Source organism: Sphingobium rhizovicinum (genome assembly GCF_042647625.1).
Lineage (GTDB): Bacteria > Pseudomonadota > Alphaproteobacteria > Sphingomonadales > Sphingomonadaceae > Sphingobium > Sphingobium rhizovicinum.
In genome coordinates this window covers 1128880-1184428 of record NZ_JBHRVU010000005.1, presented here as the reverse complement: position 1 = coordinate 1184428, position 55549 = coordinate 1128880, and the positions used below count along the sequence as shown (strand labels likewise).

Here is a 55549-nt window from a genome sequence, read left to right as displayed (position 1 = left end):
AGGTCGCCCTCCAAAAAAGGGGTATAGAAGTGAATAAACTAAGGGGAAAATCTGCATTTCTTGCCAGTGCCATGCTTCCGTTCGCCTTTTGTGCGAGTGTCTCGGCTCATGCTGCAGGTGCAACAGAGGCCGTCGACGCCGTGCCGGCCTCGGCGGATAGCAATTTTGCCGAGAGCGACATTGTCGTCACGGGCGAAAAGCAGGAAACGACTGTGCAGCGGGCGCCCATCGCCATCACCGCGATCACCGCAGATGCGCTGGCCCAGTCCAACATCACGCAGTTGATCGACATGAACGGGTTCGTTCCGGGGCTGACCATTGCGAACAGCGGCGGCTTTGTCCGCGTCGTATCAATTCGGGGGGTCGGCTATGAAGCATCCGACAATCTGAGCGCGCAACCGGGCACTTCTTTCCACATTGACGGCGTCTATATCGTCAGCCCTTATGCCTTGCAGCAGGACTTTCTTGATTTGCAGCGGGTGGAAGTGCTCCGCGGACCGCAGGGGACGGTGTTCGGTCAGAGCGCGACGGGCGGGATCATCAATGCGATCGCCGCGAAGCCAAGTCTGGACGCGTTGAGTGGATCGACTCAGTTGGAACTGGGCAATTATGATTTGGTGCGTGGGACTGCCACGCTCAATGTGCCGCTGACTGACACGCTGGCGGTTCGCGGCACTGTTCAGCGCTATTATCATGAGGGTTTTGCGCGTCAGACCGGTCTGGGACCGAGCTATGGACGCTATGGCCTGGACGATGCCGACCGGATTTCAACCAAGCTTTCGCTTCTGTGGACGCCGACGGAGCGCTTCTCCGCTCAACTGACGGCGCAATATTTCAACGCGGATGAACATGGCGCAGCCCAGAAAAATGTCGACGATCCCGATCTCGATCCGCGCCGGATCTCGCAGGATTATCCTAACGAATATAAGCTCGACTTCTTCCTCACCTATGCCGACCTGCGCTATGATATGGGGTTCGCGACACTCAAATCGCTCACGTCCTATCAGACGACGCGCAACCATAATCAGATCGACGTCGATCGGCTGCATCATGCAAATACGGGTGCCTATGATGCGCAGCCCTATTGGAACAACAGTGTCGACGCGATCAGTCAGGAATTCAACCTGACGTCGAACGGGAATGGGCCGCTCAACTACATCCTCGGCACTTATTTCCTTTATCAGAAGCTTGGTCAGGATATTCTGGAATATCGGGGGACTGACGCAAACCCGACCTATAATCTCACATTGCCGCTCACTTTCGCGAACTATCCCTATAATCTGGACTATGCGCTCAACTCGCGTCAGAAGCGCTACAGCTATGCGGCGTTCGCCCAGGCCAAGTACAAGCTGGCAGACCGCATCAGTGCGACCTTGGGCCTGCGCTTCAGCCATGACGATTTCAAGAGCAGCAACAGCACGCTTTTCGACATTTTTGGGCCGACCGTCTACGCCAAGACCAAGGAAGATGCTCTGACCGGCAAAGCGGAGGTCGATTTCGAATTGACCTCGCGCAACATGGTCTATGCCAGCGTGTCCCGCGGGTATAAGCCCGGAGGCGTCAGCAATAACAGCACGCCGCTGCTCGTCCCGCTGACCTATCAGCCGGAATATGTCTGGTCCTATGAATTTGGAACCAAGAACCGCTTTGCCGGCGACCGGATCACCCTCAATGGCGCTGCCTTCTTCTACGACTATAAGGATCTCCAATATCAGATGGAGGATCCGATCGCCTATCAGGGCGGGGTTTCCAACGTTCCCAAAACCCGGATATGGGGTGCCGAGGCTGAAGCTACGGTGGAGGCAACCGACAACCTCAAATTCGATGGCAACGTCACTTATCTGAATGGCGAACTGGTCGGGGATTACATCACGCTGGATCCCTCGCGGGCACATGCCGCGACGCTGGCTGCCGCTGCGCTAGGCTATGGCCCCTTCGATGCCTACACCATTGCCCTGCGCGCGACCCAGACGCGCAACACGAATGGGAACAAACCGCCGAAATTGCCCAAGTGGCAAGGGGCGGTGGGCGTCACCCATAGGCTGGAGCTTGGGTCGCTCGGAACGCTCAAATCCCATGGGGAACTGATCTATCGCGGGAAATTCCAGTATCGCATCTTCAATGACGGCGCTCGCGACGTGGTGCCGAGTTACACCCAGGTGAATGCGAATTTCGCGTTCACGCCGCGGGATACGAACTGGACGATCGGCCTCACCGTCTCGAACATCTTTGACAAGGCGGGCGTCGCCTCGCGCTACTCGAATCCCTTCGGTAGCTTCACGACCAGCGATATGTACATTCCGCCGCGTCAGATCATCGGTTCTATGAAATATGAATTCTAAACCCTCCGATATGCACCCGGTAGACAGCGTCCCGCCAATCGGGGCGCTGGGAGCCTTGGCCCTGCAACATGTGCTCACCATGTATGCCGGCGCGATCACGGTCCCCTTGCTGGTTGCTTCTGCATTGAAGCTTTCTCCCGAACATGCGGCTTATCTGGTCAGCGCGGACCTGTTCGCATGTGGACTGGTTACCTTGCTCCAGTGTCTTGGGGTCGGCCCCATCGGTATCCGCCTGCCCGTCATCATGGGTGTTACCTTTGTCGGCGTTATGCCCGCCATCGCCATCGCCAGCCAACCGGGGCTCGGACTTACCGCAGTCTATGGCGCGGCGATCGCCGCCGGCCTCATTGTCTTGCCACTTGTGCCGATGGTCGGGCGGATGCGCTCCATCCTGACGCCGACGGTCACAGGCACGGCGATGCTGCTGATCGGCCTGTCGCTTGTCGGCGTGGCGCTGGATTGGGCGGCCGGCGGTCGAGGCGCGCCGGATTACGGTTCGCCCACCAACCTGATGCTCGCAGCGGCGACGATCGCGACCATTTTGCTGGTGACCCGCTTTGGGGTTGGCTTTTTCGCCAACTGTGCGATCCTGATCGGCATGTCGTCCGGCTATGTCCTTGCGGCCCTTCTCGGCATGGTTGATGTCGCCGACGTGAAGGCGGCGCCGGCCTTGCAGCTCGTCACCCCATTTCATTTCGGCCTGCCCGTGTTTGATCCGGCGGCAATCGCATCCATGGTGATCGTCATCCTGGTCACACTGGTGGAATCGAGTGGAATGCTCACCATGCTGGGCGATGTGGTGGAGCGTCCGACTACGCCTCGCGACCTGGCGCGGGGCCTTCGCGCCGACTGCGCGGGCGCGGTGATCGGCGGGCTGTTCAACAGCGTTCCTTACACATCTTATGCGCAGAATATCGCGCTGGTGAGCATGACGGGCGTTCGCAGCCGGTTCGTCTGTGCAGGTGCGGCGGCCATCATGCTCTTGCTCGCGCTGTTCCCCAAGCTTTCCGCGCTGGTGGCGGCAATCCCGCCCAGCGTGCTTGGCGGCGCTGCCCTGGTGCTGTTCGGCATGGTTGCGGCATCCGGCATCCGCTCGCTGTCGGCGGCGCGGCTGGACCGATCGCGCGAAGACCTGCTGGTGGTGGGCATCAGCCTTGGTGTCGGCTTGATCCCCACATTCAATCCCCGCTTCTTTGCGGCGGCGCCCGAAATTTTGGCCCCCTTCACCCATAGCGGCGTGCTTCTGGGGATCATCACTGCGATCGCACTCAATGCTTTTCTCCGCGCCGGTGGCGCCAGCGCGGACGCAGAAGACTCAGTTCCAAACGATTCCGTGCCGGCCGTGGCAGCCGGTGCCTGAGGAGGATAAAATGAAGTTCGACGGTAGCATAGTTCCGATCATCGACCTGACCAAAGCGCGGACGGGCACGGAAGAGGAAAAGCAGGCGGTAGCCCGGGAAGTTGGCGCCGCAGCGCGGAGCATCGGGTTTCTGGTTGTGTCCGGCCATGGCGTGTCTGCCGAGATCATCGAGCGTGCCTCGGACACGACGCGCCGTTTCTTCGACCTGTCTCTGGCTGCAAAAACGAAATATCGTTCGCCCGATCCTGAAATCTATCGCGGCTATTTCGGTATGGAGACGGGGAATCTGGCAAGCACGATCGGGCAGGAAGCGAAGCCTGATCATCGGGAATATTATAATATCGGGCGCTTCGACCTCGACGCGGAGGATCCATATTTCACGTCTCCGACGGCGCAGCGCATCTTCCACGACAATATCTGGCCGGACGCCGACGTGCCCGAATTCAGGCACGGCATCGTCGATTATTACCACGAGATGGAAAAGCTGGCCGAGTTGCTGATGGAATTGTGCGCAAGGGCGTTGGACTTGCCGGCCGATTGGTTTGCCGACAAGATCGACAAGCACATCACCAACATGGTCGTCACCAACTATCCTGACCAGCCCGAGGCACCCGAAGAGGGACAACTCCGTGCCGGTGCGCATACGGACTATGGCGGTCTCACCATTCTCAAGGCGGAAGACAAGCCCGGCGGTCTTGAGGTGCAGACTCCGGATGGCCGGTGGGAGGCGGTGCCGATAGTACCGGGCGCGTTCATCATCAATCTGGGCGACCTGATGGCGCAGTGGACGAACGACGAATGGGTGTCGACCATGCATCGTGTGATCAATCCACCGCGCGACAAGGCTGTCGGCAGCCGGCGTCAGTCCCTGGTGTTCTTCCACCAGCCCAATTACGACGCGATTATCGAGTGCATCCCAAGCTGCGCCGTGAAAAGCGCGCCCAAATATGGGAAAACGACTTCGCTCGAACATCTGGAGATGAAGATGAACCAGATGAACGATACGCCCAAGTTCAAGGACATGGAAACCGTCTGAATTTGGTTCTCTTCAGGATAAGCGATCATGATTGTCTATACCCCGCCAAAACCAGCCGAAACCATTCCGGTGATCGATCTGGGTCCGAGTTTTTCCGACGATATGGAAGCCAGGAAGGCTGTTGCCTGGGAAATTCACAAAACGGCACGCGACACCGGCTTCTTCTACATCAGCAACCATGGCGTGCCGCAGGCGATGATGGACGGTCAGCTGGAGCTTGCCAGGGAGTTCTTCGCGCTTCCGCTCGTGGAAAAGCAGAAGGTTGATGCCAAAAATTCGACCTGCACGCGCGGTTATGAGGTTCCCGGTCTCCAGACGCTGGATGACGGATCGCCTCCCGATCTCAAGGAAGGTTTCCTGATCGGCTGCGACCTGGACGACGATCATCCTTACGTGCGTGACGGGGTTCCCAACTGTGGTGCCAACCAGTGGCCGGACCAGCCGGAAGGCTTCCGCAGCCGGTACGAGACCTATGTTGGCGAGATGTTCCGGGTCGGCCGCCATTTAATGGGCCTTATCGCCCTGTCTCTCGATCTGCCGGACGATTATTTCGTCGAGGCTTTGAAAGAGCCGCTCTTCAACAGCCGGCTGCTGCGGTATGGCCCGCAGCCTGCAGACGCTGCCTTCAATCAGATCGGTGCCGGCGCCCATACCGATTGGGGCATGATCACGATTCTGTTGCAGGACAGTGTCGGCGGCCTCGAGGTCGAGAATGCGGCGGGTGAGTGGATCGCCGCGCCGCCGATACCGGGAACTTTCGTCATAAATCTGGGCGAGATGGTGCGTGTTCTGACTAACGGACTTTATCACGCCAACATGCACCGCGTCCTGAACAATCATTCCGGCCGCGACAGGTTTTCGGTGCCGACCTTTTTCGATCCGAACTATTTCTACAAGGTCGGCTGCGCCCCAACTTGCCTGCCCAAGAGCGGGAAGCCGGACTTTGAAGAAACGACGGTCGGCGGGCACATCGCCGAAATGTATCGCAAGACCTACGGTCTGGCAGCGTAAAGAGGGATTTTAACATGGCTGCTTTGGCCTATACCAACATCTTCACCAACGACATCGATCGCTTGGCGGACTTCTACGGCACGCTTTTCGGGCTGGAGGAGATCGTGGCAAGTCGCTCTCCCATTTTTCGCGGTTTCGTGGCGGGCGGCACATCGCTGGGCTTCAGCGGTCCGGGCGCCTATGAACTGCTTGGCCTCATTCCGCTGGAAGGGCAGGGCGACCGGGCTTTCCAGACATTCGACGTCGATAATGAACAGGAAGTGCGCGATCTGACCGGCAAGGCTCGGGAACTGGGCGGCACAATCGTCAAAGAGCCGTTCGCCACCTATTATGGCTGGTTTCAGTCGGTGTTGCGGGATCCCGATGGCAACGCCTTCCGGATCAATTTCCGTGGAGCGGCGGCGTGAACTCGGCCGCGTCCTTGCTGGACCCGCCGGACGATGCGCCCGCAAAGGCATCTCCGGCATGTCACAACCGCCTGAGCCGCCCGCGAAATTGTTCCTACGCGGATGGCGACTGGGAAATTCTCGCCAAATTCTGGTTCCCGGTCGCCCGCGCGGAGGATATTGGCGACAAGCCGTTGGCCGCCAGGCTGCTTGACGTCAAACTCGTGATCTACCGGACCACGGACGGGATCAACGTCGCGCGTGACCTGTGCCCGCACCGGGGGGCGCCGCTCAGCATGGGCTGGGTCGAAGAAGATGAAATCGTCTGTCCCTACCATGGTTTGCGCTTCGCCAGCGACGGGCGCTGCGTTCGTATTCCCGCGCAGCCCAACGTCGTTCCGTCCGATCGTTTTCGGGCGACCATCTTGCCCTCTGTCGAACGTTATGGGCTGGTGTGGACGTGCCTTGACGCTCAGTCGCCCGAACCGGTGATCCCTGAATTCCCGGAGTGGAGCGATCCGGCCTTCCAGACGATACTATGCCCGCCAGTGGGAATGAACGCTGCCCCCGGAAGACAGGTGGAGGGCTTCATCGACGTTGCCCATTTTGCATGGATTCACCATGAAGCCTTCGCCGACCGCGAAAACAGTGTCGTTCCGCTATATCAAACAAAGTCGACCGATTTCGGTTTCCGTAGCATCTATGTGTCGGACGTCAGCAATTTCCCAAAGGCGCTGCACCATCTCGAACCCGAAGGTTTTATCTGGCACCGGACCTTCGACGTGCACCCCCCCTTCATTGCTTTTTTGAAAGTTGATTTCCCGGATGACGGCGTTCTGCGGATTATGAACATCGCGACACCTGTCTCAGCCAGGGAAACGATCCTGTACGTGCCGCTCGTAAGGAATTTCGACAAGACGGGTTCCCTGGATGATGTTTATGCCTTCAACGCGCAAATCTTTGCCGAGGATCAGGCAATAGTGGAAGCGCAGTGCCCCGAAGATCTGCCCCTCGACATGGAGGATGAGGCGCATTTCGCGGCAGATCGTTCGTCGGTCGCCTACAGAAAGGCGCTGAGGGAAATGGGACTGACCGGATAGCAATAATCATAGCTAGCGAAAACATGGTGGCCAGGCGTCAGCTTTGGCCACTTTTTTTCGTTGCGCCACGGGAAGCGCTCTACCCGCTCTTTGCGCTCTAATTTCGGCATCGCATTGGCCGAAAAGTTGCACTTTATCGAACGCGGTTTTCGTCACAGACTTGCCTCAGCAAGCGCCCAAAAAGGCAGAATCGGAACCATCATGCAGCATTCGCTTCGCGGCTATCGCGGTGTCACCACCGCGCCGCACCATCTGGCTTCGCAAGCCGGACTCGACATCCTCAAGGATGGGGGCACCGCCGTTGAAGCCTGTGTAGCGATGGCTGCGGCGCTCGCGGTGGTCTATCCGCATATGACCGGGATTGGAGGGGATGGCTTCTGGTTGATTCACGATCCAGACGGGCATGTCCACGCGGTCGATGCCTGCGGCGCGGCAGCGGGGAAGGCTAACCTCTCTTTCTACGGCAATTTGACCGAAATTCCGTGGCGCGGACCGCTGGCCGCCAACACGGTGGCGGGCACAATTTCGGGTTGGCAACAGGCTTTGGCCGGGGATGCCGGAACGCTCACCCTTACCCGGCTGCTCCGTGACGCCATCGAACTGGCCGAAGAGGGCGTGGCCGTCACGCGCGGGGGGGCGGAAGTGGGCCAGTCCAAGCACGCGGAACTCGTTGCCCAGCGCGGCGCCTATCGGGACGTCTTCACCGTTTCGGGCCGTCCGTTGCAGGAAAATGACCGTTTGAAGCAGCCCGCGCTCGCGCAAACGCTCAAGACGCTGGCTGAAAATGGCTTTCAGGATTTCTATTCCGGGCGTCTTGCCCGCGCCATCGTGGGTGATCTGGCCGACTTGGGCAGCCCCTTGACGGCAGAAGATCTGGCGCGGCATCGGGCGTCGGAACCCGCGCCCCTGTCCGTTCGCGTGAACGGCGCCACCCTCTTCAACACGGCGCCACCGACGCAGGGCCTGGCCTCCCTTTTGATCCTGGCCCTGTTCGACAGGCTGGACGTGGGAGCAGCGGAGACCTTTGGCCATCTTCATGGGCTGGTCGAGGCGACGAAGCAGGCGTTCCTGATCCGGGATGCGCATGTGGGCGATCCCGCCTATATGGAGATGTCGCCGCAGGATCTGCTTGACGATCCGGACAGGCTGGATGCCCTCGCTGCCGCTATCGACCCCGCCAGAGCCATGCCTTGGCCCTGGCCGTCGGCGCTTGGCGACACGACCTGGTTCGGTGCTGCCGATATGCGCGGTCAGGTCGTGAGCTGCATCCAGTCGACCTATTTCGAGTTCGGATCGGGCCTCGTCCTGCCGGAAACCGGCATCACATGGCAGAATCGCGGCTCCAGCTTCCGGCTAACGGCGGACGGGTGGAACGCCCTGAAGCCGGGCAGAAAACCCTTCCACACGCTAAACCCGGCGCTGGCGCGCTTCGAGGATGGCCGTGTCATGGGCTATGGCACCATGGGCGGCGAAGGACAGCCGCAGACTCAGGCAGCGATTTTCAGTCGATATGCCCGGTTCGGCGTACCTTTGCAGGAGGCTGTCAGTCGGCCGCGCTGGCTTTTGGGCCGCACCTGGGGCGAGACGAGCATGACATTGAAGCTGGAGAGCCGTTTCTCGCCGGAACTGGTCGATAAGCTGCGCGCCGCTGGCCATGACGTCGAGCTGCTTTCCGCCCTGACATCGACGATGGGACATGCCGGAGCGATCGTGCGTCATCCCGATGCGATGCTCGAAGGCGCCACCGATCCGCGCTCCGATGGAGCGGTAGCGGCATGGTGAGCAGCAGCCGCGCGGTTCATCGCTGCGACATATTGGGCGTGGGCGCGTTTAGCGACATGCCGGATGGCCTGTTCCGCAGCTACCTCTCTCCCGCCTATATCGCAGCCCAGGCGCAGGTCGCCACCTGGATGACAGAGGCCGGCTTGCAGACCCATGTCGATGCGGTCGGGAACCTCATCGGGCGTTACGCAGGCGCGGCGGATGGTCCGCCGCTCATCATCGGCAGCCATCTTGACAGCGTGCGGGACGCCGGGCGCTATGACGGCCCCCTGGGGATTGTGCTGGGCATAGAATGCGTGGCCGAACTCCATCGGCAGGGCAGGCTTATGCCCTTTCCCATCGAAATATATGCTTTCGGCGATGAGGAGGGATCGCGCTTTCCCGTGGCGATGGTGACAAGCCGTGCCGTTGCGGGAACGCTGGGCGCGATTGATGCCGAAATGATGGACGCCGCAGGCGTCACTCTTGAAGAGGCGATGGCCGCATATCGGAAGGCGATCGGCGCCGAAAGCGGCGGGGGTCTGCATCTGGAGCAGGCGCGTCACGGCCCGGCGCTGGCCTACGTCGAAGCCCATATCGAGCAGGGGCCTGTGCTGGAATCGCACGGGCTGGCCGTGGGTACTGTCACGGGCATCGCTGCGCAAAAGCGCTTTTCGCTTACCGTGACGGGACAGGCGGGCCATGCCGGGACCAACAGCATGGCCTTGAGGCGCGACCCACTCGCCGCCGCGGCAACGATGATGGTCGCCGCGGAGGAACTTGCCTGCGCCGCCGGTGAAAATCATGTGGCGACCGTGGGCACCTTGTCCGTTTCGCCGGGCGCGCCCAATGTGGTTCCCGGATCTGTGACGTTCAGTCTGGACGTTCGTGCCGCCAGCGACGCGGCGTGCGCCATTCTTGCCGAGGCGATCATCGACCGCTTCCAAAGCGTCGCGGCGAGCCGACATGTGGAAATTGCCCACACGCTCCTTCACGATCTGCCCGCCAGCCCCTGCGCTGCGGAACTGATCGAACTGATGGATGGCGCCATCGCGGCGGAAGGGGGGAAGCCCATGCAGCTGATGTCGGGCGCGGGGCATGATGCCATGATCCTCTCGTCCCTCTGTCCGACTGCCATGCTGTTCATCCGATGCCGGGGCGGCGTCAGCCACAACCCGTCCGAGAGCGTGACATCGGCCGATACGGAAATCGCGCAGCGCGTCCTGCTTCGCTTCATCGAAAATCTTGGGGAATTGCACAGTGCCTGATCATTTCGGCGAGATCGATCCGCCTCAGCGTCTTTTGATGGGACCCGGCCCGATCAATGCCCATCCCCGCGTCTTGCGTGCGATGTCGGCCGATCTGCTGGGCCAGTTCGATCCGGAGATGACCCGCTATATGAACGAGGTGATGGCGCTGTATCGGCCCATCTTCGGGACGGACAACCGATGGACCTTGCTGGTCGACGGAACGGCGCGAGCGGGGATCGAAGCAGCCCTTGTCTCGATCGTCACCCCAGGTGACACCGTACTGGTCGTGAACTTCGGTCGCTTTGGCCTGCTGCTCAAGGAAATACTCGGCCGCATTGGCGCGAGGATCGAAACCGTCGACGCGCCATGGGGCGAAGTCGTCCCGCTCGACGCCATCAAACAGGCGATCGAACGGAGTCAACCAAAGGTCTTGGCGACGATCCATGGCGACACGTCCACGACGATGGCGCAGCCGATGGATGGCATCGGCGCGCTTTGCCGTGACGCCGATGCGCTGCTTTACGTCGACGCGACGGCGACTATCGGGGGCATGGAAATCGCCGCGGATGCATGGGGCGCGGACATCGTCACGGGCGGGTTGCAGAAGTGTCTGGGCGGCTCGTCCGGATCGGCGCCCATCACCATCTCCGACCGCGCAGCCGCACTCATCAACCGGCGCAAGCATATCGAACTCGGCCTGCGGACCGGCAGCCTCGACGACGTGGACGGGATGATCATCGGATCCAACTATTTCGATCTCGGCATGATCATGGATTATTGGTCGGAAAAGCGGCTGAACCACCATACCGAAGCCACCACCATGCTTTACGGCGCCCGCGAATGTGCGCGCATCATGCTGGAGGAAGGATTGGCGGCGCGGTTTAGCCGCCATCGGGCAGCGGGGAGGGCGATGTCTGCAGGCCTGCGCGCGCTCGGGCTTGCGCTGTTCGGCGACGACCGATTCCGAATGACCAATGTAACCGCAGCTTATATTCCTCAAGGGATTGAGGGCGAACGCGTCCGACAGCGGATGCGAGAGGATTTCGAGATCGAAATCGGCACCGCCTTTGGTCCCCTCGCGGGCAAAGTCTGGCGCTTTGGTGCGATGGGCTACAATGCCCGCAAGCATAAGATCCTCATCACCCTTGGCGCCTTGGAGGCGGTTTTGCGCGCCGAAGGCTATGGGTGTCAGCCCGGCCTCGCCGTTGAAGCCGCATTGTCGGCTTGGAACGAGGCATGAGCGCGGTGCGGGAATTGATCGGCTATGGTCCGACGCCGCCGGACCCCTGCTGGCCGCACGGAGCCCGAATCGCGGTCCAGTTCGTTGTCAATTATGAGGAAGGCGCGGAAAATAGCATCCTCCATGGTGACAAAGGTTCCGAAGCATTTCTGTCGGACATGGTGGGCGCTGCCAGTCACCCTGCCCGGTCAATGGCGATGGAAAGCCTCTATGAATATGGCAGCCGAGCCGGATTTTGGCGCCTGCACCGTCTGTTCCGCGAAAGGCAGGTGCCGGCCACGGTTTTTGGCGTGGCGGCCGCACTGGAGATGAACCCTGGGGCAGTCGATGCCATGCTTGAGACGGAGTGGGAGATAGCCAGTCACGGCTATCGCTGGATCGATTATCAATATGTCCCGGAAGATGTCGAGCGAGAGCATATCAGTCGCGCGATCGACATTCACCGGCGCTTGACGGGTGAACGTCCGCAGGGTTGGTATCAGGGACGCACATCACCCAATACTGCCCGGTTGGTGGTTGAAGAAGGGGGGTTCGTCTATGACGCTGACTCCTACGCGGACGATCTGCCTTATTGGGACAATAGGTTCGGAAGTCCCCAGCTGATCGTTCCATATTCGCTCGAAACCAACGACATGAAGATGGTCGCGCTCAACGGCTTTACGGAAGGCGAGCAATTCTACCGCTACCTGCGGGACAGTTTCGACTATCTGCGAGCCGAAGGAGGACGGATGATGTCGATTGGGCTGCACGGCCGGATCGCCGGCAGGCCGGGCCGTGCCGCCGCCGTCGCGCGCTTCCTGGATCATGTCCTTGCGCATCGCGATGTCTGGATCGCCCGCCGCATCGACATCGCGCGTCACTGGCTGGAGATGCACCCCCATGTCTGAAAAACAGGATTTCGTTGCCCGTTACGGCGGCTTGTTCGAGCACTCGCCCTGGGTGGTGGAGCGCGCGGCGGAGCGCTTGCCGTTGGCCGACCTGCACCAAGGTCTGATGCAGGTCGTTCGCGACGCAACGTCTGAAGAGCAGCTTGGACTGATCCGCGCGCACCCGGAACTGGCCGGCAAGGCAGCAATCGATGGAACGCTGACGGAGGCGTCCACTGCTGAACAGGCATCGGCGGGACTCGACCGGCTGACCTCTGACGAATTTGCGCGGTTCCATAGTTTGAACCGGGATTATTCGGCGAAGTTCGGCTTTCCCTTCATCATCTGTGTCCGCCTGACCAACAAGGCGGCCATTCTGGCGGCCATGGAGTCACGCCTTGCCAATGATCGGGAAATCGAGATGGGGACGGCGCTCGCACAGATCGGTGAGATCGTCCGGCTGCGTCTGGAGGATCTGAAGTGACATTGGCGCAGCATGAAGCGCGGATCGCGCATGACCTTGAATGCCTGGGCATCGGCGGCACGAGTTGTACCAGTCCGCAGGTCCGCGACAATCAGCATGTGTACGACGTGGTCATCGTCGGCGCAGGGCAAAGCGGCCTCGGCGCCGCTTTTGGCCTGATGAGGGAACGGCTGTCTAACATTCTGGTGCTGGACGAAAATCCCGCTGGCTACGAAGGGCCGTGGGAAACCTATGCCCGAATGATGACCCTGCGGACGCCCAAGCATCTCACCTCTATCGACTATGGTATCCCTTCGCTCACCTTCCGAGCGTATTGGGAAGCGATCCATGGCCCGGCAGGCTGGGAGGAAATCGACAAGATTCCGCGCCGAGAGTGGATGGCTTATCTCCGTTGGTATCGCCGCATCCTTGGCCTTCCCGTTCGCAACGACAGCAAGGTCGTGCTGGTGGACCCTGTGGAACCGGGCATTTTTCGGCTGAAACTCGCGGATGGCGGCGACGTGCTGACGCGCAAGGTCGTCCTGGCGACCGGCATCCAGGGGGGTGGTCAATGGCAGGTCCCGGCGATCGTCAGCGATGTGCCGCGCGACCGCTATGCGCATACGTCAGCGGCCATCGATTTCGCGGCGCTCCGGGGTAAGCGCATCGCCATTTTGGGCGGCGGCGCTTCCGCCTTCGACAATGCGCAGCACGCCTTAAGCGAGGGTGTGGCGGAAGTTCATGTGTTCGTGCGGCGGAAGGAACTGCCGAGTGTCAATCCGATCAGGTTCATGGAAGCGAAAGGGATCATCCCTCGTTTCCCCGCGCTGCCGGACGACGTCAAATATGTGATGATGAAAAGCTTCTTCGAGCGGAACCAGCCGCCGACGAACGACACATTTTCCCGCGCTGCGAGCCATCCCGGATTTCGGCTGCACCTTGGCTCGCCATGGCTTTCGGTGATGGAGCAGGACGATGGCATCGCTGTCACGACGCCTCAGGGCACGGAGGCATATGACTTCCTGATCCTTTCCACAGGGCTTGTCACCGATCCTTCGCTGCGTCCCGAATTGCGCCTTGTCGCCCACCGGATCGCGCGTTGGGAGGAACGCTTCGCTGGAACCCTGGAGAGGGATCCCCTTCTCGATGCGCATCCCTATCTGGGATCCGGGTTCGAACTGCTGCCGCGAACGGAGGAGGATGCAAGCGCGCTGCACGGCCTGTTCGCGTTCAACTATTCGGGTCTCATAAATTTCGGTCTTTCCGCTTCGGCCATTTCGGGGCTCAAGCACGCGCTGCCCCGGTTGGTGCAGGGCATCGCCGACCAGCTTTTCCTCGATGATCGGGCGAGCATCGTTTCGGACTATCTCGGTTATGCGGAGCCTGAATTCACATCGACATGGAATCTTGATCAGGGGCAGGCCGCATGACGCTTTCCACACATGTTCTGGACATGATGCATGGTCGTCCGGCTGCTGGCATGGCGCTGTCCTTGTGGCAGGATCAGGTGAAATTGTTTGATGGGGTGACGGACGCCGATGGACGCTGTCCTGGCCTGCGTGAACTCACGCTTGAAAAAGGCCGTTATCGCCTTGTATTCAAGGTCGCTGACTATTTCCGGATGCAGGGAGCGGCTCTTCCCGATCCCCCCTTTCTGGACGCCGTGCCCATCGACTTCGGCATCGCGGATGAAGGACATTATCATGTTCCTTTGCTGGCCTCGCCCTTCGCTTATTCGACCTATCGCGGCAGTTAAGCGGAACGCAGCCGATGATCTCGCGCCGCGATCTGGCGCAGGCATATCCCGTAATTGAGGCGGATGGCGCGCTGCCATGACAGCCAGGAGAAGCAGATGACGCAGCCCCTGTTCGAAAAAATCGGAGCTTCTGATGAGGAACTGGCGCGGGAGGTCGCGGCCCGCCTCGGGGCTGACATGCCGCAGGAAGCTGTGCGGGGCGTCGCGGCCAATGCGCGCCTGCTTCAGCGCCATTATGATGTGCTGCGGGGTGAAGCCTCGTGAAGCGGGATATCGCTCTGATGACCGTTTTCGAAACGGCGGAAGCCGTCAGGTCCGGGCGTCTTTCCGCACTCCAAGTGGCCCGAGCGGCGCTTGACCGGGTCGAGCAGCGCAATGGCGCGGTGAATGCGGTGACCCGGATCCTGCGCGATCGTGCGCTTGCTCGAGCGGAGGCCGTGGATATCAGCCTGAGCCGGGGGATCGATCCTGGTCCCCTTGCCGGCGTTCCGTTCGCCGTCAAGGATCTGTTCGATGTCGAAGGGCTGCCCACCACGGCGGGCGCGGGCAGGCTGCGTCAAGCCGCGCCCGCCACGGACGACGCGGCGGCGATCCGCCGGCTGAGCGACGCCGGCGCGGTGTTGGTGGGAACCCTCAACATGGACGAATTTGCCTACGGCTTTGTCACCGACAATGCGCAGTGGGGCGTCACCCGCAACCCCCATGATCTTGCCCGTTTTGCCGGAGGATCATCAGGCGGTTCGGCAGCGGCGGTCGCTGCGGGGATGGTCCCTTTCAGCCTGGGGTCGGACACGAACGGGTCGATCCGTATCCCCGCCAGCCTTTGCGGCATTTACGGCACCAAGCCCACCCACGCGTCGCTTCCGATGAAAGGGGTCTATCCATTTGTCCACACTCTGGATGATATCGGCATTTTCACTCGGTCGGCGCATGATCTGGCGATCGTCGATTCTGTGCTTAGGGCGGATGCCGGCGACGAGACTTGCCGGGCATTGCAGCGGCCGGCCTTGTTGTCGGGGTGGTTCGGGGCGAACCTGTCGCCTTGCATGAGCCGGGCGCTTGCCCGCCTCTCGTCCCAATTGGGGGGATTGCCGCTCGTCGACCTGCCCAATGTTGCGCGTGCCCGGTCTGCCGCGTTTCTGATTACGGCTTTCGAGGGGGGGCGGCAGCATCGGGACGCGCTCGTGGCGGACGCGCTATCCTATGATCCTGCCACGCGCGACCGGCTGTTGGCTGGCGCTGCGGTGCCCGATCATGTTTATGCGGCAGCCTTGGCCTATCGCGATGTGTTCGCTGCCGCCGTTGACGCGGCGCTCGCCCAATATGAGGTGCTGATAGCCCCGGCCACTTTCGGTCCCGCTCCCTTCATCGATGATCCGTTCATCCCGATCGACGGCTCGATGCAGCCCGCCCGCGCCAATTTGGGACTCTACACGCAGCCGATCAGTTTTCTCGGCGTGCCCGTCATAGCCGCACCGCTTCCCGTCAACGGTTTGCCCATGGGGGTCCAGTTGATCGCGGCGAAGGGAAGAGACGGCGACCTCATCGCGTTCGCGCAATCGCTGGAAGCACAGGGCCTGATCCAGGGCCGATGTGCGTGGCAGGAGAAGTCTGATGATAATCAATGATCCCAAGATCGTGGCCGAAGTGAAAGCCCAGTTCGACCGCTATGAGCGGGCGCTGATGACGGATGATCTGGATGAAATGGACCAGCTGTTCCATGACGCGCCCACCACGGTTCGCTACGGCGTGGGCGAGGTGTTGTACGGCATGGATGAAATACGTGAATTCCGAAAGGGCAGGGGAGGATCGCCGCAACGGCGGCTGGGCCGCGTCTTCATTTCCACCTTTGGCGACGTCGCCACGGCCAACGCCGAATTCTTCCGCGAGGGCACGGACCGGCGCGGTCGTCAGAGCCAGACCTGGATCCGGTTCGAGGATGGCTGGAAAATCGTTTCCGCGCATGTTTCGATGGAAGGAACGACGTCGTGAAGAGCATATTTTCTCGCCTGAATATCGACAGTTACATCGTCCTGCTCGTGACAATGGTCGTTCTGGCGTCTCTGATTCCGCCCCGCGGTTCTTGGGCATCGATTGCCGGATTTTGCGCTGATGCCGGCATCGTCATCCTGTTCTTCATGCATGGTGCGCGACTTTCACGGCAGGCGGTCATCGACGGGGCGCGGCATTGGCGGCTGCATCTGACGGTGGCTGTGGTCACCTTCGTCGTTTTCCCGCTATTGGGTCTGGTCATCCGTGGGCTGCCGCTGGTTGATCCCGCGCTGGCCACGGGAATGTTGTTTCTGACATTGCTGCCTTCGACGGTTCAGTCGTCCATCGCCTTCACCGCCATGGCCCGGGGCAACGTCGCCGCCGCTGTATGCAGCGCGTCTTTCTCTAATTTGGCGGGTATCTTCGTTACACCCATCCTTTGCGCGCTGCTCATCACCGGGAAACATGGCGGCTTTTCGAGCGATGCGGTCGTCACGATCGCCGTGCAACTGCTGTTGCCTTTCATGGCGGGTCATATGCTGCGGCCGTGGATCGGCGATTGGATCGTCCGGCAGAAGAAGATGCTGACGCTGGTCGATCGTGGCTCGATCCTCTTGGTGGTCTACACTGCCTTCGGGGCGGCCGTCGTCGAAGGCCTTTGGTCCAAGGTTTCGTTCAGGGAACTGGCGATGATCGCCGCGCTGTCCGCCGTTCTGCTTGCGGTCGTACTTGCGCTGACGCAGGCACTGGGCCGATGGTTCGGCTTCAACCGGGAGGATCGCATCGTCCTTCAATTCTGCGGTTCGAAGAAAAGCTTGGCATCTGGCGTTCCAATGGCGGGCGTGCTGTTCTCGGCGTCACAGGTCGGCGCAATCATCCTGCCGCTCATGTTCTTTCATCAAATCCAGCTCATGCTGTGCGCCGTGCTGGCGCGCCGCTATGGCGCTCTCCCGGAGCAGCCGGACAAAGTTGCCCCCGCCGTGACGATGAGCAGGGCGGGCACGTCCAATTGAGCCGGAAAGCCGATAGCCTTGCCAGCGGCAGGCTATCGGCTTTCCGATGCGGCCATTTGATCGACCTGTTTCGAAAACAGCTCAACCAGCGCATGAACGGCGATCGGGGGATTGCGTGCCGACCGGACGTAAACGCCGAGATCAGCTTTGAGCGTGACCGGTTTGGTGATGGGGATGTGAACAAGGGTGCCGCTTTCCAGTTCGCGCTCGATGCCGATCCGCGTCTGGAATGAAATGCCAAGACCCCGAAGGGTCAATTGCTTCGCCAACTCGACCGAACTCGTTTCAACCATGCCTTGGGGGAGCTTGCCCAAGGCCCTGTGAAGCTGTTGACGGATAGACAGGTCGGCCTTTGGCAGAATAAGCGAATGCGCCTGGCAGGTGCCCAGCGATAATTTCTGGTAGTTGGCCAGCGGGTGATCGGGCCGCATGGTCGCGCCGAGCTGGAAGGGCCACAGCGATAATTGCCGGAGGTCGAGCGTCCGGTCGATGCTGAACGCGATGCCGATATCGGCGTCGCCGCTGACGATGGCCTGCGAGATTGCAGCAGAGCCGAGCACGGTTACACCCACCGTGATCCGGGGGTAGAGTTCGCGCAGGCGCGTGAGCACGCTGGGCAGCAAATCGGATGTAAGGGCCTCGACCGCCGCGATTTCCACATGACCCGAGCGCAGACCCTGCATCGCTTCCAGCTCAGACCGGACGCGTTCCGCGTCCTGGAGCACTTCTATCGCGTGCCGGGCGAAGGTAGCGCCGGCGTGTGTGAGTTTCAATCCGGTCGGCAGCCGTTCGAACAGGGGCGTTCCCAGCTCCGCTTCCAGCTTGAGCAACTGGCGGTTCACGGCAGACGAAGCCACATTGAGCCGCCGGGCCGCTTCCCGGATCGACCCGGCCCGGCGGATGGCGTCAAAATAGACGACCATCGGAGCATGAAAACGATGTGCGCGGTTGGACATGAGCGGCATGGTCGGGCTTGCGATGAGCCAAGTCAACGTCCCTTTTTCGGCATCGGGTGGAGCGACAATTTATTCTTTTTTAGATCGGGTCTTTGCGCTCAGAATGCGATCTCACAGAATCGAGGTTTGAAATGAGCGCTACTGCATCGGCATCGCAGGTTGAAAAAGCCGCCGAACTGAACTTGCCGATCGTCGACATCAGCGGTTTGCGAGGGGCCAGCGCGTCCGAACGTTCCAAGGTGGCGACCGCGATAAGACAAGCCTGTCTCGACAAGGGATTTTTCTATTGCGTCGGGCATGGCGTTGCCGCCTCGACGATGCAGCGGCTGTTCGATGCGAGTGCGGAATTCTTCGCCTTGCCGATGGACCGCAAGCTGGACGTGGCGATGTCCCGTTCCAAAGCGAACCGGGGATATGAGCCGCTGCGCGGGCAGACGCTGGAGGCGGGCGCGCCGCCGGATCTGAAGGAGGGCTATTATATCGGTCGTGACGTTCCGGCCGATGACGAGCAGGCGCTGAAATATTTCAATACCGGACCGAATGTCTGGCCTGCCGGTCTTGCCGGGTTCGAAGCCGTGACCTCCGCATATTTCGCCGAAATGCGTAGTCTGGCGGGCGTACTGCTGGAGGGCATTGCCCTTTCGCTGGGGCTGGACGCGGACTTTTTCACGACGCTGGAGCAAGATCCGATCGCCACGCTGCGCCTGCTCCACTATCCCCCGCAGGCAGCCAATCCGCATCCGGATGAAAAAGGGTGCGGGGCGCACACGGATTTCGGCGGCATCACTATCCTGCTACAGGATAATGTGGGCGGCCTCCAGGTGTGGGATCATGACCAGAGTCTATGGCTCGATGCCGTGCCTGTGCCCGGCGCTTTCGTCATCAATCTGGGCGATCTAATTGCGCGCTGGACCAATGACACATATCGTTCCACCCGTCATCGCGTTATCAACGCCTCGGGCCAGGAGCGCTATTCTGCTCCCTTCTTTTTCTGCGGCAACCCCGCCCAACGCATCGAATGCATACAATCCTGTTTGGAGCCGGGTGAAGGGGCCAAATATGCTGCAGTGACGGTCGATGAACATATGCGTGAGCGTTATGCCGCCACCTATAAGCGGAGCTTCGATTGATTTGTTTGGACAAGCATATAGGCGCGAATACGGGGCCAGTTCGCGATCGCTCCTTACTGCCAGGCCCCCCTTAATGCCCTAATTCTGTCAGACATCGAGGCGCAGCGCAATTGCGCCGACGATGGTAGCTGCGGATTAGGGCACCGTCATATCCGGCCTCCGGTTTCGCTTCGCTCCACCTTCACCCGGATATGGCTGTAGCGGCTTTAATCCACTGACAAACCGATCGGTCCACTTGGTGGTGGCAGATCAGGTCACCATAGATGCGCGGGCTCAATGAAAATCGTGGCTGCGGATCGGCAGAATGTCGTCGTGGGTTGCCTTTGCGTTGCGATAGGGCGGTGCGCCAAGCGTTCGACCGCTCGGAAAGACAGGGTCGCGCGGATCAGGACCACCACCATGAGTTGCGCCATCGCCGCGGCCCGATGCGACCGTAAAATCCATTCGGCCGACCGATCGCAGCATCTCGTCATGATCGACGACCCGGTCGCAGATGATGTGGATGACCTCTCCCTCCTTCTGGAGTCGGCCGCGTATGGCAATCATCGACGCGGACATGATCTGCCGCCGATAGATCTCGAACTTTTGTGGCCAGAGGATACCTTGGGCAACGCCGCTCTCATCCTCGATCGTGACGAAGAGCACGCCCTTGGCTGAGCCGGGCCGCTGGCGGACCAGAATGACTCCGGCGACCTCGATGTTGCGACCATCGCGGATCGACTTGAGATCTGCGCACCGGACGATCCGCATGGCGTTGAGCTGGGGGCGCAGGAAACTCAGCGGATGGTTGCGGAGCGAAAGCTGGAGCGAGCGATAATCCTCGACCACCTCGCGGCCTTCGGTCATTGGCTGGAGCGAAACCGGTGCCTCGCTGCCTTCGGGTGAGAATTTGCCATCGCGCGCGTCCGCGGCGGCGAAGAGGGGGAGGGGCGCTTCGCCCAGACCCTTGACCTTCCAGAGGCCTCGGCGGCGATCCTGCGCGATGCAGGCAAAGGCGTCGGCCTCGGCGAGTCGTTCGATCGCGGCGCGCGGCACGCCCGCGCGGCGCCAGACCTCCTCGACACTCTCGAAAGGGGCTGGTCCGCGCGCGCCGACGATCGCGGCGCCATGGAGATTGGCGAAGCCGCGTACCTGCCGGAAGCCGAGGCGCACCGCTTTGTATCGCCCGCGCGCCGGTTCGAGCGAGCAGTCCCAATGGCTGTGGTTGATTGAGACCGGGCGGATCTCGACGCCATGGTTTCGGGCGTCGCGCACGATCTGGGCGGGCGCATAGAAGCCCATGGGCTGGGCGTTCAGGAGCGCGGCGCAGAAGACATCGGGATGATGATGCTTCATCCAGCAGGAGGCATAGGCGATCTTGGCGAAGCTCGCCGCGTGGCTCTCGGGAAAGCCGTAACTGCCGAACCCCTCAATCTGCTTGAACGTGCGCTCGGCAAAATCCTTTGGGTAGCCCCGCGCGATCATGCCGTTCACCAGCTTATCGTAAAAATGGCTGACCCCGCCCGTCAGCTTGAACGTCGCCATGGCGCGGCGCAGCTGATCGGCCTCGGCCGGCGTAAAGCCTGCCCCCACGATCGCGACCTTCATGGCCTGCTCCTGAAAGAGCGGGACGCCCAGTGTCTTCTTGAGTACCGCTTCAAGTTCTGGCTTGGGATATTCGGGCGTCTCCTTGCCCTCGCGGCGGCGCAGATAGGGATGGACCATGTCGCCCTGAATAGGGCCGGGACGGACAATCGCGACTTCGATCACGAGATCATAGAATTCCTTCGGCTTGATCCGCGGCAGCATCGACATCTGCGCACGGCTTTCGATCTGGAAGACGCCCAGCGTGTCGGCACGCTGGATCATGGCATAGACAGCGGGGTCATCGTGCTGAAGGTCCGCCATGCCGACACGCAGGCCCTTATGCTCTTCCAGCAGATTGAACGCCCGGTTCATGCAGCCCAACATGCCAAGGCCCAGCACATCGACTTTCATGAACTTCACCGCATCGATGTCATCCTTGTCCCATTCAATGATTTGGCGATCCTCCATCCGCGCCGGCTCGATCGGAACGAGGTCGTCAAGCCGGTCCTGGGTCAGCACGAAACCGCAGGGATGTTGCGATAGGTGTCGCGGGGTGCCGATGAGCTGCCGCGAAAGTTCGAGCGTCAGCTTCAGGCGATGATCGTCGGCGTTCAAATTGGCGCTCGCAATCTGTTCGTCGGTGATGCCGTCCATCGACCATCCCCAGACCAGACCGGTCAGCATCTTCGTGAGATCGCGCGGGAGACCCAGCGCCTTGCCCACCTCTGCGACCGCCCCGCGGGTGCGGTAGCGGGTGACGACGGCTGTCAGCGCCGAGCGGCTGCGCCCATAGGTCTCATAGATCCACTGGATGATCTCCTCGCGCCGCTCATGCTCGAAATCGACGTCGATATCGGGCGGCTCCTTGCGTTCGCCAGACACGAATCGCTCGAATAGCAGTTCATGCTTGATCGGGTCGATCGAGGTGATGCCGAGCATATAGCAGACGCAGCTGTTTGCTGCCGAGCCGCGGCCCTGGCAGAGAATGCCGCGCCGGCGGCTCTCGGCGACGATCGAATTGACCGTCAGAAAATAGGGGGCGTAACCGAGCTGGTCGATCAATCGCAGCTCATGATCGATCTGCTTACGATAGGCGGAAGGCAGGCCATCGGGAAACATCCGGTTGGCAGCATTTTGGGTCAGAGCAGCCAGCGCCTCTTGCGCCGTGCGCCCCTCCATCACCTGTTCATACGGGTATTGATACTGGATTTCGCCGAGATCAAAGCGACATTGGTCGGCGATGTCGGCGCTTGCCTGGATCGCGTCGGGAAAGGCGGAAAAGCGCCGTTCCATCTCTGCCGGCGACTTGAGGTTCCGGTCCATATAGCGCTCGCGCCTGAACCCCAGGCCATCGATCGTCGTCTTCTCCCGGATCGCGGTCATCACATCCTGGAGCGGTCGAACATGGGGCGAGTGATAAAGAATGTCGCCGGTTGCGACGCTCCGCACGGCGGTCGCTCGCGCCATGACATCGAGCCGGTGAAGCCGGGCGACGTCGTCGGGCCGTCGGCGCAGCGCAAGCGCCAGATGCGCGCGGGCACCGAATACGGCCTTGAGATCCCGGAGATTGGCCATGGTTGTATCGTCGGGCTGGTCCGGCACCAGGATCGCGATCTGGCCTTCGGCATGGGCAACGACATCGGCCCAGTCGAGCAGGCAGCAGCCCTTGCCACCGCGCGCCTTGCCGACCGAGAGCAGACGGGTCAGCCGAGACCAGGCGGGGCGATCGGTCGGATAGAGGAGGAGGGCCTTGCCGTCGGTCAAATCGACCCGCGCGCCGGCGATCATCCGGACGCCGGTTGCTTTCTGCGCATCCCACCCGCGCACAACGCCCGCGACGCTGCCCCAATCGGCAAGACCCAGAGCCTTGTGTCCAAGCAGTGCGGCGGCTGAGAAAAGCTGCTCAGGCGAGGATGCGCCGCGCAGGAACGAGAAATGACTTGTGATTTGGAGTTCGACATAGCGGGTCATCACCCAAACACCCCATGCATGAACCAGCTGAGGTTCCCGGTCTGCTCATCGACGCCATCGCCCCGGCGGAACAGCCAGAAGCGTTCGCCGCCCTCTGCCTCGACCCGGAAATAGTCCCTGACAGCCCACATCTCCTGGGGGGAACGCCACCATTCGCCATGGATGCGTTCCGGGCCGTCGCCGACGACCACTCGATAGCTCGATCCCCGCCAGACGAAGCGCCGAGGCGGATGGTCGGGCAGCAGCGCCACGACATTGGACAGAAGTTCGGGTCGCCTCAGCATCCGCACAGGCCGCTTCCAGCCGGGCCAGCCTTTGGGCGTTGCCAGTGGTCCGACCCGCCGCACCGCGCGCTCGGGCACGTCGCTCTCATGCGAGGACAAGCGAAAAGGCGTGTCGGGATCGATCCGGCCGGCGAGTTGATCGACCAGCAGCGCTATATCGGGTGCGCGATCGCCCGTGATGAGGCCGGCCTCCAGCGTCTGCGCTCTCAATTGCTCGACGCGCGGTGCGCTCAGCGTCATCGTCTCGATGCCAAGGCCCGGATCGATCCGCTCGACCCGCATGGCCAGCATGCGTTTGAGATGCTTCGCATCGCGCGTGGCCTTCGCTGTGCCGATGGCAATACGCTGCTCGGTTCCATCGACGATCTGGCAGGCGAGCTGCGCGGTGCGCAGGCCAAGGCCCTGCTCGATCAGCAGGGTGACGAGATCGTCGACCAGATCGCCGATCACCTGGTTGATCGCCTCAGCTGTGCCGATCGGTTCAAGCAGACGCCGTTCTACATGGGGTGTCTCGAAGGGGATGACCGGCACGATGGGTTCAGCGATCATCCCGCGGGCCTGGTCGAGCCTGCGAACGGTCGGGAGGCCAAGACGGCGGGCGAGCGGTCCGCGTGGCATGGGATAGAGGTCAGCGATGCGCTCCAGGCCGAACCGGGCTGCGGTCTCGAGCACGCCCGGATCGAGCCGGAGCGCGGAGAGCGGTAGATCGGCAATGGCCTGGGTTTCGGCGCCGTTCGGAAGGAGGGTGATGGCCTCGTTCCCGTAGCGCGCGAGCGCATGGGCGGCGCCCGGCGTGCCTGCGATCGCGACGCTGGCCGTGAAGCCCAGCCGCTCAAGGAACCGCAGCAACCGGCGGCAGAAGCGCGCCTCGCCGCCGAACAAATGCGTGGTGCCGGTAAGATCGAGCCAAAGGCCGTCCGCGCACGCGACACTTGCAGTCGGCGTCCAATGCGCGATAGCGTGCAGCGCCAACCGGTCCAGCCAGGCCTGATCCGCATCTGGCTGCGCGTCGCGCACTTCCAGGTCGGTCACCAGCGCCCGGGCATGGGCGGCGGCCATGCCGGGGCGAAGGCCAAGTTTCAGCGCAAGCGGGCAGGCCGCGGTCACGACGTCTCGCTGCCCCGTGCGCGCGATGAGGATCGTCGGCTGGCCCCAGAGCTTGGCCCATGTGAGCGCGGGGACGGGGACAGATGCAGTGCGGCCGCCACCGTCATCGGCGGGCAACGCCTTGAAGGGATGCTCGGCGGATTCGCTGCGCCGTCCCATCTCGCGCATGGTCGGGCGCTGATGCGCTGGCATGGCATCGATATCGGCCTGGGTTGGCCCGCTGCCGAGCGCGCCATCGCGCGCCCAGCGGGCGCCGGGGCGCCAGCCACCCGCCTTGGGGACGGAACAGGCGCCAGGATTATCGTCGATCGGCGAGGCGAAGCGCGGTGCGATCGGGGCAGGAGCCGGCTCAGGCAGCCTGGCGGGCCGCTCTGCCCGTCGCAATCGCTCTATCGGGAGCTGCGGCAGGTAGAGCGAGGCGACCCGTGTCATCGCACGCCTCCAGTTCGATGGAGAAGGGATTGCCGTTCCGCTGGCGGACAAGTTCGACCGACCAGCGCGGCCGCCCAAGGCCGACATGGGGAACGGGGCTCGAAGGGGCCGCACCGATGCGCCAGCGCGTCATCGCCGAGGAGAGACCGCTCAAGGGGCAACGCTCGCGACTTCGGTGGCGGCGGTAGAGCAGCATCGGCGTCTTGCCGTCGGAAGCCGCCAGCTGAAGCCGTCGGGTCGCCGTCTGATCGGCGGCCTTCACTTCCGCGACAACGCAGGCGAGCGATCCATCGCGCAGGCCATCTTCGGCAAGCGCCAGGACCTCGGCGTCCTTGCGGCCCTGGGCATAGAGGATCTTGTCAGGGCTAAGGCCGATCTGCTCGAGGCCCGGCGCATAAAGGTCGAAGCGCGTCACCGCCCAGAGAATGGTGAACCCCGGCTCCGCGCAAAAGCGCGCCGCGATCCCGGCGGCAAACAGGGTGGCGCAGGCATCATCGGTGAAGCTGGCCGAAGCAGCAGCGATTTCATGTAGTCCCGCGCCATTGAGACCCTGGTCGGCCAAACGTTCGTCCAGCTCGGGCAATCCGAACGGCAGGGCGGGCCCGCGCGCGGCGCGGGCATGCGCCAGGCTTGCGCGAAGCGCGGCAAGCTGGTCGACCTGGTTCTGGTCGAGGGAAGAGAGATATACGGACATGGGAACAACGACTCAATATGTTCCCTATATGTTCCTTTGACTCTGAAGATTCGTCAAGGCGGATGAATCGCAGCTCATCTGAGGTTTAGGTGAAGAGGCGGGAAGCGTGTCCCCCTCCAGTCATCACCGTATGCGACTGTTCATCGCCGGCCCTAGTTCATGAGCCAGACAATCCACCACCTGCTGCACCTTTGGCAACAGATGACGGCGCTGTGGATAGACTGCCCAAATCGGCTCATCGTCCGGCTGGGCGTCCTCCAGCAGCAAATCTACCATGCCATGTTTGAGATAGGGCAGAACATAAAAGTCGGGGAGCTGGCAAATGCCCAATCCCGAGACGCAAGCCTCCATGACAGCATGTCCGCTGTTGCACATAAAACGCCCTTTAGGTCGATGGACGACTTCCTGTCCGCCTATCTTGAAATGCCAAGCTGCGGCGGTGCCTGCGATACATTCATGGTTTTCCAAGGCCTCAACCCGGTTCGGACGCCCTGCAGATGCAAGATAGCTTGGGGCTGCGCACGTATAAAGGCTACGTGACGCCACGCGGGTTGCTATCAGGCGGGGGTCTGTGATCGAGCCCGTCCTTATAGCCAAATCGAACCCTTCGCCGAAGAGGTCGATGATCCGATTGGACAGTTCGATAGATACCGTAAGCTTGGGATGCTGCGCGGCGAAGCGGCGTATGATCGGGGCCACGAACCGCTCACCCATCGCCGTTGAACAGGTCACGCGCAGCTCTCCTTGAGGCGCGCTGCGGTCGCCAATAAGGGCGATTGCCTCATCCCTGTCTTGAGCGATCCGCTCGCACCGTTCGAAAAATGCTCGTCCGGTGTCGGTTAACCTGACCGTGCGGGTCGTTCTATGAAATAGCTGAGCTTCAACTCGCTGCTCCAGCGCCATGATCGAGCGGCTGACATGCGTGGTCGACATGCCTAGCGCCTGTGCCCCACGCGTGAAGGAACCCAGCGTGGCGACGCTGATGAATTCGTCGATACCATCCCAAGCCGACATTCATTATCCCTATAAAGAAATAAACCTTTGCCAAAATACTATATTATCGCTCCTGCGGAACGGCGCTAGAGTGAAAATGAGGAGTGGGCGTGGCTACGATGTGGCTTGGATAATCTATGCGTGGCTCTGCAAGATTTTTCCGGCTGTGATGAGCCACGCTGGCTGTTCTCGAACGCTGCCAATGACGAGGAATGAGAAATGAAGACCCGCGCCGCCGTCGCCTTCGAAGCGAAGAAGCCGCTTGAGATCGTCGAGCTGGACCTGGAAGGGCCCAAGGCGGGCGAAGTGCTGGTGGAAATCATGGCGACCGGCATCTGCCATACCGACGCCTATACGCTCGACGGGTTCGACAGCGAGGGCATTTTCCCCTCGGTCCTCGGCCATGAAGGCGCGGGCATCGTGCGCGAAGTCGGGCCCGGCGTGACTTCGGTAAAACCGGGCGACCATGTCATTCCGCTCTACACCCCCGAATGCCGGCAGTGCAAAAGCTGCCTGTCGGGCAAGACGAACCTGTGCACCGCTATCCGCGCCACCCAGGGCAAGGGGCTGATGCCCGACGGCACCACCCGCTTCAGCTTCAAAGGTCAGCCCATCTATCATTATATGGGCTGCTCCACCTTCTCCAACTTCACCGTCCTGCCCGACATCGCGGTGGCCAAGATCCGCGAGGACGCGCCGTTCCAATCGAGCTGCTATATCGGCTGCGGCGTCACCACCGGCGTCGGCGCGGTCATCAACACCGCCAAGGTGCAGGTGGGTGACAATGTCGTCATCTTCGGCCTGGGTGGCATCGGCCTCAATGTGATCCAGGGCGCGCGCCTTGCCGGGGCGAACAAGATCATCGGCGTCGACATCAACCCCGATCGCGAGGAATGGGGCCGCAAGTTCGGCATGACCGACTTCCTCAATTCGAAGGGCCTGTCGCGCGAAGAGACGGTAGCGAAGATCGTGGAGATGACCGACGGCGGTGCCGACTACACGTTCGATGCCACGGGCAATACCGAAGTGATGCGCACGGCGCTCGAAGCCTGCCATCGCGGCTGGGGCACCTCGATCATCATCGGCGTGGCTGAAGCCGGCAAGACGATCGAAACGCGACCCTTCCAGCTCGTCACCGGCCGCAACTGGCGCGGCACGGCCTTTGGCGGCGCCAAGGGCCGGACCGACGTGCCCAAGATCGTTGACATGTATATGACCGGCAAGATCGAGATCGACCCGATGATTACCCATGTCATGGGTCTGGAGGAGATCAACACGGCTTTCGACCTGATGCACGCGGGCAAGAGCATCCGCTCGGTCGTCGTCTTCTAAGTTCGTTCGAGAGAGGGAGGAATAAAATGGCTGTCATTTCGGGTGACGGGGTGTTTTCGCACGCCTGTGTCGGCGCGAGCGACCTTGCAGGGTCGTCGGCCTTTTACGATGCGGCACTGGCGCCGCTGGGGGTCAAGAATCTGGGCCCTTTCGGAGATAACGTCATCCTCTACGGGAAAGACAAACCGGCTCTGCTGGTTCTGCGCCCCGGCAATGGCGAAGCGCCGTCCAGCAACGGCGTGACCATCGGGTTTGCGGCCGCCAGCACCGACGAGGTCGATGCCTTCCATGCTGCTGGTCTGGCTGCCGGCGGCAGCTGCGAAGGCGAGGCAGGGCCTCGTGGTCATTTGCCCGGCGCCTATGCCGCCTATCTGCGCGATCCGGCCGGCAATAAAATCTGCGCCTACACCTTCACGGATGGCAACTGAATGATGGAGCAGGTCAGCACGAACAATGCCTTCGGCGGCGCGCAGGGCGTCTATAAGCACGCCTCCGCCGCTACCGGAACAGAGATGACCTTTTCGGTCTTCGTGCCTCCGCATCAGCCGGGGACGAAGCTGCCGGTCGTCTGGTATCTGTCCGGGCTGACCTGCACCCATGCCAATGTCACGGAAAAAGGCGAGTTCCGCCGCATCTGCGCGGAACTGGGCCTGATCTTCGTCGCGCCGGATACATCGCCGCGCGGCCCGGACCTCAACGGGAATGCCGTGCCGGACGATCCGGCCGGTGCCTATGATTTCGGCCTGGGCGCGGGCTTCTATGTCGATGCGACGCAGGCGCCGTTCGATCGTCATTACAAAATGTGGTCCTATGTGACCGAGGAATTGCCCACCCTGATTGCGGACAATTTCCCGGCGGACATGACGCGCCAGTCGATCATGGGTCATTCGATGGGAGGCCATGGAGCAATCACCATCGCCCTGCGCAATCCGGGCAGATATGCGTCGGTGTCAGCTTTTGCGCCGATCGTCGCACCCGGCCAGGTGCCCTGGGGGGAGAAGGCCCTGGCCGGCTATCTGGGTGAAGATCGCGCGACATGGCGCCGGCACGATGCGGTCGCGTTGATCGAGGATGGCGCCCGCGTGGCAGATTTGCTGGTCGATCAGGGCGGTGCAGATTCGTTCCTGACGCAGGAATTGCGGCCGGAACTCCTCGAAAGCGCATGCAAGACGGCGGGCATCGACCTGACGCTCAACCTGCGCGAAGGCTATGACCACAGCTATTATTTCATTTCCACCTTCATGGCCGACCATCTGCGCTGGCATGCGACCCGCCTCATCAAGGATTGATTGATGGTTCAGATTTTGGTGACTGGCCGCGACGGTACCGAACATGCGGTCAAGGCGGAGGCCGGTCTCTCGCTGATGGAAGCGATCCGTGACAATGGCCTCGACGAACTGCTCGCACTCTGCGGCGGATGCTGTTCCTGCGCGACCTGCCATGTCTATGTCGAAGAGGGCCACGCGATCCCGCCGCTCAGCGACGATGAGAATGACTTGCTAGACAGCAGCGATCATCGCAACGGGCGCTCGCGCCTGTCTTGCCAAATTCCGCTGACGGCACAGCTCGACGGGCTGCGCGTCACCATCGCGCCGGAGGACTGATGAGCGAGACCCTACTTTCCCGTTATTATGAGGCCTTCAACAGAGGCGATGCCGAGGCGATGCTGGGCCTGCTGACGGAGGATGTCGTCCACGAACCCTCGCAGGGTGAACCGCGCCAGGGCAAGGCGGCCTTCGCCGCATTTCTCGATCACATGAATCGCTGCTACCGGGAGCGGGTGATCGATCCCGTCTTTCTGAGCTCGGGGGACGGCACTCGCGCGGCGGCCGAGTTCCAGCTGGAGGGCGAATATCTGCAGACCGACAGCGACTTGCCGCCCGCGCGTGGTCAGCGCTATCGGCTACGTGTCGGCGCCTTTTTCGATATTGTCGATGGCCGGATCGCGCGAGTCAGCAACCATTATAACCTCGCCGACTGGTTGAGGCAGGTCGGCGAACCGGCATGACGGCCGCTCTGGATGCGCCGCTGGTGGTGGAGCGCATCGGTCGCGACGATCTGTCGCTGCGCGCGCTCGCCACGCTGCGCATGACGGTGTTCCGGACATGGCCCTACCTCTATGACGGCAGCCTCGATTATGAGGCGAACTATCTGGATCAATTTCTAAGCGCCGAGGATGCGATCGTCATCGTTGCGCGGCTCGGTGACATTCCCGTCGGCATGGCGACCGCCTCACCCATGACGACACAGTCGGATGTGATCAGGGCTCCGTTTCTGGCCGCTGGCGTCGATATTGGCGCGATGCATTATTTCGGGGAATCCGTGCTGCTGCCCCAATTCCGCGGGAAGGGGATCGGCCATCGCTTCTTCGACGAGCGGGAGGCCGCGGCAAAGGCCGCCGGCGCGAACTGCGCAGCCTTCTGCGCGGTGGTGCGGCAATCCGACGATCCGCGTCGTCCCGCCAAAGCCGGGGATCTGGGCGATTTCTGGCGCAAGCGAGGCTATCGTATCGCGCCGCGCTACGATACGCGGCTCGCGTGGAAGGAAGTGGGGCAGGCGCAAGAGATTGACCATGTCATGCGCTTCTGGATGAAGAAGATTTAGTGCGACATTCACCCTGGGGGCGGGACGAAGTGGACCAAGTTCGAATCGCGGCGGCGCAATATCCGATCGAACTGCTGCCAAGCTATGACGCGTGGGAAGCCAAAATCAGCCGGTGGGTGACACAGGCAGTGGAGGAAGGCGCGCAACTGCTGCTTTTCCCCGAATATGCGGCGATGGAGCTGGCTGGCTGCAACCCTGCTACAGCGTCTGATCTTCAGCGCTCCCTTGAACTGGTCATGGCGCTTTCGGATCGAGCGGAAGAACTGCACCGGAAACTGGCTACTCGATATGGGATAGTCATCTTGGCCGGTAGCGGTCCGGCGGTCGACGAGCGAGGGATGATCGTCAACCGGGCGCGGCTCTTCTGTCCCGATGGCAGTGTGGGTTGGCAGGACAAGATTGTGATGACCCGCTTCGAACGGGAGATCTGGGGCATAGCAGGGGGTACGCAGATAAAAGCATTGGACACGCCCTTTGGCCCGGTTGGCATATCCATCTGCTATGACGCCGAGTTTCCTCTGATTGCACGTCGCCAGGCAGAAGCGGGAGCAAGAATCATCCTCGTGCCCTCAGCAACCGACAATATGCAGGGTTATTGGCGGGTGCGGATCGGCGCGCAGGCGCGTGCGCTTGAAAATCAATGTTATGTGGTGCAGGCGCCCACAGTTGGTCTCGCGCCCTGGCTCCCATCGCTCGACGAAAATTATGGCGCCGCTGCAGTTTATGGGCCGCCTGACTGCATCACGCCCGACAATGGCGTTTTCGCCATTGGACCGGCTCATCAGGCCCAGTGGCTGATGGCCGATGTTGATCTTCGCCAGGTCGAAAAATGGCGCCAGGGCGGCGCAGTTCTTCCTTTCCGTCACTGGTCAGAACAGTGGCCCGAGCTACTGGCTTCGCCGACAGGTATCGCCAATGACAATCCAGATGAGCTTTGCACTTTATATGACCGGATAGGATGAAGTTGACCCTGTAGAGAGTTCGGCGAACATATCTGCAGCCGCTCAGCCGAGGCGGTGCAGCGTCGATGCATCCCGATCGCCATCGAACCAGCGTTCCAGCGCATCGTCGAGTAGCGGCGATCCACCGGCGGCTTCAAACAGGGTGAGCGACGAGCGCAGCTTCATCGCGTCGATCGAGCCGAAGATGGAGACCGGATCGCTGCCGCCAAGCGCCTGAAGTGCTTTCACGCATTCGAGGTAGCGCGGCCCCAGGACTGGATGAGCGAGATAGGCGCGGGCTTCGGCGAGCGAGGCAATTCCATAATAGTGGGCCGTCGGGCTGTGGCCGAGGCCGCGAAGCTGCGGAAAGACGAACCACATCCAATGGCTGCGCTTGGCGCCGGCCCTGATCTCGGCGAGCGCTGTGTCATAGATTTTTGCCTGGGCTTCGATAAACCGGGCCAGCGTCGCGTCTTGCGTCATAACAAAACCTGCTGTGCGGGCGGCGCGCCGTAGACCTGGGCGACCTGCAGGCTGCCCTCCGGCAGCCAGCGCAGTATCTCTTTCGCGGGTACGGTGGGATCAAGCCAGTCTACCCATTGATCGCGGGTGAGCGGAATTATCTGGCGGTGATGATAGGGCGCGACATCGGGTCCGGCGTCCATGGTGAGCATCGTGAAGGCTTCGCCAGCCGGGCTTTCCCGCCAGATGCCGGCGATACAGAACCAGTCATGATCCTTCATCGTGAACAGCCATTTGTCGAGCCGCTTGTCCTTCGGCCGAGGCACTGGCGGGTCGGTGAACTCGAAGAAGCCGTCAGCCAGGATAAGCGCGCGGTGCGATCTGAACTCGCGGCCCTCGGTGCGGAAATTATAGACCGGCTTGTCGTGGTTGCCCGGCCAGCTCCAGCGGCGGTTGACCAGTTCGCCCACGCCCCGCTCGCCCTCCACGCTGCGCACGATCGGCGCCATGTCGGTCATCCGGATATCGTCGCGCGCGGGCACATTGGGTTTGCCCTCGGGCATCCTGATCTTGATCTTGAGGTCCTCGAAATCCTCGACGATCGAGGCGATATCGACCTTCAACCTGTAATCGTTGCACATAGGCCCTCCGCGCGGGTTTCTTCAGCTTGCCCTTAGCGTTCGTTCGCTTTATGTTCTCGTCATGGACTCGAAAGCAACTCCCTTCGACTCCGACGCTTTCGGAAGTCGCCGTGCCATCATCCGACGCAATCCGGATGATGCCCGAGAGATTGAGATGATTGAAGCGGCCTGGGGTTCCAGCCCGCGCTTCGCCGACGGCGTCTCTTATGAGTTCATCCGGTCCGAAGGGAAAAGCTTCCCTAGCAATCGCTGCCTCGTTCCGGCCTCGGAATTCCACATTCGGAACGGCGAGAAGAAATTCCGCGCCTTTCGCGAAGACGGCAATTTCTTTTATCTCGCTGCCATCTGGGAGCCGCCCATGAGCGACTGGCCAGTGAGCTATCGAATCCTCACCGTCGATGCGAACCCTGACGTCATCCGCTATCAGAGCCGGCATGGCGCGATCATCGAGCGGCGGCAGGTCATGCAATGGCTGGATTTTATGGTTCCGGAAGAGGCACTGCTGGTGACGCCGCCCGGCGACATTTTCACAATCGAGGAAATCCTGACCAAGCCTGTGCAAACGAGTTTCGCCCTTTGATGGGCCAGAGCCAACGATCATGCCGATGACCATGATGCTTCCGCTGGATTTGCCGCCGCAGCCAGACGTGCCGGTGCTGCCGGGGCTTCATCAGCGTGAGGATTTCATCTTGCGGTCGGAGGAGCGGGCGCTCATCGCAGGCGTAAAGGATGCGGGCCTGACGCCCTTCCTCTTCCAGCAATGGACCGGCAAGCGGCTGACCAAAAGCTTCGGGTGGAGCTATGATTTCCAGACCGGTGTTTTCGCGCCGGCCGAGCCCATTCCGCAATGGGCGGTGCCGCTCAAGGCCCGCGCGGCGCGGTTCGCGGGTCTGGAGCCGGACGAACTCGAGCAACTGCTGCTGATCCGTTATGATCCAGGCGCGGGTATCGGCTGGCATCGTGACCGCCCGGCGTTCGAGCATGTAATCGGCATTTCGCTGGGCGAACCGGCGACAATGCGCTTCCGACGCCGCACGGAGACAGGCTTCAGCCGGGCAAATGCTCCGCTCGCGCCATGCTCCATCTACCATATGAGTGGGGAGGCCAGGCACGCCTGGGAGCATAGCATCGCGCCGATAGAGGCTTTGCGATGGTCGATCACGTTCAGGAGCCTGCGGAAGTCGGTCGTGTAGCGACACTCAGCCGTACCGTTAGGAACCAGAACCTGCTTTGCCGGTTACCCCTTCATCGATCCGCGCATCTTTGCCCCCCGCTCGTGCGGCTCGATGATATCGGCGGCCCGTCAGTTCCCCCGACTGACGGGCCGTCTTCATTTGGCGGATGGCTGGCTATATGGCGCCCAGACTGAAACTGTTCCGGACTCCGATCGGATTTCACGACGCCTATGTCGCAGCGCCCAGCCAGAAGGCGGCGCTGCAGGCCTGGGGTGCCGACGCCGATCTGTTCGCGCGAGGCATTGCCGAAAGTATCGACGATCCAAAGCTCTTGGCGGAAGCGGCCCAAAAGCCGGGCACCGTCATCAAGCGCGCCCGCGGCACCGCTGCGGAACATCTGGCTTCGGCGGCCAAGCCGATGAAGGCCACGCCGCGCAAAGCAGAGGGCAGGGTGATCCCTGCTAAGCCTCGGCCGCGACCCAGCCGAAAGGCGCTGGATCTGGCGGAGCAGAAACTGCACGAGCATGTCCGATCGGTAGAAGCGCGCATAGGGGAGTTGGAGAAAGAGCGCGCCCGCATCGGAATGCAGATTGCCAAGGTGCGCAAAGAAGGGGAGGGACAGGCCGGCAAATTTCAGGCAGCGGTCGACAAAGCCCGCGCAAAATATGAAGATGCGCTGGACCAATGGCGCGGGCAGGACTGATAGGGTCTGACGATCCTTAAAGGCGCGCTGCGACCAGACAGACATGGAACCGGGCATGGCCGATGATATGTTGACCGACGATGAGAAGGCCTTCTTCACCCTTGCTCTGGTGGAACAATGCGTGCGCAACACCGGGCTGGAGGATCTCCATGCGGGGGTGACGCCCAGCAGCGCGACGGGTGATTATAGCGACGTGAAGGTCGTCACGCCCTATGGCGACATTCCCTGGACCAATCTCTCGCGCATTTCCGACGAGGAAATGAAGGTGCTGATGATCGAGGTGACGAACAAGGTGTTCACCTTCCTGACGCGCGGTGAAGATCTGATGACACTGGGGCCTGCGGCCCGATGGAACAGGCCGGAGCTCGACCAAGGACTGTTGGCGAAGGCGGATCGTCGCGCGGCGCAGCGCGGACGCCGATGAAGGAAACATTGCCGTACAACTCTCGATGGCCACGGTTTTGCGCCATTTGTAGCGCGATCTGGCCAATGCTACTCCGGCATTTTCGAAATTTATGGTGCAGTGCAGCAACGTAATTCGCAGTTGCAGCGTTATATGATCGGATGGGCCTCTGCCCATGGAGGGACAGTTATGACGAAACTGCACTCGACGATCGCGCAACTTGGAAAATTCAGGGCATTATCGCTCCAGCCGCCGCCACCGTCCGACCGGGGGCGGCTCAGCAACATGGAGGATTTCGGGTCCAATTCTGGAGCGCTTCGAGCCAGATATTATATCCCGAAGGGTCTGGGCGGCTCGGACCGGAGCCAGCACGCGCCGCTGGTCGTGGTTCTGCATGGCTGCACGCAAAATGCCCATGCTTATGACCATGGCTCTGGCTGGTCGCAGCTGGCGGATGAGCTGGGCTTTGCCTTGCTGTTTCCGGAGCAGCGGCACGCCAACAATCCCAATCGCTGCTTCAACTGGTTTGCGCCTGGAGACTCGGCGAGGGACGCAGGTGAGCCGCTATCGATCCGCCAGATGATCGCCGCCATGGTCGGGGCACACCCGATCGACGAGGCCCGCATCTATGTGACGGGCCTTTCGGCCGGCGGAGCGATGACGTCGATCATGCTGGCGACCTATCCTGAATTGTTCGCCGGGGGCGCGATCATTGCGGGCCTGCCTTATGGTGCGGCCGCGTCCGTGCCTGAAGCCTTTGCGCGCATGCGCGGCGAGGGCTACCCTGATGACGAGGTACTGGGCGCTCTCATCCGATCCGCCTCTGATCATGCCGGACCTTGGCCGACCATCTCTGTCTGGCAGGGTGACGCGGACCGGACGGTCCACGCCTCGAACGCGGAGAGGATCATCGCTCAGTGGCAGGCCGTCCACGAGAAGGACGATTGGGAGCTTGAAACGCGGATCGTGGACGGGGCGCGCCAGCGCCTCTGGCGCGATCGCGATGGCCGGGTGGCGATCGAAGCCTATGAAGTGACCGGGATGGGGCACGGGACGCCGCTTGCAGTCTCCGGTCCCGAGGCTTGCGGGGTCGCCAGCCCCTATATGCTCGATGCCGGAATCTCATCGACCCGGCATATCGCGGCATTCTGGGGGCTCGCCGAAGAAGCGAGGGCTATACCGGTGGAAGTTCAGACTAGCGAACAGAACGACCCCATCGCGCGCGTGCGAGATCCTATCCAATTCCCATTGCCAAACAGCGCGACCCAATCTCGCCAGGCGTCCGGCCGCGTGAATGTCGGAGCGATCATCGAACAGGCTCTCCGGCGAGCCGGCATCATGCGATGAAGAGTCTTGCTGACCGCCGATGGGCGTGCGGCTCGGGAGCGGATCGCGGGCAACCGGTCGAGGTTTCCGCCCGCCGCGCCGTCGGCTTCATCATCCCGGACCGAGTGGCTTGAGCGTCAATCGCGCGCGAAGCCGAGCAATCCCCGTTGATAGTCCTCGACAACATAAGCGATGGGCAGACCATCTGCCCGGCTCATGAGCGCGCGCTGGGAGAACAGGATTCGCGGTGGTGTTTTGGCGGTGGGCCCGCCTCCCTTGGGCAAGCATGCGGACGACGATCCTGCCGATTTCCGGTCGAGATGCAAAGGCGCGACTATCTTGCCGAACGGCGCATCGGTCTGCTGAAGGCTTGCCTCCATGAAAGCGGGCAAGCGGGAGGGGACATACCAGAGCCGTGCAACGGAGAGGATATGCCCGTTGCAGCGCAAGCGGACGTGCCGCAGTTGAACGCGGTCCGACGCATCGAGCTGCAACGCACGGCGCAACTGCGCGGTGGCCGAGACCGGCTTGTTCGCGATTTTCTCGGCAATGACCGCGCCTGCCGGCGCCATATGATGGGAGGCGCACCAGCGGTCCAGCACCTGGGTCGCGGATGCGGCTCTCCCAATCTCCTCCCGCAATGTGCTGATCTCGGCGATGGATTGCACGGTAGCGGCTGGGCGCGCGGCCGCGATGCCGGGGTCTGCAATCAACGGCGCGGTCAGTCCAGCGGCAACAAAGATGAGAATGTTGAATGGCCGATACATCCTCGCCCTATTCCTTTGGGACTGCGGCTTTTACAAGCAGAGGATATAGCCGTAGCGACGCACCGCCTGTCCGGCGCTCAATTGGCCACAGGACAGGTCGACTCCCTTCGACGTACATCTGGCGACCGTTCGGCCATATTTGTCGGTGTCGGTCTTGCGGCACTGCACCGCACCAGCCGCTACGAGCTTTTGGAGATTTTGCGTGGCCGCATAGGGATCGCCCGGCGTGCATTGGCGTCCTTGGCGGCAATGTCCGGGCAATTCTGGCGCGTCGATGCCTGACAGGCGAATGCGCGTCGATCCGCAATCGAACGTGTCCCCGTCGATCACGCGGACGCTGCCACATTGAAAGCTCGCTTCTTCCGACGCGAAACCGGTCTCGCCGATCAGCTTCAGCCCCAGGAACGCGCCAAGCAACAAGCCGATGATGACGAGGATGCTTTGCACGCGAGTCCATCGCCTGCGCTTTGGTCCGCGCAGGGACGGCAGCTCGGATTGGAAAGAATGGCGACGGCTATTTCGCGGTTTCCTGAATTTATGCACATCCCCCATATGCTTTTTATCGAGCATCTAGGGTGCACATGCAATCAGGTAGCAGAGGTCACAGCGTCAGCGACCAGGTCTGTCCGATCAGGTCCTGGCCAAAGCTATTGTGGGGCGCTTCGTCCACCAGCTCGAACCCTGCCTTCTGGTATATACTGCGGGCGGCCACCAGGACGCTGTTGGTCCAAAGATCGAGCCGCTCATATCCCAGGTCACACGCCCGTCTGATGCACGCCTCGACCAGCATTTTGCTCACGCCGGCGCCACGCGCATCTGGCTCGACATAGAGCAGCCGCAACTTTGCCACCGTTGGCTTCTCGCCCTTAACCAGAAAGATCGAACCGACCATTTGATCGTCCATCTCCGTAATCCAGGCATCCTCGCGCGCGGGATCGAACGATTGGTGGAAATCGGCGACGATCCGCGCCGCCAGCGCCTCATAGTCCTGGTTCCAGCGATATTCCTGAGCATAGAGTATCGCCTGCCGTCCGACGATCCGCCCAAGGTCGCCTGGCTTGAGGCCGCGCAAGCGAACGGTCGGCTTCTCTAGTAGCTATCGACCAGAATGCGTCGTTCGCCGATCGAGCATGGAACGGCAGATTTTAACACAACTTGCCATTCGCTGAGCGCGAAACCGTCTGGCAGCACCCCCCCCATACACATTGGTCATTCAGCCGCCGTGGGGTCGATTCCGAAAGTCGCGCCACGTTCAGGTGATGCCGATCGACACGATGGATGGAAAGCGGAATGGCCGGTTTGGAGAGGATGGAGTCGGTGATCGACCCTTTGCTCCGCTTGCCATGATCGGCGGTTATTCGCCGCAAATCGTCCTGAGTAACCCGCAAGTGCTGAAACCCGGCCAGCCACCGTCACGTCGCGGGTCGGATGCGACCAGAGTGTCGATTAAACGCCGTGATTTCGGCGATCGGCAGGTCAACATGGCGCTTATAAATCTCGCCGCGCAAATAGCTTAACTCAGAGGTGAGGGCGTCCTCGGGCACGTCGATCCACCACGAACGGGGCGTTCCGTCCTCTCTGCCGTTCCAACGATACCCGCGCTGCTTGAGTTCATCCTTCGTCTCGAAAGGAGAATTCAATGCCCAGCACCGATATGTCTTGCCTCTGGCAGACAGTAAAAGCTTCGACAGAGCGCTGTGACCACTGATCGGCAAAGGGCGGCCAAGCAGTTCTATCGTCGCATTGCAGTCATGTACCGCCCGGTGCTTGTCGTAAAAGAAGCCGGAAGCCATCGCCAGAAATGCAAGCTTGGCGCTCTCGAACCCCTCATCCGACCAACTGACTTCGTTCAGCGAGCAGGCCCAGGGATTCTTGGCAAGCGCCGGGCAGAACTTCTCGAGGAAGGGGCGGTCGAACGGCGCGTTGTGGGCTATGACGAGGCCGGGCCCAGCGAAAGCCGCAACTTGGGAAGGGTCGATCGATTTGCCGGCGACCATTGCATCGTCGATCCCGGTCAGCCGTGTCACATCAGCAGGAATCGGGATCGATGGTTGCCTGAGCCCGTTGAAGGGGACTCCAACGCCAACAATCTCGCCCGCAAACGTGTAGAAAAACGGAACCATTGCCAGTTCGATGATCTCGTTCGTCTCGCAATCCAGGCCGGTGGTCTCGACATCGGCCACGACAGCCCGACGCGTGCCGCGAGGTGCCTCGGCGAGTGGATTGCCAGCACTCAGCTTCCGCAGAACCTTATAGTCGCCGCTGGCCTCAAGCGCAGCGATCATCTCTTCGGTGCGAGAACTACTCATCCGCGACCGGCGCCAGGCGGATTGAGGACAGGCGACCTGCCTCGTGGAACCACAGGTCGACGATCTTCGCATCGTCGCTTGCTGGCAGCGGATCAGCACGGCGAACCTTGAAGGTCGTGGGCAGATTGACCGAGTTGCCAAAAACCAGGGCATGCTGCTTGGGGAGCGAAGGCAGGCGTCGCAGCACGTTGTCAGAGATGAACGGCGTCATCTGGCGGATCTGAGACAGGTCGTCGGGGTTTTGTATCCGGTGGACCACGAAGTTCGAGCATTGCGAAAGCACTGTCTTTGAAAGTTCGCTTGGTCGCTGCGACGCCACGAGCAGAAACAAGCCATATTTCCGGCCCTCCTTGGAGATCCTTTCAAAGATCCGGCTCGCGTCGACCGCGTGACGGGACGGCGTCGATGCGACGTACCGATGGGCTTCCTCGAGCAGAAGGTGGACGGGGAAGCGATTGCGTGGATCAGCTTGTCGAAGGAGGCGGAACACCATTCGCGCGATCACGGCACTGACCAGTTCGACGACCTCATCCTCGACCGCATTCATATCGAGAATGATGATCTGGGCGCCCTTGGTCAGCCCTCCATCGACCGTCTTCAGGCCAAGGAGGGTTGCCAGGAATGCCTCCCTGTCACCCGCCGCGGCGGGTTCGTGCCGGAGGAAGCGATAGTCGCCACGCTCTTCCAGCGCCTTGAACCGCGTCACCATCTGCGCGCAGTAATCGCGGATCTGCCGGTTGCCATGAGCCTCCTCGTACAGGAGCGCCAAATCAATCGCTTCACCAAGCGCGGTGAAATCGAACGGCGTTCCATCATAGTCGGGCAGCTTCAGGTCGGGAATGAGGAATCCGGCTTGCTGTCCTCCACCTGCGAGGAACTGATAAGCGGCGTCCAGTCCCGGCATGTCGCCATAGTTGAGGGCGATCATACGCAGGAGCGCAGCCTGGTTGATCTGGGGGGTACTGAAGCGCTGGAGAATCCCCCGAATCCGGGTCCGTTTTGCGCCCGGCGGTGTCTCGTCGCTCAGGATCAACGTGATGCACGTGGCGAGGATATGGTTTCGTACGTCGTTGAGCTGACCCGCGTTCGCCGCGCCAAACAGCGTGGCTAGCCCAAGGGCCATGCGGAGGATGGGCACCTGCGTTCGTTCGCTCGCCTGGAGCAGCAATTCCCACTCGGACAGGTCGAGGTACCAGTGAGGGAGCCGGAAGCGGCCGTCTGCCGCCGAGCCGTCGAGAACAAGGCGGCTGACCCCAATGTCGGCAATCTCCGGCAGCTTCTCGAATGCCTTGGCGTATTCGCCGTTCACGTCGAGCACGACGAATGTGGCCCCCCTGGCATGGTGCTCATCGGGCTTTTCGAACAGAGCCTGCAGGACGGATGCTACCGTGCAGGATTTCCCGCTGCCGGTATTGCCGAGAACGGCGACGTGGCCGCCGAAAAAGTCGTCGATACGAACCTTGACGCCATAGTCTTCGAACACGACCGACTGGCCGATCCCAAGGTTGCGAAACCTGGTTGCACCCGGCGGGGCGCAGGCAATTTCGCCGTGCCCGATACCCGGCACAGTGTTGGTCTCGGTATCGAAGATCCGGTCAAGCTCGCCGTCAAGCGCGTACAGCGCATCCGCGTAGAGTGACGGGAAGACCGACACGCCGAACCGAAATCTGCCATCGCCCTTAGCCGGCAGCATTCCGACCGGCACGACATCAAGAAACTTCGCAGAATTCGCCTTGTCCAGGTTTGCGTCGCCACTGCCGGACACGTCCCGCTCGCGCAGACCAACGACCTCGGCGACCACATATTCAGACTGAGCCGGGATCATCAGGAACGAGCCGAGCCGGGCGACATAATGCACGTCGTCGAAGCCCACGACCGTGAAATTGTCGGTCCCGCCGTGCATTTCGATGATGAACTTGTCTGCGGCGACCGAGGTGACCTTGCCGATCGCTCGGCGGCGATCGTCAGAGCTCATTATCGTCTCCCTTGGCTTTTCGGCCGAAGGTTTCGAGGACGAGCTTCACTGCGTCATCGATCCGCTCTGCTGGTCGCTGGGGCAGGAAGTGCTCTACGATCGTGTTGAAATAATGCGCGCGCGAGCCATCGGTCGGTCCATCTCCCCCAATGATCCAGATGCGAGGATCGTTTAGGGCCGCAAGCTTTGCGATCTCGCCGGCCGAGTTAGGGTCGGCAAAAACGATGAGCCGGAACGTCGGTATCGTCAGCGCCTGATAAATGATGTTGTTCAAATGCTCGTCGCCAAAGGCGAAGCCGGCGGTGATGAGTACGCTTTGCTCCCGCACGATCCGCGACTGGAATTCCCTGAAGAGATCGGCATAGGGGGAACCCAGGCTCGAATTCTGCTTCGCGGGCGTTGGGTAGATCATGACCTTGCTCGGGGATTCCTGCGGCCAGGTCTCCTTGATCGGGAAGAGTCCGTGGTCATCCTCGGTCCAGCTGATCGATCCGTGCAACTTGCAGAGATAGACGAACCCATCGACGGCAGACCATTTGCGGTTCGAGAGGTCCAGCTGTTCCGCCAATGCGTAGCGGAAGGTCGCAGGGTTGAAGCGGCGCTCAACGACGCCCGAAAAGCCGTTCGCATAGGGCAGGCCCAGTCGATCCATCGCCCGCTCGTTGAACAGATCGTAATTGGTCGTGAAAACCCACGGTCGGGGGAGAGACCGATCACGCATGATCAGCTTGCGGTAGAACGACTCGTACAGGTTCAGGACGGAGGAATTGCCGTGCGCGAAGGCGCCGTCGGTGCAATTTTCCCAGAGGAAATCCTGGATCTTGGCGATCAACGCCTCGACCTTGTTTTTCCGATCGACATGCTCTGGCTTGTCGCTGCGCGAAAACACGAAGCGAAGGCTAGAGCGTTTTTCGACCGCTTTGAATCGATGAGGGATTCCCTCTCCGCGTGATTTCTGATTCAGAATCCGTGCTGGTGAAGGAGGCCGGCATGGATGGGTCACGCTCTCTCGATGGATTTGCGGGTTCGGCTTCTGGCTGCGATTGCAGGCGGGCTGAGTTGCCGGGCAGCGGCGGCGCGTTTCGGCGTAGCACCGTCGACGGCGATCCGGTGGCATGCGCAGCAGCGCGGAACCGGCAGCGTTGCCTCCAAACCTCAAGGCGGAGATATGCGCTCGCGCCGTGTCGAGGAGCGATCTGCCGACATTCTCGCCCTCTGGGAAGCGCGCAAGGACATCTCGCTTGAAGAACTGCGCCTCGCCTTGGTCGAGGAGGGGCTCGCCATCTCGGTTGCCGGGCTGCATCGGTTTTTCGCGCGGCGGGGCATGACGCGCAAAAAAAGACTGGGCATGCCATCGAGCAAGACCGGCCCGACGTCCTGAGGCAGCGCCACGACTGGTTTGACGGCCAGATCGATCTCGATCCGGAACGCCTGGTCTTCATTGACGAGACATGGACTGCCACGAACATGACCCGTAGTCATGGGCGCTGCGCCAGAGGTCAGCGCCTGCGAATGGGCTTCCCGCATGGTCACCGCAAGACCACCACGCTGGTCGCCGGCCTACGCATGACCGGCATGGTCGCGCCGATGGTGCTAGACGGCCCGATCAACGGTGATTGGTTTGAAGCATATGTGGCGCAGGTACTCGTGCCCGAATTGCGGCCAGGCGACGTCGTGATCATGGACAACCTGTCGAGCCACAAACGTCCCGCAGTCCGCGACCGGATCGAGGCGGCAGGAGCAACGCTGCGCTTCCTCCCACCCTACAGCCCCGACTTCAACCCGATTGAGAAGGCCTTCTCCCGCCTCAAGGCCATGCTCCGCAAGGCAGGTGAGAGAACCGTCAGCGGCTTGTGGAGCCTCATCGGCAAGCTCGTCGACATCTTCCAGCCCAAGGAATGCGCCAACTACTTCAGTTCGTGCGGATATGACCCAGATTGATCGAAAACCGCTCTAAAGAGCAGTTCCATCAGCCGCTCGAGATTCTTCGCATATTCCGTGTCTTTGAGCTTCGCTCCCAGGCCCGCCAGAAACGCCACATCGTCGTCGACCAGCGCCCATTTCGGCGGATCGATGAGGTTGAGGTCATCTTCGAGCTCAGCCTTTGGATAGCTGCAAAAGGTCTCGGCCAACGGACCCATCGTCGGGATACCGCGCTCCTGCTTGTCTTCCCAGAGCGACGAGCAGCCGGCGCCCAGCAAAAACGCGACGTTCCGGGCGTTGAGTGCTTCGCCGATGGCCTTTCGGACCTGCTCTTCATCCTGGCCCCAGATCAGCGGCGCGGTTGGCGTCTCGGAGGCGCGCAGAAAGCGAAACGTCCTTGGGGGCGGGGGCGGTGGCGGGGGTGCTGCTGGCGGCGCTGCGGGAGCGGGCGGGGCAGGAACTGGCGGTGGCGGCGGAACAGGAACTTCACCCGGCATGCGTGGCGTCTCCAGGCAGGCGTACAACACTACTCATCGGATCTGACATTTTCGATCTCCCCCGCGAGCTACACTAGGCAGGTTCCCCACCAATTCCATCATTCTTTGTCCGCGCATCTTTACAGGCAGCACGACAGTCGCAGCCTTCAAGCCGTCACCCATTTGGGCGGTTCTGCCTGCATGCTGAAAGCACTGGCTGCTCTTGTCTTGGCGGGAGCTGGCAAGTCGACGATCGTTGGTGCGCTTCGCGAGGCTGCGGGCGACGAGACGAAGCGGCCGGGAACGGCAGCGAAGTCCCAATGTCAGCCCGCGAAGTTATGGGAATTGCCATCTGATCCAATTTATCGCCAAGCGCCCGATCTGGGCGCTTGGCCCTCGACGGTGTCGACCCAAATTAGCCGTTCAAGGGGCGATTTTTGATCCCCAGGAGCAGACGGTCAGGTTTTCCGTTCCAACCGCGCGTCGAGCCAATCTCGGAATGCCAGCTTCCATTTGGCAGTTGGTCCCAAGCTGCCCTCAAGCCTGCCGATTAAAGCATCGGGAATATTCGATCTCTTGTTGACGGGCTATATCGCATCGGATAATTCCGATGAATGGACACCGATGACGCCCTTTCCATTCTCTCCGCTCTTGGCCATCCCACGCGGCTCGATGCGTTTCGGCTGCTGATCCGACATGAGCCGGATGGTTTGTCGACCGGCGAACTGGTCGAAGCGTCGGGACTGACCCAGAGCACATTTTCGACGCACCTTGCCGTGATGGCGAAGGCCGGCCTGGTGCTTTCCGAGAAGCGAGGTCGTCAACAGATCCAGCGCGCCGACCTCGACGCGCTGCGCGGACTGATGATCTATCTGGCCAAGGATTGCTGCCAGGGGCGCGCCGAACTGTGCGAGCCGCTGCTGGCCGAACTGACCTGCTGCTGAAGAGGCGATAATGACTGATATCGTGATCTACCATAACCCGCTTTGCGGGACCTCTCGTAATGCCCTGGCCATGATCCGCAATGCGGGCATAGAGCCTCATGTCGTCGAGTACCTGAAGACGCCGCCAAGCCGCGCGCTGCTGATGGAACTGATCGCGCGGGCCGGCATCACCCCACGCGCACTGCTGCGTAAGAAGGGTACGCCTTATGCCGAGCTGGGCCTCGGTGACGAGACCTTAACGGACGAGGCCTTGGTCGATGCGATGATGGAGCATCCCATCCTCATCAACCGGCCGCTTGTGGTGTCGCCGCTGGGCGTAAAGCTCTGCCGACCTTCCGAAGAAGTGCTGGACCTCCTGCCCACCGAGCAGCGCGGCACTTTCGTCAAGGAAGACGGCGAAGTCGTCGAAGCGACCCGGCGATGACCCTTTCGGTTCGTAAGGCGACGGTCGACGATGCGCGTGCCATTGCGGCCATCTACGCCCATCATGTCTTGCATGGCACGGCGACCTACGAAGTCGTGCCACCGACGGAGGATGAGACCGTCGAGAAGATTTTGACGGTGTCCGGCCGGGGCTGGCCGTTCCTCGTCGCCTGCGATGGCGATCAAGTGGTCGGCTATGCCTACGCCACGCAGTTCCGGGATCGCCCCGCCTACGCCTATGCCTGTGAGAACAGCATCTACGTGGCGCACGACCGGCGCGGTGGCGGCATCGGCAAATTGCTGCTCAAGGCCTTGCTGGAAGCCGCCGAAGCTCACGGCTTCCGCCGCATGGTTGCGGTCATCGGCGGGGCGGAACCTGCCTCGGTAGCGCTCCACGGTTCCTGCGGTTTTGAGCATGCAGGGCGCTTGACCGGCATGGGCTGGAAGGCCGGCCGCTGGCTCGACACAGTTTACATGCAGATCGCCTTGGGCAGGGGTATTTCGACCGCGCCTATCGCTCCTGGGAAGGACTGACGACTATGTCGCTGTTCGAGCGCTACCTGTCGCTGTGGGTCGCCCTGTGCATCGTTGTCGGGATCGGTTTCGGCCATTTGTTCCCGGTCGCCTTCGAGGTGATCGCAGGGCTGGAGATTGCCAACTTCAACCTCGTGGTGGCAGGCCTGATCTGGCTGATGATCATCCCGATGCTGTTGCGGGTCGATTTCGGCGCGCTCCATAGCCTTCGGCAGCACTGGCGCGGCATCGGCGTTACCCTTGTGGTGAACTGGGCGATCAAGCCATTCTCGATGGCGCTGCTCGGCACGTTCTTTCTCGGCTATCTGTTCGCGCCGATGCTGCCTGAAGGCGCATCGTCGTCCTACATTGCCGGGCTGATCCTGCTGGCTGCAGCGCCTTGCACCGCGATGGTCTTCGTGTGGTCCAACCTCGTCGAGGGCGAGCCGAACTACACCTTGAGCCAGGTCGCGCTGAACGACCTGATCATGGTCTTTGCCTTCGCGCCGCTGGTGGGCCTGCTGCTGGGCGTGGCATCGATCACCGTGCCGTGGAACACGTTGGCGCTGTCGGTGGGCCTCTATATCGTCGTCCCGGTGGTCATCTCGCAACTGCTCCGCCGCGCGCTCCTTCGCGGCGGTGAGAAGCGGCTCCAGCATTTCCTGTCCGCCATTGGCCCGATTAGCCTTGCCAGCCTGCTCTTGACGCTGGTGCTGCTGTTCGGCTTTCAGGGCGAGCAGATCGTCCGGCAACCACTGGTGATCGCGCTGATTGCCGTGCCGATCCTGTTTCAGGTCTATCTCAATGCCGGCATCGCCTACTGGCTCAGCCGCCGTTTCGGCGTGGCATGGTGCGTTGCCGGCCCTTCGGCCCTGATCGGTGCGTCCAACTTCTTTGAACTGGCTGTGGCCGCCGCCATCAGCCTCTTTGGCCTCAGTTCCGGCGCCGCGCTGGCGACGGTCGTAGGCGTGCTGGTCGAAGTGCCGGTGATGCTGTCGATCGTCACCTTTGTGAAGCGGACCCGCCCCTGGTACGAGAAAGGTATTTCCGCATGAGACTGCGCGAAATCGCCGCCCCCGATCATCTTCCTGCTTTGAACAAGGCTTTCGCGTTGGCTCGCCCCGCCGCTGGCCTTGGCCCGGACCAACCGCCTCCGCGCATTCTGCTGCTCTACGGCTCGCTGCGAGAGCGCTCGTTCTCACGCCTCGCCGTGGAAGAGGCGGCGCGTCTGCTGCAATTCTTTGGCGCCGAGACGCGGATTTTCGATCCCAGCGACCTGCCGCTGCCCGATCAGGTGGCAGGGGACGATCACCCTGCAGTGCATGAGCTGCGCGAGCACGCGCTGTGGTCGGAAGGCATGGTCTGGTGCAGCCCGGAGCGGCATGGCCAGATCAGCGGCATCATGAAGACGCAGATCGACCATCTGCCGCTCCAGATGCGCGGGATGCGGCCGACGCAGGGGCGAACGCTTGCGGTCATGCAGGTGTCCGGCGGCTCGCAATCTTTCAATGCCGTCAACTCGCTTCGCCTGCTGGGCCGCTGGATGCGGATGTTCACGATCCCCAATCAGTCCTCAGTCGCGATGGCCTACAAGGAGTTCGACGAGGACGGACGGATGCGAGCGTCCAGTTATTACGAGCGCATCGTCGACGTGATGGAGGAACTGGTGCGCTTCACGGTGCTGATGCGGCCGCATGCGGCGCAGATCGTTGACCGATACTCTGAACGGAAGGAGACTGGTGCGCCTATCGAAGCCACTGCGGACCTTTCTGCTATAGCAATAGCAGGCCAGTCCTGATTCCGCGGTCGACCCATCTTTGCCGTTTAGTCGCCAGTTTTCGTGCCGCAGGTCCGGACGTTCCGCTTTTCGGGCCTGAGCGATCAATGCTGGCCGCCTGCGGAATTTCCGCTGTCTGTAAAATGATTGCGAAGTGCGTCTACCGAGGATCACCTCTGCGAAAAACAGCTGCATCTCGTTGCCCTTATGTTCTAAAATTCCCATCATGGTAAAATGTTAAGTGGAGGAGAGATGAATGCTCGGCGCAGCGAACGGGAAAAGGACTTAGCAATCCATTTTTTCGTACTCTCTGTTGATGGCCGTTGAGAAGTGACCCGGGAAGGGCCCAAATTTCCACTGAGAAGTGACCCATGTTGAACTCACCCCTGGCTTTGGCGAGCGAGGGGTCATGGAGTGTTGGACATGGCGTTATTGAGCGTTATCCGGCGCTGGCATTTCCGCGATCATCTGTCGATCCGTGAGATTGCGCGGCGTACCGGGCTGTCACGTAATACGTAAGCGCTGTTTTCCGCCCACCTTGCACGGCGTGGTGATTGAGGCAGAGGGTGGGCGTTATGGAAGCCCACAGCCTTACGAGCGCACTGGACACCCGCACTGGAGTTGGTCTGGAGCCTGTCCGCCGCCCTGAGGTGCTCCGCAGCATGGCAGGTCGGCGACGGATCTGGACGCTGGAACAGAAGCTGGCGATAGTCGGGGAGATGGCGCGTTGCGGGAACATCGCCGAGTTCTCGCGCCAGCACGACATTCGCACGTCGCTGCTCTACACGTGGCGCCGGGAGCTGCGCTATGCGTTGGAAGCAGGTCAGGCCACCAGCCATGCTGAACCGATGTTTGTGCCGGTCATGGCCGATAGTCCCAAGCCATTGTCGAGCGATGTCGCAATAGAGGTTGAGGTAGGAGGCGCTGTCGTTCGGATTGGACGTACAGCTAAGGCCGATCTGGTAGCGGCGGTGATCCAAGCGTTGCAGGTACAGCAGTGATCGGGATCGGTCCGGGCACGCGAGTCATGGTGGCGACACGTCCGGTGGACTTTCGTAAAGGGCCTGATGCCCTGGCGGCGCTGGTGAGCGCCGATTATGGCGGCGATGCATTTTCCGGTGTGATCTATGTCTTTCGGGCCAAGCGTGCCGACCGGATCAAGCTGATCTGGTGGGACGGCACAGGACTGTGCCTGATGGCGAAGCGCCTGGAGCAAGGCGGCTTCAAGTGGCCCGGCATTCAGGACGGCGTGATGCGCCTTTCCGCTGCCCAACTCGGTGCGCTTCTGGAAGGATTGGACTGGCGCCGGGTCCATGGCGGCCGTCGGCCGCAGGCCCCGCAGATTGCCGGTTGACGGGGCTTTGCCCTACTGATTCACTCTTCCCATGCTGACGCAAGCGGACCTGCCTGACGATATCGACGCGCTCCGCGCGCTCGTTCTGGAGCAGTCCCGGATGTTGATGGAGGAGCGGGCAGTATCTGAAGCCAGGCTGACAGAACTGGGCGTTGCCAAGGGCGAGGCAGACGCTGAGATCGAGCGCCTTCAGTCGATTATCGATGCCTTCATGCGGCACCGTTTCGGCCGCCGGTCCGAACAGCTCGATGCCGATCAGCTCCAGCTAGGGCTGGAAGATGTCGAGATCGCCCTTGGGCATGCCCGTGCTGCCAGAGAGGCTGTCGCACCGCGGTCTCGCAGCGACCAGTCCCGTAAGACTAACCGCGGCTCGCTACCCGCGCACCTCGAGCGGATCGAGCAGATTGTCGATATCGAAGGCAAGTCTTGTCCCTGCTGCAGCGGTCCGCTTCATCAGATCGGTGAAGACGTTGCCGAGCGGCTAGACGTCGTTCCTATCACCTTCCGCGTACTGGTGACGCGCCGCCCGCGCTATGGCTGTCGCTCCTGTGAAGGTGCGATCGTCCAGGCCCCCGCTCCGGCGCGGATAATCGAAGGCGGGATTCCGACCGAAGCGCTGATCGCCCAGGTGCTCGTATCCAAGTATGCCGATCATGTTCCTCTATATCGGCAAGCTCAAATCTACGCCCGGCAGGATATCAAACTCGATCGCTCCACCCTGGCGGACTGGGTCGGTCGGGCAGCATGGTATCTGCGGCCATTGCGGGACCGGACGCTGGAAGAGTTGCGCCGTTCCGAGCGGCTGTTTGCCGACGAGACTACTGCCCCGGTGCTTGATCCGGGGCGCGGAAGGACGAAGACCGGCCAGCTATGGGCCTATGCCCGCGACGATCGGCCATGGGGTGGCGCAGGTCCGCCGATGGTCGCCTATGTCTATGCGGCAGATCGCAAGGCCGAGCGGCCCGACATTCACCTTGGAGACTTTGCAGGCATCCTGCAGGTCGACGGCTATGGCGGCTATACAGCGCTCGCCAAGCGCCGCGGACAGCAACTCAGCCTTGCCTTCTGCTGGTCCCATGTTCGGCGCAAATTCTATGATCTAGCCGCCAGTTCCCCGGTCGCGACCGAGATCCTGCGTCGGATCGCCATGCTCTATGCCGTCGAGGATGAGGTGCGCGGCTGTGCCGCGGAGCAACGCCGCATCCAGCGCGCCGAATGCAGCCGCATCATCGTCGAGGATCTCAGGCTCTATCTGGACGCCCGGCTCCGCCAGATCAGCGCCAAGAGCAAGTTGGCCGAAGCCATCCGCTATGCGACGACCCGCTGGGACGGCCTTGTCCGCTTCATCGACGATGGTCGGATCGAACTCGACACCAACACCGTCGAGCGATCAATCCGCCCCTTGGCTTTGAATCGGAAGAATGCCCTCTTCGCCGGCTCCGACGAGGGCGGCGATAACTGGGCCGTCATCGCCACACTCATCGAAAACTGCAAGCTGGGCGGCATCAATCCCCACGATTGGCTGAAGCAGACACTGACTTCGCTCGCCAACGGTCACCCCGCCAATCGCGTTCAGGAACTCATGCCCTGGTTACACGTGGCCTGAAAACACCGCTTACCGTAATACGATCCGTAAATATCTACGTTCGGACACGATCGAGCCGCGGTTCAAGGTGCCCGATCGGCCGAGCAAACTGGACCCGTTCGCGGAACGGCTGTCAGCCTGGCTGAGACGGGAGATGGGTCGGACCCGCAAGCAGAAGCGGACGATGAAGCAGCTGCATGCCGATCTGGTAAGCCTGGGCTATGAAGGCTCCTACAATCGGGTGGCGGCCTTTGCCCGGGACTGGCGCGATGATTATCGTCGTGAGCAACAGATGAGCGGGCGCGGGACATTCGTGCCGCTGTCCTTCGCACCCGGGGAAGCATTCCAGTTCGATTGGAGCGAGGACTGGGCGATCATCGGCGGCGTGCGCACTAAACTGCAGGTCGCCCACTTCAAGCTCAGTTACAGCCGGGCCTTCCTCGTGCGGGCCTATTTGCTCCAGACCCACGAGATGCTGTTCGACGCCCATAATCACGCCTTCCGCGTGCTGGGTGGCGTTCCGCGCCGTGGGATATACGACAATATGCGCACCGCCATCGACAAGGTCGGGCGCGGCAAGGAGCGCAACGTCAACAACCGCTTCCTCACCATGGTCAGTCACTATCTGTTCGAGGCCGAGTTCTGTAATCCGGCAGCGGGCTGGGAAAAGGGCCAGGTCGAGAAGAACGTCCAGGATGCCCGGCATCGGCTATGGCAACCCACGCCGCAGGCGGAAAGCCTGGATGCTCTCAACCTATGGCTGGAGGAGCGCTGCAAGGAGCTGTGGCAGGATATCCCGCACGGGATCGAAGCGGGTTCGGTCGCCGATGCCTGGGCCGATGAAGTGGAATGTCTGATGCCGGTGGGCAGACCGTTCGATGGCTTTGTCGAATATGGCAAACGGGTCTCGCCAACCTGTCTGATCCACCTGGAACGCAACCGTTACAGCGTGCCGGCGTCCTTCGCCAATCGGCCCGTCAGCCTGCGGGTCTATCCCGATCGCTTCCTGGTCGTCGCTGAAGGACAGGTGATATGCGAGCACCGGCGTATCATCGACCGATCCCATGATGGTCCCGGCCACACCGTCTATGACTGGCGTCATTATCTCGCCGTCGTTCAACGCAAGCCCGGCGCCCTGCGCAACGGCGCGCCCTTCCTCGAACTGCCTGAGGCCTTCCAGCGGCTGCAACGACATCTGCTGCGCAATCCCGGCGGCGACAGGGAAATGGTCGAAATCCTCGCGTTGGTTCTGCACCATGACGAACAGGCGGTACTGACCGCCGTCGCCATGGCGCTGGATGCGGGCGTTCCGACCAAGACGCACATCCTCAACCTGCTGCACCGGCTGCTTGATGGAAAACCGCTCTCGACGCCGCCGGTGACGGCGCCACAGGCGTTGAGGCTGGTCAGCGAGCCGATGGCCAATGTCGAGCGCTATGATGCGTTGCGCGGGGAGAACCGTCATGCGTCATGATCCCGCCACCGGCGCCCTCGTCGTGATGCTGCGCGGTCTGAAAATGCCCGGCATGGCCCAGGCCGTGACCGACCTCATGCAGCAGGGATCGCCCGCCTTCGAGGCGGCGGTGCCGATCCTCTCCCAGTTGCTCAAAGCCGAGACGGCCGAACGAGAGGTCCGGTCCGTGGCCTATCAGCTCAAGGTCGCGCGGTTCCCGGCCTATCGCGATCTGGCGGGCTTCGACTTTGCCAGCAGCGAGGTCAATGAGGCGCTGGTCCGGCAGCTTCACCGCTGCGACTTTATCGACGTCGCCGACAATATCGTGCTGGTCGGCGGCCCGGGCACCGGCAAAACCCATGTCGCCACGGCCCTGGGCGTTCAGGCTATCGAGCACCATCGAAAACGGGTCCGCTTCTTCTCCACGGTCGAACTGGTCAACGCCCTCGAACAGGAAAAGGCCCAGGGGCGAGCCGGGCAGATCGCCAACCGGCTCGTCCACTCGGACCTCGTCGTGCTGGACGAACTGGGTTATCTGCCGTTCAGTGCCTCCGGCGGCGCGCTGCTCTTCCACCTGCTGAGCAAATTATACGAGCGCACCAGCGTCATCATCACGACCAACCTGAGCTTCAGCGAGTGGGCCACCGTGTTCGGCGACGCCAAGATGACCACCGCGCTCCTCGATCGCCTTACCCATCACTGCCACATACTGGAGACCGGCAACGACAGCTTCCGGTTCAAAAACAGCTCCGCCCAGCAGGCTAAACCCAGAAAGGAGAAACCCCGTCTTGACCCACCAATGACATCCGAAACATAACCATCAGGCGGGTCACTTCTCGGTGGAAATCCCGGGTCACTTCTCAACGGCAATCAACACCGAGAAGGCCGCGAGGGCTTCTGGTGCTCCCGCCTCGGACGACGGTGATGAAGACGGGGAGGACGATCCCATCGATGACATGGTGGCGGACCTGCGCGAACCTTCGATGGACCAAGCTCACGCTTCCAGGGACCAGGGGGAGAGCGTGCGTGTGCCTTGTCCTTCGGTGAGGAAGGCGGGCAACTCGCCGGCTACGGCGAAGCCTGGCGTTACCGCCCAATCGATCGCCGCGCGAACCGCGGACCTACGCGAAGCGGCCTGGCGCACTGCGCTTGCCCGAACCCTCGCTGGTAATCCCACGCTTGCCCAGAGTGCGATCCTGGTCGCGGCGATGTCCGGCACGCTTCCGCAAATCAAGACCGATACCCTGAAGGCACGCGCCGCTCTGCTGGTCAGTGCGACTTTTCCGGGCCTCGATTACAGGGCGCAGATCGAGGAAATCCAGGCGCTCTCGGATGAGCAAGCGGCAAATGTCCTGTCGGCCATCGGCGCAGCCTATGCCAAGGACTCGTCGAGCTTCGGCCATGTCGCCGACCTCGCGCGGGCCTTCCACGTCGATCTGCGGGCCGTCTGGCGCGTCGATCAGTCGTTCCTCGAACGCTACACCAAGGACGAAATCAAATTCATCGCGCAGGAATGCGGTCTCGTAGCGCATATGGGCGAGAACGGGTTCGCCAAGCTGCTCGGATCGAAAAAGCCCGAGATCATCGCGGGCATGCTCAATCGGATCGGGTTCGATTGGGCCGGACGGCTGCCCAGTTGCATGACGCTCGACGGCCAATATGGGCCGCCCCCGAGCGAAGCCGCCCGCCAGGACGACGCGCAGACTACGAAACTCGCTGCCTGATCATCTCGCGACCCTCCAAATAAGGAACGACAGTCATGCTGATTGCAAGCCTGCTCCCGCTGCTGAGCTGTTATTCGCTGGGGTTCGATCTCGTCTCCGGTCCCGATGAAACCGTCACCCTCACGATCATTCCGCGCAAGGCGGAAGGTGCGGACCACAATCTGACCTCCGGCGAGAGCCGGCCAATTTCCATCACGGCAAGCGCCGCAGAGATCGATGCCGAACTGGCCAGGGGTGCCGACGGCGCACTTGGCCAGCTTATCGCCTCGCGCAAGACGCTCGCAGACCAGATCGCAGAGCAGCGGGAGGCCGCTGAAGCCGCAAGGGCAAGCTCCGCCGAGGCAGCGAAGGCGAAGCCCGCAACCGCCAGGTCGACCCCGCCCGCCGCCGTCGCACCTGCCCCTGCCCAAAGCAGTCCGCCCGCCAGCGCCAAGCCCGGTGAGCCTGCCAGCCTCTGGTGACAGCCGGCGCTGACCCATCCCCCTATCAGACGAGGTTAATCATGCAGATCGACCAGCTTACCCGCGCCTACCGATATGACGGTATCGACCTTCCGGTTCCGCCGCATCTTGCCGAGGACCGCACCGCGCTGCGCGCCTATCACGCAACCCTTTATCCGGCGATTCTGAACGCCGAGATGGTCGATGGCGGGGTCGTGGGCGGCGTTCACGTCACCGAGTATCGGCGCGCCGTCGGCACCAAGGGCTGACCATGGCGCGAGAGAACCGGCCAGCCCTTGTGGCCGCTAACCGAAAACCCTTTCTCGAATGGATCGAGGCTGACGATGGCGACACAACCAGCTCCGCCCTGCCTGCCTGTAGCGCCCGGTCCCAGACACTCCACGCGCGGATTGCGCTCGACCCGAACGAGGGCTCGAACGAAGCCCGCGAAGCCCTTGCGCCCCCCGCAGGTCTGCGCCTTCCTCCCCTCGGTTGACCTTGCCGGACGGGCTGTTGCGCTCTCGGCTGATATTCCGACAGTCTTCGATCAGCCGCTCGCAGCCCATCACAAGCTGATCGGCCACTGGGTTGCGACACGGGAAGAGACTGGCAGGGCATTCACCCGTGCTGCTGCGCGCCGACATATTGAGCGGGTCTTCGATGCAGCCGTGATGGAGATATTGTCTGGTGTCGAAGCGGTCGATCTGCGCGTCGCCGTCCTTGGCAGCGAAGAGGAGGCCACACCCGCAATCGCCATCACCTGCGAGACGCTGGGGCAGCTGGACCTTGGTTGGATCGAGACCAGCGAAGCACCGACATCATGGCGGGCGGCCGCCTACCGGGCGCTCGAGCAGAAGCTCGGTCTGTTGTTGCCCATATTCTGCTATGACGACCTCTTCGAGCAGATCGCCATGTACTATTGGGACGGCCAAACCGAAGACGGTCCGGCCCGCGAGAGTCTGATCTACCATTATGGCGTCGATGCCGAGGAACTCGACGAACTGACGCTACCGTCAGAATTGAACGCCCGGCGGCCCGACTGGATGATCGCGGCCAATGCGGCACCGCGCAGACGGTTGCCGGCCGCTTTACGCCGCAAGCTGGACGCTCTCGATCGCGCGCACCAGGCCCTTGCGGAGACAGATCCAGAGCGAAATGCCTGGACGTTCGATTACGAAACCGTCTGCGACTACATCCCCGGCATCGAGGAATGCTCTTCCCTTCCGCCCTTGACGCTCGTTCCCTTCGAGCATTTCACGCGGGAGCTGGACGAAGTGGCCCGGCACGGCATGGAAATGGGCTTCATGGACATCGCCGGCCTCTGCCCGCTGTCAGATGCGAGCCAGATTGACGACTGGTTCTCCTCGCTGCGCCTCGGCGCGCAATTGCTGGCTTGCGTCCAGGACCTGATCCAGTTCGATCCAACCAAATCGGGAGGTCGTCATGTCCGACCATAGCAGCTATTTCGAGGCCAGTGGCGGCGGCCTGGTGCTGACCAGCGCCATCCTGCTCTATCGGAACGAACCGCCCCGTAACCTCAGGACCTATGGCACCAACCGCGAAGCTGCGCCCGCTTTCGCCAGCATCCAT

The 55549-nt window shown here is 61.7% G+C and carries 60 protein-coding genes (1 of these 60 cut by a window edge); 46 read left to right on the top strand and 14 right to left on the bottom strand.

Features of this window, described 5'->3' with window-relative positions; all coding sequences use genetic code 11:
• Nucleotides 1-140 precede the first annotated feature (140 nt).
• The 17 genes from ACFOKF_RS24230 (at nucleotide 141) to ACFOKF_RS24150 (ending at nucleotide 17576) form a co-directional block, all read left to right on the top strand.
• Nucleotides 141-2342 carry a TonB-dependent receptor gene (locus ACFOKF_RS24230; protein ID WP_051585542.1) on the top strand — a complete coding sequence of 734 codons (2202 nt, stop codon included), beginning with the start codon at nucleotides 141-143 and terminating at the stop codon, nucleotides 2340-2342.
• Nucleotides 2332-3702, top strand: a complete 1371-nt coding sequence (locus ACFOKF_RS24225; protein WP_380799144.1) for a nucleobase:cation symporter-2 family protein — start codon at nucleotides 2332-2334, stop codon at nucleotides 3700-3702. Before ACFOKF_RS24230 ends, ACFOKF_RS24225 begins: the two co-directional genes overlap by 11 nt.
• Nucleotides 3703-3712: 10 nt before the next feature.
• The gene (locus ACFOKF_RS24220) at nucleotides 3713-4738 is read left to right on the top strand and encodes an isopenicillin N synthase family dioxygenase (protein WP_037484971.1); all 1026 of its coding nucleotides are present in this window, start codon (nucleotides 3713-3715) and stop codon (nucleotides 4736-4738) included.
• A gap of 27 nt (nucleotides 4739-4765) precedes the next feature.
• Nucleotides 4766-5749 (top strand): isopenicillin N synthase family dioxygenase, encoded by a 984-nt coding sequence (locus ACFOKF_RS24215; RefSeq protein WP_037484970.1) that lies wholly within the window; start codon nucleotides 4766-4768, stop codon nucleotides 5747-5749.
• Between the two features lie 14 nt (nucleotides 5750-5763).
• Nucleotides 5764-6156, top strand: coding sequence for a VOC family protein (locus tag ACFOKF_RS24210; protein ID WP_037484967.1), 393 nt, complete (start codon nucleotides 5764-5766; stop codon nucleotides 6154-6156).
• Nucleotides 6153-7235: an aromatic ring-hydroxylating oxygenase subunit alpha gene (locus ACFOKF_RS24205; RefSeq protein ID WP_257211507.1), complete on the top strand. Its 1083-nt coding sequence runs from the start codon at nucleotides 6153-6155 to the stop codon at nucleotides 7233-7235. The genes ACFOKF_RS24210 and ACFOKF_RS24205 overlap by 4 nt, the downstream gene beginning before the upstream one ends.
• A gap of 201 nt (nucleotides 7236-7436) precedes the next feature.
• On the top strand, nucleotides 7437-9017 hold the full coding sequence (locus ACFOKF_RS24200; protein WP_099231945.1) for a gamma-glutamyltransferase family protein: 1581 nt from the start codon (nucleotides 7437-7439) through the stop codon (nucleotides 9015-9017).
• Nucleotides 9011-10264 (top strand): allantoate amidohydrolase, encoded by a 1254-nt coding sequence (locus tag ACFOKF_RS24195; RefSeq protein ID WP_037484963.1) that lies wholly within the window; start codon nucleotides 9011-9013, stop codon nucleotides 10262-10264. Before ACFOKF_RS24200 ends, ACFOKF_RS24195 begins: the two co-directional genes overlap by 7 nt.
• A 37-nt stretch (nucleotides 10265-10301) precedes the next feature.
• The gene (locus ACFOKF_RS24190) at nucleotides 10302-11486 is read left to right on the top strand and encodes a pyridoxal-phosphate-dependent aminotransferase family protein (protein WP_099231950.1); all 1185 of its coding nucleotides are present in this window, start codon (nucleotides 10302-10304) and stop codon (nucleotides 11484-11486) included.
• Nucleotides 11483-12373 carry an allantoinase PuuE gene (gene puuE / locus ACFOKF_RS24185; RefSeq protein WP_037484959.1) on the top strand — a complete coding sequence of 297 codons (891 nt, stop codon included), beginning with the start codon at nucleotides 11483-11485 and terminating at the stop codon, nucleotides 12371-12373. The genes ACFOKF_RS24190 and puuE overlap by 4 nt, the downstream gene beginning before the upstream one ends.
• Nucleotides 12366-12836 (top strand): 2-oxo-4-hydroxy-4-carboxy-5-ureidoimidazoline decarboxylase, encoded by a 471-nt coding sequence (gene uraD, locus ACFOKF_RS24180; RefSeq protein WP_037484957.1) that lies wholly within the window; start codon nucleotides 12366-12368, stop codon nucleotides 12834-12836. The genes puuE and uraD overlap by 8 nt, the downstream gene beginning before the upstream one ends.
• Nucleotides 12833-14245: an NAD(P)-binding domain-containing protein gene (locus ACFOKF_RS24175; RefSeq protein WP_037484955.1), complete on the top strand. Its 1413-nt coding sequence runs from the start codon at nucleotides 12833-12835 to the stop codon at nucleotides 14243-14245. Before uraD ends, ACFOKF_RS24175 begins: the two co-directional genes overlap by 4 nt.
• The gene (gene uraH / locus ACFOKF_RS24170; protein WP_037484953.1) at nucleotides 14242-14571 is read left to right on the top strand and encodes a hydroxyisourate hydrolase; all 330 of its coding nucleotides are present in this window, start codon (nucleotides 14242-14244) and stop codon (nucleotides 14569-14571) included. Before ACFOKF_RS24175 ends, uraH begins: the two co-directional genes overlap by 4 nt.
• Nucleotides 14572-14667: 96 nt before the next feature.
• Entirely contained in the window at nucleotides 14668-14835 is a 168-nt protein-coding gene (locus ACFOKF_RS24165; protein WP_180275677.1) for a hypothetical protein, read from the top strand.
• Nucleotides 14836-14852: 17 nt separating this feature from the next.
• Entirely contained in the window at nucleotides 14853-16199 is a 1347-nt protein-coding gene (locus ACFOKF_RS24160; protein ID WP_099231951.1) for an AtzE family amidohydrolase, read from the top strand.
• Nucleotides 16186-16563: an oxalurate catabolism protein HpxZ gene (gene hpxZ / locus ACFOKF_RS24155; protein WP_037484950.1), complete on the top strand. Its 378-nt coding sequence runs from the start codon at nucleotides 16186-16188 to the stop codon at nucleotides 16561-16563. Before ACFOKF_RS24160 ends, hpxZ begins: the two co-directional genes overlap by 14 nt.
• Nucleotides 16560-17576 carry a bile acid:sodium symporter family protein gene (locus ACFOKF_RS24150; RefSeq protein WP_081796311.1) on the top strand — a complete coding sequence of 339 codons (1017 nt, stop codon included), beginning with the start codon at nucleotides 16560-16562 and terminating at the stop codon, nucleotides 17574-17576. Before hpxZ ends, ACFOKF_RS24150 begins: the two co-directional genes overlap by 4 nt.
• A gap of 32 nt (nucleotides 17577-17608) precedes the next feature.
• Here ACFOKF_RS24150 and ACFOKF_RS24145 read toward each other — a convergent pair whose 3' ends face one another.
• Nucleotides 17609-18541: a LysR family transcriptional regulator gene (locus tag ACFOKF_RS24145; RefSeq protein WP_223308131.1), complete on the bottom strand. Its 933-nt coding sequence runs from the start codon at nucleotides 18539-18541 to the stop codon at nucleotides 17609-17611.
• Between the two features lie 122 nt (nucleotides 18542-18663).
• Here ACFOKF_RS24145 and ACFOKF_RS24140 point away from each other — a divergent pair, with 122 nt between their 5' ends.
• On the top strand, nucleotides 18664-19662 hold the full coding sequence (locus tag ACFOKF_RS24140) for an isopenicillin N synthase family dioxygenase (protein WP_051585540.1): 999 nt from the start codon (nucleotides 18664-18666) through the stop codon (nucleotides 19660-19662).
• A 273-nt stretch (nucleotides 19663-19935) separates the two neighbouring features.
• On the opposite strand, the gene ACFOKF_RS24135 is transcribed toward ACFOKF_RS24140, so the two are convergent.
• The 4 genes from ACFOKF_RS24135 to ACFOKF_RS24120 form a co-directional block, all read right to left on the bottom strand.
• Nucleotides 19936-23199, bottom strand: a complete 3264-nt coding sequence (locus ACFOKF_RS24135) for an error-prone DNA polymerase (RefSeq protein ID WP_380799354.1) — start codon at nucleotides 23197-23199, stop codon at nucleotides 19936-19938.
• A complete protein-coding gene (locus ACFOKF_RS24130; protein WP_180275765.1) occupies nucleotides 23199-25022 on the bottom strand; it encodes a DUF6504 family protein in 1824 nt (607 codons plus the stop codon). Before ACFOKF_RS24130 ends, ACFOKF_RS24135 begins: the two co-directional genes overlap by 1 nt.
• Nucleotides 24940-25716, bottom strand: a complete 777-nt coding sequence (locus tag ACFOKF_RS24125; RefSeq protein WP_037484946.1) for an ImuA family protein — start codon at nucleotides 25714-25716, stop codon at nucleotides 24940-24942. The genes ACFOKF_RS24130 and ACFOKF_RS24125 overlap by 83 nt, the downstream gene beginning before the upstream one ends.
• A gap of 123 nt (nucleotides 25717-25839) precedes the next feature.
• On the bottom strand, nucleotides 25840-26730 hold the full coding sequence (locus ACFOKF_RS24120; RefSeq protein WP_037484944.1) for a LysR substrate-binding domain-containing protein: 891 nt from the start codon (nucleotides 26728-26730) through the stop codon (nucleotides 25840-25842).
• Nucleotides 26731-26928: 198 nt separating this feature from the next.
• Here ACFOKF_RS24120 and ACFOKF_RS24115 point away from each other — a divergent pair, with 198 nt between their 5' ends.
• Genes ACFOKF_RS24115 through ACFOKF_RS24085 form a run of 7 tightly spaced genes read left to right on the top strand, consistent with a single transcriptional unit; the run spans nucleotide 26929 to nucleotide 31607 of the window.
• Nucleotides 26929-28041: an S-(hydroxymethyl)glutathione dehydrogenase/class III alcohol dehydrogenase gene (locus ACFOKF_RS24115; RefSeq protein WP_099233712.1), complete on the top strand. Its 1113-nt coding sequence runs from the start codon at nucleotides 26929-26931 to the stop codon at nucleotides 28039-28041.
• 26 nt (nucleotides 28042-28067) lie between these two features.
• Entirely contained in the window at nucleotides 28068-28469 is a 402-nt protein-coding gene (locus tag ACFOKF_RS24110) for a VOC family protein (protein WP_037484940.1), read from the top strand.
• Between the two features lie 3 nt (nucleotides 28470-28472).
• Nucleotides 28473-29330 carry an S-formylglutathione hydrolase gene (gene fghA, locus ACFOKF_RS24105; RefSeq protein WP_380799353.1) on the top strand — a complete coding sequence of 286 codons (858 nt, stop codon included), beginning with the start codon at nucleotides 28473-28475 and terminating at the stop codon, nucleotides 29328-29330.
• A 3-nt stretch (nucleotides 29331-29333) separates the two neighbouring features.
• Complete coding sequence (locus ACFOKF_RS24100; RefSeq protein WP_037484938.1) at nucleotides 29334-29645, top strand: 2Fe-2S iron-sulfur cluster-binding protein; 312 nt, start codon at nucleotides 29334-29336, stop codon at nucleotides 29643-29645.
• The gene (locus tag ACFOKF_RS24095) at nucleotides 29645-30049 is read left to right on the top strand and encodes a ketosteroid isomerase-related protein (protein ID WP_037484936.1); all 405 of its coding nucleotides are present in this window, start codon (nucleotides 29645-29647) and stop codon (nucleotides 30047-30049) included. Before ACFOKF_RS24100 ends, ACFOKF_RS24095 begins: the two co-directional genes overlap by 1 nt.
• The gene (locus ACFOKF_RS24090) at nucleotides 30046-30645 is read left to right on the top strand and encodes a GNAT family N-acetyltransferase (RefSeq protein ID WP_099233711.1); all 600 of its coding nucleotides are present in this window, start codon (nucleotides 30046-30048) and stop codon (nucleotides 30643-30645) included. The genes ACFOKF_RS24095 and ACFOKF_RS24090 overlap by 4 nt, the downstream gene beginning before the upstream one ends.
• A gap of 29 nt (nucleotides 30646-30674) precedes the next feature.
• A complete protein-coding gene (locus tag ACFOKF_RS24085) occupies nucleotides 30675-31607 on the top strand; it encodes a carbon-nitrogen hydrolase family protein (protein WP_099233715.1) in 933 nt (310 codons plus the stop codon).
• A gap of 42 nt (nucleotides 31608-31649) precedes the next feature.
• Here ACFOKF_RS24085 and ACFOKF_RS24080 read toward each other — a convergent pair whose 3' ends face one another.
• Together ACFOKF_RS24080 and ACFOKF_RS24075 are read right to left on the bottom strand one after the other, a co-directional pair.
• Complete coding sequence (locus ACFOKF_RS24080) at nucleotides 31650-32069, bottom strand: DUF1810 domain-containing protein (protein WP_099233710.1); 420 nt, start codon at nucleotides 32067-32069, stop codon at nucleotides 31650-31652.
• Entirely contained in the window at nucleotides 32066-32671 is a 606-nt protein-coding gene (locus ACFOKF_RS24075) for an SOS response-associated peptidase family protein (RefSeq protein ID WP_380799139.1), read from the bottom strand. The genes ACFOKF_RS24080 and ACFOKF_RS24075 overlap by 4 nt, the downstream gene beginning before the upstream one ends.
• A gap of 172 nt (nucleotides 32672-32843) precedes the next feature.
• Between ACFOKF_RS24075 and ACFOKF_RS24070 the strand changes: the two genes are divergently transcribed.
• From ACFOKF_RS24070 to ACFOKF_RS24050, 5 genes are all read left to right on the top strand, one after another.
• Nucleotides 32844-33269, top strand: coding sequence for an SOS response-associated peptidase family protein (locus tag ACFOKF_RS24070; RefSeq protein ID WP_051585539.1), 426 nt, complete (start codon nucleotides 32844-32846; stop codon nucleotides 33267-33269).
• Nucleotides 33270-33294: 25 nt separating this feature from the next.
• Nucleotides 33295-33882 (top strand): alpha-ketoglutarate-dependent dioxygenase AlkB, encoded by a 588-nt coding sequence (locus ACFOKF_RS24065; protein WP_223308130.1) that lies wholly within the window; start codon nucleotides 33295-33297, stop codon nucleotides 33880-33882.
• A 160-nt stretch (nucleotides 33883-34042) separates the two neighbouring features.
• Nucleotides 34043-34567, top strand: coding sequence for a hypothetical protein (locus ACFOKF_RS24060; RefSeq protein WP_037485145.1), 525 nt, complete (start codon nucleotides 34043-34045; stop codon nucleotides 34565-34567).
• A 55-nt stretch (nucleotides 34568-34622) separates the two neighbouring features.
• Complete coding sequence (locus ACFOKF_RS24055) at nucleotides 34623-34991, top strand: hypothetical protein (protein ID WP_037485143.1); 369 nt, start codon at nucleotides 34623-34625, stop codon at nucleotides 34989-34991.
• 132 nt (nucleotides 34992-35123) lie between these two features.
• Nucleotides 35124-36317: an extracellular catalytic domain type 1 short-chain-length polyhydroxyalkanoate depolymerase gene (locus ACFOKF_RS24050; protein WP_306552776.1), complete on the top strand. Its 1194-nt coding sequence runs from the start codon at nucleotides 35124-35126 to the stop codon at nucleotides 36315-36317.
• A 116-nt stretch (nucleotides 36318-36433) separates the two neighbouring features.
• Here ACFOKF_RS24050 and ACFOKF_RS24045 read toward each other — a convergent pair whose 3' ends face one another.
• The 6 genes from ACFOKF_RS24045 to ACFOKF_RS24020 all read right to left on the bottom strand — a co-directional run bounded on the left by ACFOKF_RS24045 (nucleotide 36434) and on the right by ACFOKF_RS24020 (nucleotide 42068).
• Nucleotides 36434-37063: a hypothetical protein gene (locus ACFOKF_RS24045; protein WP_099233707.1), complete on the bottom strand. Its 630-nt coding sequence runs from the start codon at nucleotides 37061-37063 to the stop codon at nucleotides 36434-36436.
• A gap of 30 nt (nucleotides 37064-37093) precedes the next feature.
• Complete coding sequence (locus tag ACFOKF_RS24040; RefSeq protein WP_223308129.1) at nucleotides 37094-37510, bottom strand: thermonuclease family protein; 417 nt, start codon at nucleotides 37508-37510, stop codon at nucleotides 37094-37096.
• A 154-nt stretch (nucleotides 37511-37664) separates the two neighbouring features.
• Nucleotides 37665-38135, bottom strand: coding sequence for a GNAT family N-acetyltransferase (locus ACFOKF_RS24035; protein WP_037484928.1), 471 nt, complete (start codon nucleotides 38133-38135; stop codon nucleotides 37665-37667).
• Between the two features lie 340 nt (nucleotides 38136-38475).
• The gene (locus tag ACFOKF_RS24030; protein ID WP_051585536.1) at nucleotides 38476-39372 is read right to left on the bottom strand and encodes a 3'-5' exonuclease; all 897 of its coding nucleotides are present in this window, start codon (nucleotides 39370-39372) and stop codon (nucleotides 38476-38478) included.
• Nucleotides 39365-41347, bottom strand: coding sequence for an ATP-binding protein (locus ACFOKF_RS24025; protein ID WP_037484924.1), 1983 nt, complete (start codon nucleotides 41345-41347; stop codon nucleotides 39365-39367). Before ACFOKF_RS24025 ends, ACFOKF_RS24030 begins: the two co-directional genes overlap by 8 nt.
• Nucleotides 41337-42068, bottom strand: coding sequence for an SIR2 family protein (locus ACFOKF_RS24020; protein ID WP_380799352.1), 732 nt, complete (start codon nucleotides 42066-42068; stop codon nucleotides 41337-41339). The genes ACFOKF_RS24025 and ACFOKF_RS24020 overlap by 11 nt, the downstream gene beginning before the upstream one ends.
• 273 nt (nucleotides 42069-42341) lie before the next feature.
• Between ACFOKF_RS24020 and ACFOKF_RS24015 the strand changes: the two genes are divergently transcribed.
• Nucleotides 42342-43288 (top strand): IS630 family transposase gene (locus ACFOKF_RS24015; protein WP_159367704.1). Its coding sequence is split into 2 segments (ribosomal slippage): nucleotides 42342-42678 and nucleotides 42678-43288, totalling 948 coding nucleotides; the frame shifts between segments, so codons are not numbered across the junction.
• Here ACFOKF_RS24015 and ACFOKF_RS24010 read toward each other — a convergent pair.
• Nucleotides 43255-43767 carry a hypothetical protein gene (locus ACFOKF_RS24010; protein ID WP_380799138.1) on the bottom strand — a complete coding sequence of 171 codons (513 nt, stop codon included), beginning with the start codon at nucleotides 43765-43767 and terminating at the stop codon, nucleotides 43255-43257. The two genes, ACFOKF_RS24015 and ACFOKF_RS24010, sit on opposite strands and share 34 nt — an antisense overlap.
• Nucleotides 43768-44360: 593 nt before the next feature.
• Between ACFOKF_RS24010 and ACFOKF_RS24005 the strand changes: the two genes are divergently transcribed.
• The 15 genes from ACFOKF_RS24005 to ACFOKF_RS23935 all read left to right on the top strand — a co-directional run.
• Nucleotides 44361-44690: an ArsR/SmtB family transcription factor gene (locus ACFOKF_RS24005; RefSeq protein WP_037485363.1), complete on the top strand. Its 330-nt coding sequence runs from the start codon at nucleotides 44361-44363 to the stop codon at nucleotides 44688-44690.
• A gap of 10 nt (nucleotides 44691-44700) precedes the next feature.
• A complete protein-coding gene (arsC, locus tag ACFOKF_RS24000; RefSeq protein ID WP_037485359.1) occupies nucleotides 44701-45114 on the top strand; it encodes an arsenate reductase (glutaredoxin) in 414 nt (137 codons plus the stop codon).
• Nucleotides 45111-45647 (top strand): GNAT family N-acetyltransferase, encoded by a 537-nt coding sequence (locus ACFOKF_RS23995; RefSeq protein ID WP_037485356.1) that lies wholly within the window; start codon nucleotides 45111-45113, stop codon nucleotides 45645-45647. The genes arsC and ACFOKF_RS23995 overlap by 4 nt, the downstream gene beginning before the upstream one ends.
• A 5-nt stretch (nucleotides 45648-45652) precedes the next feature.
• Nucleotides 45653-46681: an ACR3 family arsenite efflux transporter gene (arsB, locus tag ACFOKF_RS23990; protein ID WP_380799136.1), complete on the top strand. Its 1029-nt coding sequence runs from the start codon at nucleotides 45653-45655 to the stop codon at nucleotides 46679-46681.
• On the top strand, nucleotides 46678-47424 hold the full coding sequence (arsH, locus tag ACFOKF_RS23985) for an arsenical resistance protein ArsH (RefSeq protein WP_037485352.1): 747 nt from the start codon (nucleotides 46678-46680) through the stop codon (nucleotides 47422-47424). The genes arsB and arsH overlap by 4 nt, the downstream gene beginning before the upstream one ends.
• Before the next feature lie 554 nt (nucleotides 47425-47978).
• Complete coding sequence (locus ACFOKF_RS23980; protein ID WP_380799135.1) at nucleotides 47979-48404, top strand: transposase; 426 nt, start codon at nucleotides 47979-47981, stop codon at nucleotides 48402-48404.
• Complete coding sequence (gene tnpB / locus ACFOKF_RS23975; RefSeq protein WP_048578819.1) at nucleotides 48401-48757, top strand: IS66 family insertion sequence element accessory protein TnpB; 357 nt, start codon at nucleotides 48401-48403, stop codon at nucleotides 48755-48757. Before ACFOKF_RS23980 ends, tnpB begins: the two co-directional genes overlap by 4 nt.
• A 31-nt stretch (nucleotides 48758-48788) precedes the next feature.
• Complete coding sequence (gene tnpC, locus ACFOKF_RS23970; protein WP_380799134.1) at nucleotides 48789-50363, top strand: IS66 family transposase; 1575 nt, start codon at nucleotides 48789-48791, stop codon at nucleotides 50361-50363.
• Nucleotides 50323-51816, top strand: a complete 1494-nt coding sequence (istA, locus tag ACFOKF_RS23965; protein WP_380799351.1) for an IS21 family transposase — start codon at nucleotides 50323-50325, stop codon at nucleotides 51814-51816. Before tnpC ends, istA begins: the two co-directional genes overlap by 41 nt.
• On the top strand, nucleotides 51806-52612 hold the full coding sequence (gene istB, locus ACFOKF_RS23960; RefSeq protein WP_380799133.1) for an IS21-like element helper ATPase IstB: 807 nt from the start codon (nucleotides 51806-51808) through the stop codon (nucleotides 52610-52612). Before istA ends, istB begins: the two co-directional genes overlap by 11 nt.
• A 22-nt stretch (nucleotides 52613-52634) precedes the next feature.
• The gene (locus ACFOKF_RS23955; RefSeq protein ID WP_380799131.1) at nucleotides 52635-53519 is read left to right on the top strand and encodes a hypothetical protein; all 885 of its coding nucleotides are present in this window, start codon (nucleotides 52635-52637) and stop codon (nucleotides 53517-53519) included.
• Nucleotides 53520-53554: 35 nt separating this feature from the next.
• Complete coding sequence (locus tag ACFOKF_RS23950) at nucleotides 53555-53980, top strand: PRTRC system protein E (RefSeq protein WP_380799130.1); 426 nt, start codon at nucleotides 53555-53557, stop codon at nucleotides 53978-53980.
• 41 nt (nucleotides 53981-54021) lie between these two features.
• Nucleotides 54022-54228 carry a PRTRC system protein C gene (locus ACFOKF_RS23945; RefSeq protein WP_380799128.1) on the top strand — a complete coding sequence of 69 codons (207 nt, stop codon included), beginning with the start codon at nucleotides 54022-54024 and terminating at the stop codon, nucleotides 54226-54228.
• Nucleotides 54229-54414: 186 nt separating this feature from the next.
• Nucleotides 54415-55416, top strand: coding sequence for a hypothetical protein (locus ACFOKF_RS23940; RefSeq protein ID WP_380799127.1), 1002 nt, complete (start codon nucleotides 54415-54417; stop codon nucleotides 55414-55416).
• Nucleotides 55403-55549, top strand: the 5' end (the start) of a protein-coding gene (locus ACFOKF_RS23935; RefSeq protein ID WP_380799126.1) for a PRTRC system protein B. Its footprint extends 690 nt past the window's final position; 147 of the gene's 837 nt are visible here — the first part of the coding sequence; it begins with the start codon at nucleotides 55403-55405; the stop codon falls past the right edge of the window. The genes ACFOKF_RS23940 and ACFOKF_RS23935 overlap by 14 nt, the downstream gene beginning before the upstream one ends.

Coding starts and splice junctions, on each gene's coding strand:
- ACFOKF_RS24220 (WP_037484971.1), top strand. CDS start 3,713: ATGAAGTTCGACGGTAGCATAGTTCCGATCATCGACCTGACCAAAGCG.
- ACFOKF_RS23995 (WP_037485356.1), top strand. CDS start 45,111: ATGACCCTTTCGGTTCGTAAGGCGACGGTCGACGATGCGCGTGCCATT.
- ACFOKF_RS24130 (WP_180275765.1), bottom strand. CDS start 25,022: ATGACACGGGTCGCCTCGCTCTACCTGCCGCAGCTCCCGATAGAGCGA.
- ACFOKF_RS24200 (WP_099231945.1), top strand. CDS start 7,437: ATGCAGCATTCGCTTCGCGGCTATCGCGGTGTCACCACCGCGCCGCAC.
- ACFOKF_RS24110 (WP_037484940.1), top strand. CDS start 28,068: ATGGCTGTCATTTCGGGTGACGGGGTGTTTTCGCACGCCTGTGTCGGC.
- uraH (WP_037484953.1), top strand. CDS start 14,242: ATGACGCTTTCCACACATGTTCTGGACATGATGCATGGTCGTCCGGCT.
- ACFOKF_RS24005 (WP_037485363.1), top strand. CDS start 44,361: ATGGACACCGATGACGCCCTTTCCATTCTCTCCGCTCTTGGCCATCCC.
- ACFOKF_RS24225 (WP_380799144.1), top strand. CDS start 2,332: ATGAATTCTAAACCCTCCGATATGCACCCGGTAGACAGCGTCCCGCCA.
- ACFOKF_RS24010 (WP_380799138.1), bottom strand. CDS start 43,767: ATGCCGGGTGAAGTTCCTGTTCCGCCGCCACCGCCAGTTCCTGCCCCG.
- ACFOKF_RS24080 (WP_099233710.1), bottom strand. CDS start 32,069: ATGACGCAAGACGCGACGCTGGCCCGGTTTATCGAAGCCCAGGCAAAA.
- fghA (WP_380799353.1), top strand. CDS start 28,473: ATGGAGCAGGTCAGCACGAACAATGCCTTCGGCGGCGCGCAGGGCGTC.
- hpxZ (WP_037484950.1), top strand. CDS start 16,186: ATGATAATCAATGATCCCAAGATCGTGGCCGAAGTGAAAGCCCAGTTC.
- ACFOKF_RS23980 (WP_380799135.1), top strand. CDS start 47,979: ATGGAAGCCCACAGCCTTACGAGCGCACTGGACACCCGCACTGGAGTT.
- ACFOKF_RS24060 (WP_037485145.1), top strand. CDS start 34,043: ATGGCGCCCAGACTGAAACTGTTCCGGACTCCGATCGGATTTCACGAC.
- ACFOKF_RS24090 (WP_099233711.1), top strand. CDS start 30,046: ATGACGGCCGCTCTGGATGCGCCGCTGGTGGTGGAGCGCATCGGTCGC.
- ACFOKF_RS24055 (WP_037485143.1), top strand. CDS start 34,623: ATGGCCGATGATATGTTGACCGACGATGAGAAGGCCTTCTTCACCCTT.
- ACFOKF_RS24030 (WP_051585536.1), bottom strand. CDS start 39,372: ATGAGTAGTTCTCGCACCGAAGAGATGATCGCTGCGCTTGAGGCCAGC.
- ACFOKF_RS24045 (WP_099233707.1), bottom strand. CDS start 37,063: ATGTATCGGCCATTCAACATTCTCATCTTTGTTGCCGCTGGACTGACC.
- tnpC (WP_380799134.1), top strand. CDS start 48,789: ATGCTGACGCAAGCGGACCTGCCTGACGATATCGACGCGCTCCGCGCG.
- ACFOKF_RS24070 (WP_051585539.1), top strand. CDS start 32,844: ATGATTGAAGCGGCCTGGGGTTCCAGCCCGCGCTTCGCCGACGGCGTC.
- ACFOKF_RS24065 (WP_223308130.1), top strand. CDS start 33,295: ATGACCATGATGCTTCCGCTGGATTTGCCGCCGCAGCCAGACGTGCCG.
- ACFOKF_RS24210 (WP_037484967.1), top strand. CDS start 5,764: ATGGCTGCTTTGGCCTATACCAACATCTTCACCAACGACATCGATCGC.
- ACFOKF_RS24025 (WP_037484924.1), bottom strand. CDS start 41,347: ATGAGCTCTGACGATCGCCGCCGAGCGATCGGCAAGGTCACCTCGGTC.
- uraD (WP_037484957.1), top strand. CDS start 12,366: ATGTCTGAAAAACAGGATTTCGTTGCCCGTTACGGCGGCTTGTTCGAG.
- ACFOKF_RS24135 (WP_380799354.1), bottom strand. CDS start 23,199: ATGACCCGCTATGTCGAACTCCAAATCACAAGTCATTTCTCGTTCCTG.
- ACFOKF_RS23945 (WP_380799128.1), top strand. CDS start 54,022: ATGCAGATCGACCAGCTTACCCGCGCCTACCGATATGACGGTATCGAC.
- arsH (WP_037485352.1), top strand. CDS start 46,678: ATGAGACTGCGCGAAATCGCCGCCCCCGATCATCTTCCTGCTTTGAAC.
- istB (WP_380799133.1), top strand. CDS start 51,806: ATGCGTCATGATCCCGCCACCGGCGCCCTCGTCGTGATGCTGCGCGGT.
- ACFOKF_RS24165 (WP_180275677.1), top strand. CDS start 14,668: ATGACGCAGCCCCTGTTCGAAAAAATCGGAGCTTCTGATGAGGAACTG.
- ACFOKF_RS24100 (WP_037484938.1), top strand. CDS start 29,334: ATGGTTCAGATTTTGGTGACTGGCCGCGACGGTACCGAACATGCGGTC.
- ACFOKF_RS23950 (WP_380799130.1), top strand. CDS start 53,555: ATGCTGATTGCAAGCCTGCTCCCGCTGCTGAGCTGTTATTCGCTGGGG.
- ACFOKF_RS24160 (WP_099231951.1), top strand. CDS start 14,853: ATGACCGTTTTCGAAACGGCGGAAGCCGTCAGGTCCGGGCGTCTTTCC.
- ACFOKF_RS24145 (WP_223308131.1), bottom strand. CDS start 18,541: ATGCCGCTCATGTCCAACCGCGCACATCGTTTTCATGCTCCGATGGTC.
- puuE (WP_037484959.1), top strand. CDS start 11,483: ATGAGCGCGGTGCGGGAATTGATCGGCTATGGTCCGACGCCGCCGGAC.
- ACFOKF_RS24120 (WP_037484944.1), bottom strand. CDS start 26,730: ATGTCGGCTTGGGATGGTATCGACGAATTCATCAGCGTCGCCACGCTG.
- ACFOKF_RS24115 (WP_099233712.1), top strand. CDS start 26,929: ATGAAGACCCGCGCCGCCGTCGCCTTCGAAGCGAAGAAGCCGCTTGAG.
- ACFOKF_RS24215 (WP_037484970.1), top strand. CDS start 4,766: ATGATTGTCTATACCCCGCCAAAACCAGCCGAAACCATTCCGGTGATC.
- ACFOKF_RS24020 (WP_380799352.1), bottom strand. CDS start 42,068: ATGCGTGATCGGTCTCTCCCCCGACCGTGGGTTTTCACGACCAATTAC.
- ACFOKF_RS24125 (WP_037484946.1), bottom strand. CDS start 25,716: ATGTCCGTATATCTCTCTTCCCTCGACCAGAACCAGGTCGACCAGCTT.
- arsB (WP_380799136.1), top strand. CDS start 45,653: ATGTCGCTGTTCGAGCGCTACCTGTCGCTGTGGGTCGCCCTGTGCATC.
- ACFOKF_RS24195 (WP_037484963.1), top strand. CDS start 9,011: ATGGTGAGCAGCAGCCGCGCGGTTCATCGCTGCGACATATTGGGCGTG.
- ACFOKF_RS24140 (WP_051585540.1), top strand. CDS start 18,664: ATGAGCGCTACTGCATCGGCATCGCAGGTTGAAAAAGCCGCCGAACTG.
- arsC (WP_037485359.1), top strand. CDS start 44,701: ATGACTGATATCGTGATCTACCATAACCCGCTTTGCGGGACCTCTCGT.
- ACFOKF_RS24095 (WP_037484936.1), top strand. CDS start 29,645: ATGAGCGAGACCCTACTTTCCCGTTATTATGAGGCCTTCAACAGAGGC.
- ACFOKF_RS24050 (WP_306552776.1), top strand. CDS start 35,124: ATGATCGGATGGGCCTCTGCCCATGGAGGGACAGTTATGACGAAACTG.
- ACFOKF_RS24190 (WP_099231950.1), top strand. CDS start 10,302: ATGGGACCCGGCCCGATCAATGCCCATCCCCGCGTCTTGCGTGCGATG.